Raw genomic sequence first — 57,671 nt, forward strand, 5'->3', positions numbered from 1 at the left:
TGAAATTCTTATGCCTAAAGATACAAAATCTTTAGGTAATAACAAAGCCCCAGCTTGTGAAAGTCGGGGCTTTGTGCGTAAAAAACAGAAGGTGTGCATTTTGACACACCTTCCACTTTTTATATAAAATCACTTCTGTGGGAGTATTTCAATCCAGTAATCATCCGGGTCATTAATGAAATAAAGCCCCATGGCAGTGTTCTCAAAACATACACAATTCATTTCTTTGTGATAGGCCCTGATTGCATCGTAATCACCGGCTACACGAAAACATAGGTGACTTTCGTTTTCCCCCAGTTCGTATGGAGCAGTATGATCTTTGAGCCATGTCAATTCCAATAGGAAACCAGTTTCATTATCTGTCAGGTAAACCAGTGTGAATGAACCGTCGGATGCTTCTTTCCGATGATGTTCTTTTAAGCCGAGTGCTTTCTCATAAAAAGCGATACTCCGCTCCAGGTTTGTAACGTTGATATTAAAATGGTCAAATTTACTTTTTATTTCCATTGTTGCAATTTTCCTTATTTTTTCATTAAGAGTTTCACAATTTCTCCAACATAGGTACGGGGTTGTCCGGCTTGCGGAGTTGTCTGTGAAGGCATTTTCTTACATTCGATAACAGCTGAAGGAGTTGTCTGGTTCGGGGCATACAATTTCAGTGTATAGCTGTCTGCCTTTTCTATTGCCTCATAAGGTTGGTCGGGTGAAAGTGTGCAATATGCAACAGCTTTTCCTGATTGATAACCTAATGCACCACCTGCATTTGCAGTCATATTGGTCATGTTGAACTCATCTTTTCCAATACTGATTACTAATTTACCACTTCCCATTAAGGCATATACTTCGCCCGGAATTTGTTTCAAATCAATTTCTGTATAACCCGGCATATCTGTGGAAGCTTTGCCTACTGGAGTAGCAGGAGTGAGAGTCGCAGCAGGAACTGTAGTTTGAACGGGTTCGGCGGTCGTCACTTTAATATCAGTCTTTTTATCTGTGCCACCAATGATAATCGGGCCTGCGGCTGCAACGATTGATGGAGTTTGTTGCTCTTCTTCTTTCTTCTTTTTCTCTGTCTTCGGACGAGTATCAGGTGCTCCGAAAGCTACTGCTACATCCATAAACATATCATCTGCGAAGTCTACAGTTTTTCTACGCCATTTAGCCAGGCCGCGCACTAATTTGGTCTTTGCTTTATTGAGCGCATATTTATCAGTAATCCATTCTTCCGCTTTGTATTTCTCTGTTTCGCGATAAGTGAAACGGATTTTCTCAAGCTCTACTAGGCAGTTGCCGGGTTTACAGGTAACGGTAATCTGATAGTTGACCAGTGTACGGTCTAATGACAGAGCACTGGAACTGAAAACAATCCATTCTTCTCCAACACCGGCAATTGTTCCCTTTGCTTCGTCAGAGAAAACAATGCGGCTATCAATATTTTTATTTTCTTTCAGACGTTCGTCCATCCACTTTGTCATTGTGTCGTAGATTTGTGCCTGACTCATTCCGGGAATCTGGAACTCTTTGGAAAATACTACTTTACCATCTACTTCAGGAACAGCTCCTACAAGGTACCTGGTGTCATCTTTCTTCTCTTTTGCAGAATCTGCCTTCATCGCCATCGGCAATGCAAGGAACAGGGTAAGAAACAGAATCGTAAATTTATTCATAATTATCATGTGTTTATTTGGTAATCTCAAAACTTTCGCCCCGATGGGTGATGCTGATAAAACGGCATCCGGCATTTTCAGCAAAACTACGAAGCGCATTTCCCCCCTCATAATCTTCACTGAAGTGCATGGGCACAAATATAGTAGTTTTTATTTGTTCGATGAACTGTTTTGCCCCTTTCATGTAATCTTTTCCCATTCTCCGATCCACCGGGAATAGTATTAAATCGATGTTTGGCGCTTTTTCTTTTAAATATTTAACTTCTGCAAGGAAATCACCATTGGCTTTTCGGATCTCTTCTTCAGTAGATTCCTCACTCCAATGCCAGTTGTTCAAGTCGCCGGCATGGAAAATACTCCAATCTTGCAGGTGAAGCAAGAACGAACTGCCGACATCCGTTGAGCCGAAAGCATCGATACGAATTGTCTCGTCTTCGTATGTTTCTCCTTTTTTAATATAGAAAGCATCTTCGGCTTTGGCACGATGGGATTTCAAGATATCTTTGGAGAAAATATATTGAATGTCGGGGCGTTGTTTTTTCCAGGTCAATATCTCACGGTTAAAGTGGTCGGGATGGAAATGGGTGGCCAATACATATAGTTTACCCGGCCTTTGCAGGAGATAATCATGTACGATTCCCCGGTTATGTTCCGTTTCGGAAGAATCTTTGTAGTAATCGATGATAACGGTTACACCTTCCATTTCGATGGCGAAACCGCTGTGATAAATATAATCCAGTGTCATAAGCTGACTATTTTATAATTGCAATATTACGTATTCTAGTTGGAGTTGCCAAGAAAAATCGACGAAATCAAGGAGCAAGACGACTGATTTTCCATTCCCCGTCCGGTTGCAGGGTATATAGAAAACGGTCATGCAGACGGTTGGGGCGTCCTTGCCAGAATTCAATCCTTGTAGGGGTAACGGCATATCCGCCCCAATTATCGGGCCTCTCCACTTCTTTTCCGATCCACCGGGCTGCCTCCCTGACAAAAGACCGTATTAATTGCATTCGGCTTGTTATAGGTTGACTTTGGGGAGAAATTCGTGCACCGACCCGACTTTTATAAGGACGTTTCCGGAAATATTCATCCGATTCTTCCGGAGGAACTTTCGTCGCTATTCCCTCTATATGTATTTGTCTTTCGAGGGCGTGCCACACAAAAGAGAGGGAGATATACGGATTTTGTGCCAATTGCCTGCCTTTACGGCTTTCATAATTGGTATAGAAGACAAATTTTCCATCATGGAGCCCTTTTAATAATACGGTACGCGTGGACGGTCTCCCTTCAGGAGATACGGTTCCTACAATGACAGCAGTTGGTTCATCCACCTCTGCGTCAATTGCTTCTTGTAGCCAACGGTTGAAAAGCGAAAGCGGGTCGCCCGGAAGTTCATTTTCCCGCAACCCGCCTTTCGTATATTCCTGTCGGATATCTGCTATGTTTAATTTCGCCATAAGATTATCTGGCAGTTTTAGTTCTTAATTTCTAATGATGGAATCACATAGGTACTTCTATTAATAGAATATGTGAATCTTTCAGTGTCTCCAGTTCGAAACTGTTGGTATCGTAAACACCCATACCGTCCCGGCGTTTCAACACTTCGCCATCTACTACAATTTCTCCTTCAATGAGGAAAATATAGACGCCTGCATGACTTTGATGCATGTGATAACCCAGTTCCTTTCCGGCTTCTACTTTACCGATTGAGAACCAGGTGTCTTGCAAAAGGGAAGCAGGTGTACTGCCGTCAGGAGATACGATGACTGCCAGTTCATTCGGACGTTCCAACTCTGTGATACTGAAATCCTGATAAACGGGACGGGTGTTCCGTTCTCTTGGCATAATCCAGATTTGCAGGAATTCTACCGGTTCTACAGGGCTTGCATTCACTTCACTGTGGAAGATTCCCGTTCCGGCACTCATTGTCTGAATTTCTCCAACAGTAATGATGCGGCTGTTCTTCTTGCTGTCTCCATGTTGCAGATGTCCTTTCAGAGGGATGGAGATAATTTCCATATTCTTATGCGGGTGAGTCTGAAAACCTTCTCCGGGTGCAACTTTGTCATCATTCAATACGCGAAGGGCACCGAAGTTGATACGATTGGAGTCGAAGTATTCGTCAAAACTAAAAGTATGGTAACTATCCAACCAATCGTACTGGGAATGTCCTCTTGTATCTGCTTTGTGTATTACTTTTTTCATAAAATCTGTCCTTTCTCTTATTTGTTTATATGTTTTGTAAACAAAGAAAGGAGCTTAAAAGTTTTATTTCTTCACTTCATTTAGCAAAGGCTTATGATTGATAAAATCTTTTATGTTTTGCAGGGTGGTCGCCGCAATATTCTCCATCGCTTCATGTGTGAAAAAAGCTTGATGAGAAGTGACTATCACATTGTTGAATGAAAGTAAGCGGGCGAGTACATCATCGTCGATGATGCGGTCGGATTGATCTTCATAAAAGTATTCGCTTTCTTCCTCATATACGTCCAGTCCTGCGGAACCTATTTTCTTGTTCTTCAACCCTTCAATCAGTGCATTGGTGTGAATCAGCTGTCCACGGCCGGTATTGATAATCATAACTCCGTCTTTCATTTTGCTGATAGAGTAGTCGTTAATCAGATACTTGGTCGCTTCGGTGAGCGGGCAATGCAAAGAGATGATATCCGAATTGTGATATAGTTCGTCCAGTGAAGTATAAACTATTTGTTCTTCACGGGCGAAGTTATGGTCCGGATAGAGGTCATAAGCCAATATGTTCATTCCAAACCCTTTTAAGATGTGAATCAGTATTTTCGCGATTTTTCCTGTACCGATGATGCCTGCTGTTTTTCCGTGCATATCGAATCCCATCAGACCGTGCAGGGAGAAATTACCATCTTTGGTACGCCAGGAAGCACGGGGAATTTTCCGGTTTAGCGATAGCATAAGAGCTACGGTGTACTCTGCAACGGCATAAGGAGAGTAGGCAGGAACCCGTACTACGGTAATTCCGGCAGCGGCGGCAGCATCTAAATCTACATTATTAAATCCGGCACAGCGTAGTGCCAATAGTTTTACTCCGTTGGCTGCCATCACACGGATTACTTCTGCGTCGGCAACGTCGTTCACAAAGATGCAGACAGCATCCACTCCTTGTGTCAGTAGTACGTTGTTCTTATTCAGATGCCCTTTGTAGTAGCGTATCTCAAACCCGAACTCTTTGTTTTTGTCATTGAAAGAGGACTCATCATAAGGCTTTGTGCCGAAAAATGCAATTGTATAGGCCATAATATTATTCTATAAATTATATAATATTAAACGTTGGAACAGGTGAATTTGTTTAATCAATCCATCATTCGAAAAATAGATTGTTTCATTAGAAACAGTTTGATTTTTCAATTAAAATGGCGGATAAATGAAAATAAGTGCACAAATATGTGCTCCCTGTGCAATATTGTTATATCTTTGCGCCGAAATAATTTTAAAAAAGATTTAGATGAGAAAAATTTCGTTGATTGGTCTTGCAATGTTGATCGTTTCAATTCCAACTTTTGCCGGAGATTATCTAACCAATACGAATCAGAATGCTGCTTTCTTACGCATGATAGCCCGCGGCGCTTCCATCGATGTTGATGGAGTTTATAGTAATCCTGCCGGACTGGCATTTCTTCCCAAAGATGGTCTTCAAGTAGCACTTACTATTCAAAGTGCATATCAGACCCGTGATATTGCTGCAACAAGTCCTTTATGGACCATGGACGGACAGAATACTGTACGTAAGTATGAAGGAAAAGCTTCTGCTCCCGTTATTCCTTCTATACATGCTGTCTATAAAAAAGGCGATTGGGCGTTTTCCGGTAGCTTTGCCATTGTAGGTGGTGGCGGAAAAGCTTCATTTGACAAAGGTTTACCTATGTTTGATGCGGCTGCTATTAGTCTGGTAAATACAATCGGTCAAGGGATGCTGTCTCCTAATCAATATACTATTAATTCGGCTATGGAAGGTCGTCAGTATATTTATGGTTTTCAATTAGGAGCAAGCTATAAAATTAATGAGCACTTCGCAGTTTTTGCTGGTGCACGTATGAATTATTTTACGGGTGGCTATAAAGGTTTCCTTGATATCAATTTGAAAGAGGGTGTAGCAGAACAGTTGGGTGCTGAGATTGTAAAAAAACTAATGGCCGCCGGTATGACTTTAGAGCAGGCACAACAGGCAGCATTACAAAAGTCGCAGCAGCTGAATGATGCGAAACTTAAATTAGACTGCGATCAGACAGGTTGGGGATTGACACCGATTATTGGTATTGATGCTAAGTTCGGAAAATTGAATCTGGCTGCAAAGTATGAGTTCAAAGCCAATATGAATATTGAGAATGATACACATGACATAACTGCTCCGGATGCTGCCGCAGATTTTATGGCACCTTATCAGAATGGTGTGAACACTCCGAGTGATCTTCCTGCTATGCTTTCTTTAGCTGCAAGTTATGAGATCTTGCCATCATTGAGAGCATCGGTAGAATATCATTTCTTTGATGATAAGAATGCCGGTATGGCGGATGGCAAGCAGAAAACACTGAAACATGGTACACACGAGTATTTGGCGGGTGTTGAATGGGATATCAATAAACTGTTCACAGTCAGTGGAGGTTATCAGAAAACAGACTACGGATTGAGCGATGCTTTCCAATCGGATACAAGTTTCTCTTGTGATTCTTATTCAGTTGGTTTCGGAGGCCGTATTAATTTCACGGAGGCATTGAGCCTTGATGTTGCTTATTTCTGGACTACGTATAGTGATTATACTAAAGAAAATGTACGTGGATTAGGTGCATCTATTGATAAAGACGTTTATAGCCGTACCAATAAAGTATTTGGCGTGAGCGTGAATTACAAGTTCTAAATTTCTAATCCTTTATATGTATATAAAAGCCGTCTCGGACATGATGTTGAGACGGCTTTTTTGTTTTACTGTTCTATGTTAGTTTAGAAAGAATATTGCACCAGCATATTCAACCGGTTGGCATGACGGGTTGCGGAACTGAAATCAGTACGCCATCCTCTTAAATATTCTACGCCCACTTGCAAATTACTGCTTACATTCCAGAAAGCATTAGCCACTAAATACTGTCCTTTACGATAGGATTCCGGATTTTCACTTGGATATCCGTTTTCAGAATAAAGTCTGGATAAACTATATGTACCGGATATAAAGATGCTCGGACAAAGGTTGTATTGCAGCCCTGCATACCATCCCAGCATTGGGAGAACCTGCATTTTTCCCTCATTATCAGGATCGGGAACGATATCTACGTTCAGATTACTTAAATCGTTCAGGTAAGATCCGATACCTTTTCCATAATTAAACTGTCCGAATGCCTGTAATTTCTTCGTAATATTGAAAGTTGTAGATGCTTGCAGACCGAAGCCGGTGGCGGAATAGGCTTTCTCATGAACGTTACTTGAGTAAGTCATACTACGGACAATAGCACCTAATTTAACGTGACTGCTACTATTCCAGTTATACTGTACGGAAGTGGCAAAGTCCGGCATTCGTTGGGTGTTGATAGACAAGTCATTGTTGGTTGTACCGTCTACTGAAGGCATTTCCATTGAAACACCGAATTTCCAGTTTTTCAACTTATCGCACATATAGCTCAATTGCGTAGTGCGGTAAAAGGCTGATCCGTTAGGACCTGCAAAGTCGATGGTAGGAGGCAGTGCGGAGAGGTCCATGAACGAACCGTAGCTGTATCCGATCGTGAAACCGAGGAATTGCGCATAAGCATTCTGCAATTCAAAGGTTTTTCCGTCACCCCGGAAGTTTCCGGCTGTGTAGACAACGAAGTCTCCCAGATGTTTCGTACGTCCTACCAGTTTGAGGAATAGGGTAGAAGTGGTGATGTCCATCTGGAATTGATTCTTGGCAAAATTGCCGCTTCCGCGTTGTGGAATCAATGCCGGATAGAAATCGACATCATTTACGATACCGTTAAAGTCATACTCTGCTGTTGCACGAACATATCCTCCGATACCCAGGGCAAATTTCCCTTTCTGGTCGGTTAGCAGGAAACGGGGAGCATTCGGGTCGTGGAAACGCATCTGCGAACGGTCGTTCATGATTCGGATGATTTCATCTCCTGCTTTGTTTTTCGAAACAAACATGATAGAATTCGGTTCTTCATCTTCGATGACTACCTTCTGTTGTGCATAGGCACAGAGGGGGAAAATTCCTATCCCCAGTAGCATAGCTACCATTTTAAAGCTTGTTTTCATTATCAGTTAAGTTTTAGGTGAATGCCCAATGAACAACTAAAAAAAGAAATGGTTGAGAGGGGCAAAGGAAAAATTGCCAAACTAATCGGAAGAATTGCTATTTATAATGATTCTAAAAAAACGGACCTTTGTATCGTACTAATTAGATAAAGGAAATACGACGATGGAAAAAGTTGATTTTACTCAAGGAATATTAGCGATACAACCGGATTTGCATCGCTTCGCATATAAATTGACGGCAGACCGCGAATCTGCTAATGATTTGGTTCAGGATTGTTTGTTGCAGGCATTAGATAATCAGGAGAAGTTTACGTATAGCAAAAATCTGAAGGGATGGATGTATACGCTTATGCGTAATATTTTCGTGAACAACTATCGTCGCACAGTTCGTGAAATGAACCTGATTGATGATAGTTACTCCATCAATCAACAACATCTGATAGAAGATGAAGATGCTGATAGATTCGAGTTTACGTATGATATGAAACAGTTGTACCGGGTGATACATTCCATACCGGAAGAGATGAAAGTGCCTTTTCAGATGTTTGTAGCCGGATTTAAGTATAGAGAAATTGCCGAAAAATTAGGATTGCCGATGGGAACGGTAAAGAGCCGTTTGTTTTTCATCCGTAAGCGGTTGAAAGAGGAATTGAAAGACTTCTCCTCTTGATGCGGATGCCTGATTGAGTGATGTGTTTTTAAGGTCAAAGTGATGAGCCTTCCTGTCAGAATACGACGACTGACAGGGAGGCTTATTTTTTCTTCAATTATCGGGAAGACAGATTCTGGTAAGATGAATGTGATAATTCCAGTTTTATTTTTTACCTTTGCACTCCGAAAGAATAAAAAATGTATGATGCCGTGAATAGCGGTCGTGTATTCTAGAACACCACGTAAAAAACAGGAATTATGAAAGAAAAAGTATCTGTACCCTTTATGCTGCTGGGCATTCTGTTTAATGTCTGTCTCATTGCAGCCAATCTTCTTGAAACAAAAGTAATTCAGGTAGGTAGTCTGACCGTGACAGCCGGATTATTGGTTTTTCCTATTTCTTATATTATTAATGATTGTATCGCCGAGGTTTGGGGATTCAAGAAAGCGCGGCTCATCATTTGGAGCGGTTTTGCCATGAACTTCTTCGTGGTTGCTCTTGGGTTGATAGCTGTTGCCATTCCGGCTGCTCCTTTCTGGGAGGGCGAGGAACATTTCAATTTTGTGTTCGGTATGGCTCCCCGTATTGTGGCTGCCAGTCTGATGGCTTTTCTGGTAGGCTCATTTCTCAATGCGTATGTGATGAGTAAGATGAAAGTAGCCAGTCAGGGGCGTAACTTTTCGGCCCGTGCCATCTGGTCGACTGTTGTAGGTGAGACTGCCGATTCATTGATTTTCTTCCCGGTAGCTTTTGGTGGAGTTATTGCCTGGAAAGAACTGCTTATCATGATGGGGATTCAGATTGTGCTGAAATCCATGTATGAAGTTATTATCCTTCCGGTGACAATTCGTGTGGTGAAAGCAATCAAGAAAATAGACGGTAGCGATGTTTACGACACCAATATCTCTTATAATGTATTGAAAGTCAAAGATATTTAATATAGAATATGAATAGAGAAGCAGCATTGGTTGTGTTTAGTGGTGGGCAGGATTCTACCACTTGTTTGTTTTGGGCAAAACGCAACTTTAAGAAAGTATATGCCTTGAGTTTTCTTTATGGTCAGAAGCATCAGAAAGAAGTGGAGCTTGCACGGGAGATAGCCCGGAAAGCGGAAGTGGAATTTGATGTGATGGATGTTTCCTTTATCGGACAGTTAGGTCATAATTCATTGACCGATACTACGATGGTGATGGATCAGGAAAAACCTGCAGATAGCGTTCCTAATACCTTTGTTCCGGGACGTAATCTGTTTTTTCTAAGTATCGCAGCAGTATATGCCCGTGAACGTGGTATTAATCATTTGGTAACGGGAGTTTCTCAAACAGATTTCAGCGGTTATCCCGATTGCCGTGATGCCTTTATCAAATCTCTTAATGTAACTCTCAATCTGGCTATGGATGAACAATTTGTGATTCATACCCCTTTGATGTGGATTGATAAGGCAGAAACATGGGCATTGGCCGACGAACTGGGGGTATTGGAACTGATTCGCACCGAGACTTTGACCTGTTATAATGGCGTTCAGGGAGATGGTTGCGGACATTGCCCGGCTTGTACATTGCGTCGGGAAGGATTGGAAAAGTATTTAAAAAGTAAGAATCAATAATATCTCTACATAGAGATTAAAATGCGTTTTTTGCTGTCATCTGTCACATTGTTGTAGATAAATGTTTGATTATAAGATTTTTAGTTTGTGACAGCAAGTAGTGACAGCAGCTAAATTTGACATTTTGCCGTCACATCTATTGTCACCGGTAAGTTCTAATTAATAAATGATAGTAGTACAGTACAGAATGTATTGGCTTAGATTAGTTTCAACGGTAGGAAACTAAAGTTTCTAACGCTTGAAACTATAAGTTCCAAGACTTGAAACAGTTTGTTCCAAGTAATGAAACACTTTGTTTCAAGGCGGGAAACACATTGTTTCAGGCAATGAAACACACCGTAACAAGTAAGATGAGGAGAAAGCAAACGTAGGATAAGAGTTGATGGTGATAGGTGATAGATGCGGTGATAGGTTGTGAAATGAATCCTTCACCACTAAAACCTCGATGAATAAGGCGTTTGAGGCAGGACGGTGATAGGTGAAAGAAGAAATGCGTTTTTTTGTTTAGAGTAGAGGTTGTAGTTAATGAGTGCAATGACAGAATTAAAAGACCAACTTTCCTTATTAGGAAGAAAAACCGAGTATAAACAAGATTATGCTCCTGAAGTACTGGAAGCCTTTGATAATAAGCATCCTGAAAATGATTACTGGGTACGTTTCAACTGCCCGGAGTTCACAAGTCTGTGTCCTATTACCGGACAGCCGGACTTTGCCGAAATACGTATCAGCTACATTCCTGATATAAAAATGGTAGAAAGTAAGAGTTTGAAACTCTATCTTTTCAGTTTCCGCAGTCATGGAGCCTTTCATGAAGATTGTGTGAATATCATAATGAAAGATCTTATCCGATTGATGAGTCCCAAATACATAGAAGTAACGGGAATATTTACTCCTCGTGGTGGTATTTCCATTTATCCGTATGCCAATTATGGTCGTCCGGGAACAAAGTTCGAACAGATGGCAGAACATCGTTTGATGAATCGGGAATAATATAAATAAAAGAATTCACTAGCTAAAAAGATCGAATATGACTCATCATGTGCCTGCTGAATTGCAAAACTATGTTCGGCAAAGTATTATTCCTCAATACGCTAACTTTGATAAAGCGCATCAAATTGACCATGTAGAAAAGGTTATTGAGGAAAGTCTGAAATTAGCGACGCATTATGAAGTCGATTATTCGATGGTTTATGTCATCGCTGCTTATCATGACCTGGGGTTGTATGAAGGACGTGAATTTCATCATATAACCTCCGGCAAAGTGTTGTTAGCCGACGAAACTTTGCGGCGTTGGTTTACGGATGAGCAGCTGTTGCAGATGAAAGAGGCGATAGAAGATCATCGGGCTTCCAATAAACAGGCTCCCAGAACAATCTATGGAATGATTGTTGCCGAGGCTGACCGAATTATTGATCCCGAAGTCACTTTACGCCGTACCGTACAATATGGGCTGTCTCATTATCCGGAGATGGATAAAGAAGAGCAATATGCCCGTTTTCGGAAACATCTAACTGAAAAATATGCAGAAGGAGGGTATCTGACGTTATGGATACCCCAATCGGATAATGCCGGACGGTTGGCAGAACTTCGTCAACTAATTGCGGATGAAAAAAAACTTTGTAGAGTTTTTAATAAAATCTATGAAGAAGAGAATAATACAGTTTTGTGAAATATAGCTGTTAGCTTGCGTTCGATTCATTTTTTATTTTTATCTTTGTCATATTTAAGGATTGCAATACGATAGATAATGGAAGAATATATTACTCGATTTTCAACATATCTTTTTTGGGATGTCAATAAAGATGATTTGGATATGGAGAAGCATTCACAATATATAATAAAGAGAGTGCTTGAATATGGTATGTTGCAAGATTGGAATATTGTAAAACAATATTATGGACTTGGGAGAATCGTCGAAATAGCTAAGGGGTTTCGTGAATTGGAGCCTCGGGCTTTAGCTTATCTTTCTGCCATTTCACAAACTCCTAAAGAACAATTTAGATGTTACACTTATCAACGGTCGAATCCACAACACTGGAACTTTTAAAAAAGTTGCAACAGTTACCTGTACTTTGTAATACTCGTCTAGTCGGTGGTACTGCATTAGCTTTGCAATTAGGACATCGAAAGTCGGTCGATTTGGATTTTTTTGGTCAGATTAATGTAGATTCTCAAGATTTGAAGGAAGCTTTGCGAACACTTGGGACACTGACTATCTTAAATGATTCTAAGAATATACACATTTACGTATTGAATGAGGTTAAAATAGATATCGTGAACTATACTTATCCTTGGCTTGATGATGTCGTATATAAAGATGGGATACGTTTGGCAAGTCCTAGAGATATTGCGGCAATGAAAATTACTGCTATTGAAGGGAGAGGTACTAAAAAAGATTTTGTAGATATTTACTTTTTGTTGAAAAAGTATTCATTGAAAAATCTATTGGATTTCTATTCTCAAAAATATCCTGACTCATCTTCTTTTATGGCTATGAAAAGTTTAGCTTATTTTGAAGATGCGGAGGAGGAGCCAATGCCTTATATGTTTGTGGATGTATCTTGGGACGAAATTAAAAAGTCTATTTTGTCTCGTTTATAATAGTATATGAGATAAGTTACTATTCATGATGATACGGCCCTCCATTCAATATAGTCATCGCCCGATAAATCTGCTCAACGAATATCAGCCGGATCATCTGATGTGAGAAAGTCATCTTGGACATTGAAATCTTTTCGTGTGCCACTTGATAAACTTTTTTAGAAAAGCCATAAGGCCCTCCGATAATGAATACCAGTCGTTTGTTGACCGTGTTCATTTTTCGCTTCATATATTCGGCAAACTCCAGAGAACGCATTTCTTTTCCGTGCTCATCGAGCAATACCACCACGTCGCCCGGTTGGAGAGCTTTCAATATCAGTTCCCCTTCCTTTTCTTTCTGCACTTCCATTGAAAGACTCTTCGTGTTTTTCAATTCAGGAATCACTTCCATGTCAAAAGTGATAGACCGTTTAGTGCGCTGGATATAGTCGTTGATAGCAGTTATATAGTGTTGTTCTACGGTTCGTCCTACGACGAGCAAGGTTGTTTTCATACGTCTACAATTCTGATTATTGCACAAAAATAGGCATTTTTTATGTTATTCTGCAATTAATGCTTACCTTTGCCTATCATTAGTTGAAAGTTTAAGCCTTTAAACTTCAACTTAAAAGCTTGTAATTATGAAAAAACGAGTGCTCGTAGGAATGACCGCATTGCTTCTTTCCCTCTCGTTGCTAATGGCGCAAGAGATACCGGCAGGAGTGATTACGGCATTTAAAAGAGGAAGCTCGCAAGAGCTAAGTAAGTATATGGGGGACAAGGTAAACCTGGTGCTCCAAGGTCGCTCGACAAACGTTGACAAACAGAAAGCAACAGCTGCGATGCAGGAATTCTTTACGAAGAATAAAGTCAGCGGATTTAATGTGAACCATCAGGGAAAACGGGACGAATCGAGTTTCGTTATCGGTACGTTGGCTACTACTAATGGGAACTTTCGTGTGAACTGCTTCCTGAAGAAAGTGCAGAATCAATATTTAATACATCAAATAAGAATTGACAAGATCAATGAATAAGGAAAAAGAACTGATCGACAAGTTGATCGATCTTGCTTTTGCAGAAGATATAGGTGATGGCGATCATACCACCCTTTCATGTATTCCCGCTACGGCAATGGGAAAATCAAAATTGCTTATCAAAGAAGCCGGTGTGTTGGCTGGCATCGAAGTAGCTAAAGAAATCTTCAACCGTTTTGATCCTACCATGAAAGTGGAAGTGTTTATCAATGACGGAACAGAAGTGAAACCGGGTGATGTAGCAATGGTAGTGGAAGGAAAAGTGCAATCTTTACTTCAGACCGAACGCCTGATGTTGAACGTGATGCAGCGTATGAGCGGCATTGCAACAATGACCCGTAAATATGCAAAGGTATTGGAAGGTACAAATACCCGTGTGCTTGATACCCGCAAAACAACTCCCGGTATGCGTATCCTCGAAAAAATGGCAGTGAAAATCGGTGGCGGAGTAAACCATCGTATTGGTCTGTTCGACATGATTCTTCTGAAAGACAATCATGTGGACTTTGCCGGAGGTATCGACAAAGCCATCACTCGTGCCAAAGAATATTGCAAGGAAAAAGGTAAAGACCTGAAAATAGAAATAGAAGTCCGCAGCTTCGACGAACTGCAGCAAGTTCTTGATCTCGGCGGAGTAGACCGTATCATGTTTGATAACTTCACTCCCGAAATGACAAAGAAAGCAGTAGAGATGGTAGCAGGCAAATACGAAACCGAATCTTCGGGTGGTATCACCTTTGATACTCTTCGTGAGTATGCCGAATGTGGCGTAGACTTCATCTCTGTAGGAGCTTTGACTCATTCAGTGAAAGGACTGGACATGAGTTTCAAAGCATGCTGATAGTATAATAAGCGGTGAACTGTAAGCGGTGAACGATAAACAGTAAACGGTGGATATTTTGTAGCATGATTATGCGCAGCTTTGTTCATCATTTACCGTTTATCGTTCACCGTTTTTTCTTTCCCGTTTATTAATTATCTATCCTTTAACTTCTTTTAGCAATATCCATTGCAGCATTCCTCAAACTCTCGCGTCTAATGAGCAAACGACGCAGACATACGTTCGATTTTAAAAAAAAGTAATTGACTTTGGAAAACGAGATAGAACTGATAAAGGGCTGTCGGGCAGGAAAGGATTCAGCCCGAAAGGAACTTTACACTCTCTATTCCAAGCAGATGCTGGCGGTATGTTTCCGCTATACGGGCGATATGGATGCGGCGCACGATGTACTGCATGACGGTTTCATCAAGATTTTTACCAACTTTTCGTTCCGGGGTGAGTCTTCACTTTGTACATGGATTACCCGGGTGATGGTTACTCAATCACTCGATTTCCTGCGACGGGAGAAGCGAGTCAGCCAGTTGGTAGTGCATGAAGAGCAGTTTCCCGATATACCGGATATATCGGATTCGGGAGGAGGGGCTGGAATCTCCGAAGAGCAGTTGATGGCTTTTATTGCCGAATTGCCGGATGGTTGCCGAACCGTTTTCAACCTTTATGTGTTTGAAGAGAAATCGCACAAGGAGATAGCCAAGATGCTTCATATTAAAGAGCATTCATCTACTTCGCAGCTGCACCGGGCCAAATATTTGTTAGCAAAAAGAATTAAAGAGTATAGAAATCATGAAGAAAGAAAATGATGAAATAACCGATCTGTTTCGCACGCGTCTCGCTGATGCCGGGATGAGTGTACGGGATGGCTTTTGGGAAGAGCTCTCGCAGGAAATTTCTGTGGCTTGCCAGCATCGTCGTCGGATTCTGCTCTTCCGTGTAGCGGCTGCGGCATCTGTATTGCTTGTTTTGGCAGCCTCGTCGGCTACTTTCTTGTATTTCTCTCCAAAGGAGGAAATGGAAGAAGCATTTACAAAGATAGCCGTGACGAATGGAGGACAGATGGATGGAGATGGAATACGCGTCAATCAGTTGCCGTTGCCGGTAGAACCGGTGTTGCCGAAACCGGCTCCGAAATCTTACGGTATGCTGTCGCAATATACGGAGGAAGAAGATTCTCTTTCAATCACTTTCTCTATGTCGTTTTCTTTTTCTTCCACTACTTCTACGGGAAATGGCAACCGATATGGTAATCAGGGGCATAATGGTTATTGGCAGGCAACAAACGGTAATACAGGATCATCTGTCGCTTCGGAAGAACAGTCGAATGTCGATATGTCTCAACCCAAAGCAGTGAAAAAGCATCGCTGGGCGATGAAAGTTCAAGTGGGTACAGCACTTCCGGCAGATAACGGTACTTATAAAATGCCGGTTTCCGCAGGGGTGACGGTAGAGCGTAAGTTGAACGATTTTCTTGGCATAGAAACCGGATTACTCTATTCGAACCTCCGTTCTGCAGGGCAGCATTTGCACTATCTGGGAATCCCTGTTAAAGTGAACGTGACGTTGGTAGATACGAAAAAAATCGACCTTTACGCTACTGTAGGAGGAATAGCCGATAAATGTATTGCCGGTGCACCGGACAACAGTTTTAAAGAAGAACCTATCCAGCTGGCAGTGACTGCCGGTATTGGAATCAACTATAAGATTAATGACCGACTTGCTGTTTTTGCCGAACCCGGAGTTTCGCATCATTTCAAGACAGATTCGAAACTGGCTACGGTACGAACGAAACGGCCGACTAATTTTAATTTACTTTGCGGACTTCGCATGACGTATTAATCCTTATGAAAATGAAAAAAACACTACTAATGCTGTGGATGGCTGTTTGCCTGATCGTATCCTTTACAGGATGCACCAGCGAAGAAATGGATTATAACAATCCGGATGTTGCTCTTTTTGTGAAGCAATTGAAGTCGGGTACGTACAAGATGAAGAATGAAAAAGGGGTGGTGGAGGTTCCTCATTTCACGGAAGAGGATATCCCCGAACTTTTAAAATATGCAGAAGATCTGACTATTATCCCTTCTTTTCCGTCGGTTTATAATATGAACAACGGTAAGATTCGGTTGGGTGAGTGTATGCTTTGGGTGATTGAATCTATCCGTCAGGGCACACCTCCGTCATTAGGTTGCAAAATGGTATTGGCGAATGCTGAAAATTATGAAGCAATCTATTTCCTGACCGATGAGGAAGTACTCGATGCAGCCGCTTGTTATCGTAGTTGGTGGGAAGAACGCCAATATCCGAAAACGAGATGGACAATTGATCCGTGCTACGATGAGCCGCTTTGCGGATCGGGTTATCGTTGGTGGTAATAAAGGGGAAGAGCCTTCGGAAAGTAAAAAATAGGAAACATTCATGTGGGAACATTTGTTTGTATCAGCAGTCTTTTGCTGCTGACAGGGGATTATTACGCTCAAACGATAGGCTCTCATACGTGCAAATGTATATGAAGTGCTCCGAAATATAGGTAATGAAAGAGTAAAAAGGATGGATGGATTAAAACGGTTTATAACAACGATGGCACTGTGCTTGACTGCTGTATTTGCATATTCGCAAGTATGGACGGCGCAAGATTCTTTGCATTTGAAGAAATTGCTGGAGAGTGACCAGGAGTTGCATTTAAATATGGATGCTGTGAAATCGATTGATTTCGGAAGCGCAGTGGGTACTCCCCGGATGTCGGAGGAGAAAAGCTGGATGATGCCTGACGAATCGCTTCCTGAAGCGTTGCCTAAACCGAAAGTGATGTTGACTCTGATGCCATATAAAGCGAATACCCGCTATAACTGGGATCCCATCTATCAGAAGAAGATAAAGATCGATAAAAATACCTGGCGGGGTGATCCTTTCTACGAGATACGCCATCAAAGATCTTATTCAAACTGGGCACGCAATCCGATGGCAAAGGGAATGCGTAAGTCGTTGGATGAGATACAGGCGAGTGGGGTGCGTTTCCGTCAGTTGGGTGAACGTGCTAACGGAATGATGGTGAACACGGTAGTGATGGATGCACCTATTCCCTTGTTTGGTGGGAGTGGAGTGTATATCAATGGTGGAACTATCGGCGGACTTGACCTGATGGCTGTCTTTACAAAAGATTTCTGGAATAAGACGGGACGGGATAACCGTGCCCGCACATTGGAAGTGTTGAGAACTTATGGAGATTCTACCACTGTGTTGATAAATAAACCAATTGAACAGATTGCCCGTTGAAGGCGTTATAATGATGTGTTGATGTAGCAATGCGCTAATGTGCTGACTAGAGAATGTTTGTAATTGAATAATTAGTATATTTGTGTGTTGTTATGTTGGCGCATTGTTATATAGCTTTGTCGCTATTATTGGTATCTTAGTATATTAACACATAGATAAATTATTGGTTATGAATAGAATTACTTCTCTTCTGGGTATTCGGTATCCTATTATTCAAGGTGGTATGGTGTGGTGCAGCGGTTGGCGTCTTGCTTCTGCTGTGAGCAATGCCGGTGGACTGGGATTGATCGGTGCCGGTTCCATGCATCCGGACACTTTACGCGAGCATATCCGTAAATGTAATGCGGCCACGAAATTGCCTTTTGGTGTAAACATTCCTTTGATGTATCCCCAGATAGAAGAGATTATGAATATTGTGGTGGAAGAGGGAGTGAAGATTGTTTTTACCTCTGCCGGAAATCCGAAAACGTGGACTGGGTGGTTGAAAGAGCGTGGAATAACGGTTGTTCATGTTGTTTCTTCTTCCCGTTTTGCTGTAAAATGTGAGGAGGCTGGAGTAGATGCGGTAGTGGCAGAAGGGTTTGAAGCCGGAGGGCATAATGGACGCGAAGAAACAACGACTTTCTGTTTGATTCCGGCTGTACGTGAGGCTACAACATTACCTTTGATAGCTGCAGGAGGTGTCGGCACAGGGGAAGGAGTATTGGCTGCTATGGTGTTGGGAGCCGAAGGGGTGCAGATAGGAACCCGTTTTGCTCTTACTGAAGAGAGTTCAGCGAGTTCGGTATTTAAAGATTATTGCTTGAGTCTCAGAGAAGGGGATACTAAGTTGTTGTTGAAAAAGCTGGCTCCAACACGTTTGGTAAAGAATGCTTTCCGCGAAGCGGTGGAGAAGGCTGAAGATAGTGGAGCTAGTGCTGAAGATTTGAGAACTTTATTAGGACGGGGGCGTGCTAAAAAAGGAATCTTTGAAGGTGATCTGGAAGAAGGGGAATTGGAGATCGGACAAGTTTCGGCAATCATATCCCGTCGGCAGTCTGTGGCAGAAGTAATGAACGAATTGGTAGCGGCTTATCAACGGGCGGCAAAGAAAGATTATTTATTTTAAAGATATAGCTCACCACAGAGTAATACAAAGTCTTGCAGAGTTTTTTAAAGGTTATCAATCGAAGACGTAAGACATTGAGATAGCCTTACTTTGAAAAAAAGAAAGAACTCTGTAAGACTTTATATTACTGTATGGTGAAAATGCATAGTTACAGGTTGATAGGATCGTACTTCAAACCAAATACGTCGGCAACGGCCTTATAAACGATTTTTCCTTCTACGATATTTAATCCGAGTGCTAATGCTGGATTCTCTTTGCAGGCTTTTTTCCATCCCTTATTTGCTAAAGCTATCACATAGGGGAGGGTAGCATTGGTTAGTGCAAGGGTGGAAGTGTAAGGTACAGCTCCCGGAATATTAGCTACTGCATAATGAACGATTCCGTCTACAATATAGGTCGGTGCACTGTGGGTGGTCGGGTGAGAGGTCTCGAAACATCCTCCCTGATCGATTGCTACATCTACTAATACTGTGCCGGGCTGCATTATTGAAAGCATCTCTTTGGTAATCAAATGTGGTGCTTTATCACCGGGAATCAGTACAGAGCCGACAACTAAATCAACATCCGGCAATTCTTTTCTGATTCTTAGTTCGGATGCGTACAATGTCTTTACATTCTTCGGCAGTGTCTCGCTCAAATAGCGTAGACGTGCCAGATTTATATCTGTAATAGTGACATCTGCCCCCATTCCAGCAGCCATTTGTGCAGCATTGCTACCTACAACTCCACCTCCTAAAATTAATACTTTAGCTGGTTTAACACCTGGTACACCTCCCAAAAGGATACCTTTTCCGCCTTGCGGTTTTTCCAGAAAACGGGCGCCTTCTTGGATAGACATACGTCCGGCAACTTCACTCATGGGAATTAATAAAGGTAATGAGTGGTCTGCTTCTTCTACAGTTTCATAAGCCAGGCATATTGATTTGTTAGAGAGCATAGCAAGGGTTAATTCCTTGTCGGAAGCAAAATGGAAATAAGTGAATAGTAACTGTCCTTTTCTTATTAAGTTATATTCAGTGACTATCGGTTCTTTCACTTTTACTATCATCTCAGCAGTGGCGTAAATATCTTCTATTGTTGGCAGGACATGTGCGCCGACAGCTTGATATGCTTCATCCGGAAAACCGCTATTTACTCCCGCTGTATGTTGGATAAACACCCGGTGCCCTTGTTTTACCACTTCGGCCACTCCTGAAGGTGTCATGCCTACACGGTTCTCATTGTTTTTGATTTCCTTTGGTACTCCGATAATCATAATGTTACGTATTAAAGATTTAACATGTTCGAAAGTACGAAAAATCCCCTTACGTTGTTATTCGTAAGGGGATGTTTTAGAACAGAATGCCTTGCGTGTTGAGATGAATAAATGCGTAGAGTGGTTGTTTTATAGACATTCACTGCCCTGTTTGTTGATTTTCATGCTTTTTCCATAGAGACCCACTCGAGCTATGTTGTTATAAAAGGGTTCTGCAATATCGTACTTAAAAGGAAGTACTTCTTCATTGTCTTTGTTTATATACCCCCACTTGGACGACTGACTTTCAATACAAACAGCAGCCAATCCTTCAGAGAAAGAGCGTCCATTATCATATTCCAGGGGAATGACAACTTCTCCTTTCTTGTTAATGAATCCTATCTTATTGTGTAGCGAGACGAGAGCTAATCCTTCCGCGAATTGTTCTATTTGACTGTAAGTCGGTGGAAGAATGTAGTTTCCTTGTCTGTCAATCAATCCCCATAATCCATCGTGGCATACCCGTGCACATTCTTGTTCAAACGAGTGAGCGGCTGTGTATTTAAACGGAATCTGTATTTGTCCGGTATGGTCGATGAATCCGTATTGAGAATTGAGTACTACCATCCCTAATCCTTCTTTAAAAGAGAAAGCCCGTTCGTACATTAGAGGAATGACAACGTCATATCCTTTATTGATGTATCCCCATTGGATTTTTCCTTTTACCGGAGCCAATCCTTCGGAGAAACGGCCAATTGCCGAGAAGCGCTTTTTCTTATTAGCTACCCCATAAGCTAAAAAAGAAGCGAAGAACTTTGTAATAGTGCTGCTCATTACCTTTATTGTTTGTGTGGTAAGCGTCCGGATACCATATATATACAAGAGAAGCGTGGACGTCGTTAGTTCATTCTATTCAAGGCTCTGGTAAACCTATTGGGAAATGAACAACAGAGTCCACGCCCTTGCATATAACAAAGACGTGAACGCTTAGTTGCCATTATCTCCCCAATTAAAGAATTTACCAGATTCTGAATAGAGATAATATTCTAAACGCTTCTACGTTATTAATCGTAATAAGTCGCTACAAAGATACGGATTTCTTGTTAAAGAACAATGCTTTTAGGGGATAAAGATTTAATGGTGAATGAGGTAGGTGTACAAAATGAGAAATGGCTAATAGATAGATTAAAAAAAGCTCCTTTTACGCTTTAGGTAAAGGGAGCTTTTTAGTCTATGATGTCAGGCGGTTTGTTTCTATGAAAAATGCTTGGTTATTAGTTTAAAAGTCCGGGATTAGCATCAATTGCATCTTGTGGAATACGCAATGTGTAACGGGAATCATCTTGTACAAGTGTGTAGGTTACATCTTCAATTTCTTTTTTGATTTCCGGTCGGGTAGTTCGGCGTAAATCAAACCAACGATGGCCTTCAAAAGCAAGCTCGCGAGCACGTTCTTTCAGAATTTCTGTGACTAGCTTTTCTTGGCTCATCGCATTTATTTCATTCTTTTTCTGCTCATAACCTTCTGATGTATAACGATTCTCTATTAGTTTCAAGAGCCGGGTACGTGCTTCAGGTAATTTGTTTAAATGTGCAGCAGCTTCTGCTGAATTTAAATAAAGCTCTCCGGTGCGGAAAGTACATTTGAATTTAGATTCACCACTTTTGATGGAAGTATAATTTCCATTTTTATTTGCTTGATAATACTTGTTTGGACGTAGATCTTTTCCTTCCTCATATTCTTGTAAAAATGAAGGGTAAAGTAAGAGTGATCCGGCATAATCGCTATTTGGAAAAACTTCATAGGCAGTGATCATTTCTACAGATGTAAATTCATTAGGAAGTTTGCCTCCTTCATCATTTAGGTTTACCAATGTCGATTTTCCGGCTAATACACGTTCCGAAGCTTCATAAGATTTGCTCCATTCACCCATGTATAAATATACCCGTGATTCCATAGCATCTACTGATAATGTTGAAAAACGGTATGAATATTGAATTTCCCATTCTTTTTTATTAATCAGTTTCCGTGCTGTTTCTATATCAGATAAAATAGAGGTATATATTTCCTTTACAGTATTTCTTGATGGTATTTCTTCTAAATCAGTATTGAGTTTTAGAGGAACTGCTTTGGTTTCTAATGCTCCGGTAGCTGTATAAGGTTGTCCATAAAGATTGACCAATATGAAATGCATATATGCTCTCATGAGGTAAGCTTCTCCAACTAATTGATTAATATCTTCTTGGCTTCCTTCTGATATTTCATCTTTTTTATCGATGATTGCGTTGGCATAATAGATATTGGTATAATAGGCCGCCCATCCAAATTGTCTCGTACTTGCATTCGGATTAACATCATTCCATTTTTCAACATCTCCTAAAGAATTTTTGGAAGTGGCATCAGACTGTAATATGGTTGCGATATCTGTTCTGATTTCGCATATTCCTCTGTCATTGAGTGCTGTATTGTAAGCTGTTGTGAATAAAGCTCTGTATTCAGCTAGCGTATTGGGAATTACTTGGCCTACTGGTTGTATGTCCAAATAACTATCACAGGAAGATAATAACAGGCTTCCTATTAATGTGAATATATAATATATTTTCTTTGTCATAATATATTTTTTAAAAGTTAAGACTTAGATTGAAGGTAATGGATTTGGGAACTGGGGTAGAGTATAGGTTGCCCATTGATTCCGGATCCATATAATTATCATAATTAGAGCTGATAACGAATAGGTTACGAGCCTCTAATCCTACAGTTGCTCCGCCGATACTTAGTTTATGAAGCCATTCGGATGGAACCCGGTAAGCAAGACGTATATTTTGTAGACGTACAAAGCTTAGCTTTTTTACCCAGATATCCAGTGATCTGTAAATGTCATTTCGAGTACTGAACAAGTAGTAGTCGGCCGGATTGTAATTGTACGTTGCTAATGCAGGGAACTTTCCTGTTGTATTTTCCGGTGTCCATCTATCCAGTATGTCTCTATTCATATTGCGCCCTGGGTCTAAGTCAGATACATTATAACTTGGAGTTGTTTTTACGTGTGCTCCAAAATTATATGAAAAATTCAGATTCAGTTCCCAATTTCGGTAATTGAACGTATTTAGAAAACCGCCTGTGTAGGGAGCATCTGACGTTCCAACATAGCTGTAAAAGTCTCTTTGTTCTTCAGTACTTGGTCCTATTTGGTAAGTGCCAAGACCATCTTCATTCGATGTCATTCTGAATAACTCTTCTACAGTGACAGCTTTCCCCTCTTTATTCTCAAGATAGATTTGTCCTGTATCAGGATTTATACCTTTTGTTTTTAGTGCAAAGATTGCACCTACGGGATATCCTTCCAGACTAGGAGTCACTTGGCTTTTATCTGTAAGTACTTTTAGTACTTTATTTTGATTATATGCGAAGTTGAAAGTAGTGTACCAAGAGAAGTTTTTAGTGGTGATATTACGTGTCTGCAGGTTTATTTCTACACCTTTATTTTCCATACTAGCCCAGTTTATAGACATATTAGTGAATCCATTTTCTAAAGCTAATGCTTTAGAACCAATTAAGTCTGTTCCTTTTCTATAGTAGTAATCTACACTAAGATTGATGGCTTGATTGAGTACAGAAAAATCTATTCCTAGATTGTAAGATGCTGTTTTTTCCCAGCGTAATTTACTGTTGGGAGCACTATTGATAATAATATTTTCTTCACTGTAACCTGGTAAAATATTCACATTATCATATTTTCCGACTAGGAATGGAGAGGTTCCCTTATCAATATTTCCTTGTAAGCCATAAGAAAGGCGAAGAGCTAAATTATCAATCCATTTGTATTGTCTAATGAACGATTCATTAGATAAACGCCACAAACCGCTTACCGAATAGATTGGTAAGAAACGGTATTTCTTATCTACTCCGAATAAATCAGAACCATCCATGCGCACACTTCCTCCCAATGTATAACGATTCATTAAAGTATATGAACCATTGGCAAAGAAAGAAGCAAAAGCGTTTTCCTTGTACGATTTAGTTTTTAGATTCCAATCATTGGCTTGTGCTTCATCTTTAAATATGAGATTCTGGAATGTTAGTTTCTTGGGATCATATCCGTATCCGGTTGAGGCTTGGTTGTCTACCCAGTTTTTGCGAATTTCCGAACCAGCCATTATTTGTATGTCATGTATATCCCCAAATGTGTTTTTGTATTCTCCTTGGATTTTCCATGTGAGTTGTGAGGTTGTACTATTAGTTGTTTTAAGCATGCCTCCTTCTGGTATAAGATAGGTTTGTACACCATTTTTCCAATATTTATTGGTTTCACGTATATTCCTAATATTATATGAATTTATCCCGGCATATTCTTCTTGCGACAATTGATCCCATTGCACACCAATCTGTGAATAAACTTTCCACTGATCGTTAAAACGTAGCTGAACATCAAAGATAGAATTGATGGCTGTGGTGACAGATTCTTTATTGGTGTTTGCTCGTTCTTCGAATATATTAAAGCCTTGCTTTTCATCTGTTTCATTACTTCTGACTACGTCGTAATCGTAAAGGTAGTTTCCTTGTTCGTCAAACGGAGCAAAGTAAGGGTTGGCGATACGTGAATAATATATAGGGTTAATAAGTCCGTAAGTATCAGTCATAAATGTGTTATTCTTGCGTCTGTTGGCAAAAATAGACATTCCAATTTTTAATATTTTGTTGATTTGGTAAGACGTTTTACTGGTCAGATTAAAACGACTCATGCTTACACCTGGTACATTTCCGTTTTCTTTGACATAACCAAGTGAGTTGTAATAAGTAACCTTTTCGTTACCACCAGAAATGCTAAAGTTATATTCTTGCGTAAAAGCATCTCTGAATAATATATCATTCCAGTCTGTATTGATTGTTTTCAGTTTGTTTATAGCATTTTGGGCTTCAGGTGTCAGTCCGTTCCACCCCTGTTCTTTATAGATGTCTATTAAGTTATATTGTTTCATGATAGCAGCAACTTTTCCTTTTTCAGGAAATACCGGTATCGGATCTGTTAATCCCCATAATATGTCAAACCGTGCTTCTTTTAACAATTGAAGTTCCAAATCGACTTTCTCTTCCGAGTTTAGTAAGTTGAGTCGTGAAGTATTGAGATTTGGAGTATAAGTCAATTTGGTATTGAAGTTAATAACAGGTTTTCCGGTTTTTCCTCTTTTGGTTGTTACCACAATTACGCCATTTGCAGCACGTGCACCATAGATAGCAGTAGCAGCTGCATCTTTTAATATCGTAATGCTTTCAATGTCGTTTGGACTTAAACCTGCGATAGAAGATTGTGACATATTTACGATGTCATTATCGTTATCTTTGTTGATTTCTGGAATATCAGTCCCTTCCAATGGTATTCCATCCAATACCCACAACGGGTCTTGTGTTCCATTCAGTGAAGCCGTACCACGAATACGAATACGTGCAGGAGCTCCTGGTGCACCGGAAGTTGTCGTAACGGCTACACCCGCAACTTGTCCGGCTAATGCCTGGTCGATGCTTTTTGCTGCGCCTACCATTCCGTCTGTAACGTCTACTTTGGCAATGGCAGCAGTCAGTTTACGACGTTCCAGTTCTTGATAACCGGTTACTACGACGTCTCCCAATGTGTGTGCAGAAGCTTGAAGTACAATACGATAAGTATCTTTTCCTGCTTGCAAAACGATGTCTTGTTCTTCAAATCCTATATAACTACAATGTAACCTAGTCACCTTTTCCGGAATGGAAATGGAGAATTTACCATCCATATCAGTGATAGTACCTAGAGAAGTCTGTAATGCTCCGGCCTTTTTCAAGTCATCTGCGTTAACATATACGGAAGCGCCGATCAGAGGTTCATTATCTTCACCGGATATAACGACTCCGGTGATTGTACGATTAGCAGCGCTGGCAAAGGCCAGCGCATTTGCAAAGAGGCATATAAGAATGCACAAGTATTTTTTTCTCATTAATGTAGATAGTTAAAGTAATAAGTGGTTTTATTTGATTCCTAAAGCAGTATTAATACGTAGAATCATGTCCTCATAATGATAGCGTGCAGCAGTATCGGAAGTTCCGAGACGGTTCTGCAACAACTTCTTGATACGTAATAATTCACCGCGTTTCACAGAGATAGCATCTGAAATACGGTTGAGCTGGCTGCCATAGAAATTGAGCACACGTGGAGCACCCATCCGGTCTTCCTGACGAAGTGCACGCTGTTCGGCAGCGTAACAGCTACAGAAAGGAGTAGCGTGGTCAAGCAAGAAATGTTCGTTGGCGATCTTCTTGTTGATTTTAACGGCTTCCGGTTCTGCAGCGGCTGTAAGTAATGCATCAAGGAAGTTTTTCTGCAAAGAACGTTCCATAACGTTAGGGATGCCACCGCGTTCGGTAACACCGAAAATGTTCTTATGAAGTCCGTCCATAAGTTCCACTACTGTAAAGGCTTTCTTTCCATTGACAGATTCATTCTCTATCATACGCATCAAACGAGTATTGCCAAGTAAATCCCAAAGGATATAGGCTTGGGCGTTCTTTAAGATTTGTGTAGGAGCATTTTCCTGTTTTCCAATGGGAGTATTGCGAAGTAGATAAGTATATTGCCCCACTTCCGTGTCAAACAGCCATTTAGGGTATGTCAAAACTTCATTCATCAGAAATTTCAGTGAAGCTTGTTGTTTCTCTTTCTCTACGAATGTATAAGTTTTAACGCCGTCTCCTACAATTGTATTTTCAATGTAGATACCGCCAATATTGGCAAGGACATGATATAAATAGTTGTTCCATTGGTTGATTACAGCGTAGTAGAGGCGAGATGCTTCTTCATAAGTTTGTCCCTTCTCACCGGTAGTAGTCCATTGAAGAATTTGTGGAACGATACGTTTCAGATTCTCAATACCAAGTAAAGAAGAGCGAACCGGATCATCACCTAAATCTTCGTTCTGTGCACGTGGATCTACCGCATCGCGGACGTCCTGTGCCTCACTATATTTATAAAGCCGATCAGTATGTTTGCTCAAGAAATCGAATAAAATATCTTTTTCTTCTTCCGGAGTATTCTTTCCGTACCAACGATATCCATATTCGATAGCGAACATATCGTATGGACCGATATGCGGAGAAAGAACTTTCACGCCATCTCCAGGCTGTGCGATATAATTGAATCGTGCATAATCCATGATAGATGAAGCGGTAGAATTCATTCTGGAAGTGAATGCTTCGGAACGTAATGAATCTGTCGGGAAAGCCCATGAACCCATCATATTGTGGCGGAGTCCCAGAGAGTGGCCTACCTCATGACAGGCGACGAATCGAATGGCATCTCCCATCAAAGCATCAGGCAATTGTACATTACGTGCTTCCGGACACACTGTTCCGGTCTGGACAGTAATCCATTCACGTACCATAGAAAGCACATTGTGCCACCACATAATATCAGCTTCCAGAATTTCTCCGGAACGGGGATCTAACAGAGAAGGTCCCATTGCATTTTTCTTTTCCGAAGCAGCATAAGTCAGTACGGAGTAATTGACATCATCCATGTCTACATGCATACTGTCCGTGATTTCTTTGGCGATAATCGCATTCTTGAAACCAGCCTTTTCAAAGGCAATCTGCCAGTCCTCGATACCTTTCTTAATGTACGAACGCCATTGGTAAGGAGTTGAATTATCAATGTAGAAGACAATCGGTTTGGCAGGTTCTACCATCTGACCTTTCAGATAAGCCTCCCGATCTTCCGGTTTGGGTTCCATACGCCAGCGGGTGATATACTGTGTCTTATCCGTACGCTGCTGCGCATCACTGAAACTTAATAACGGATTCGTGAAATAACCGACCTTCTGATTGTCGAATCGCCCCATCATCGGCTTTTCGGGCAATAAGAGAATAGAAGAACTAACTTCCACCGTTACATAAACAGTAGTAGTACCTTCCGTTACCCGGGTAGTCAACTCGGAAGTTGCCACGACATTGTTTGAAAAGGATTTGATGGATAGAATACGTGATAAATTCTTGATAGCCGAAGTACCCAGATTAATATTGGTAAATACGTTATTGATACTGGTTTCCGTACCATCATAAATATCATTCACCTTGATTACTAATGCCGTAGAATCTGCATTGACTGCTTCGATCTTGAATGCGGCAATCAGCGGAGAGATAAAATTATCCTTTACCGAACGGAAGATAGCGTCCGTTTGGGGGGCCAGAGGTAATGGGCGTTGTTGGCGTAACATTAGTTTGCCCGTCGCTTTGTCCCATTCCATGCAAACCATCTGATTCTCATAGTTTACTCCGCGGTTTACGCCCGCATCATTAAGTTCGGCAGGAACTCGTTGCAGCTTATTGACAACTAATAAGTCACGTCCCAAAAGTGAGGTGGGAATTTCAAAATAATAATCATTCTTCTTTTGATGTACAGCAAACATCCCTTTGGTCGTTTTACTGTCTTCCACTAATTTCTCGTAGTCGCTTTTACTCTTCTCTTCTTTCTCTTCTGGTTTTTTCTTTTTCTTTTTAAACCAACTCAGATTTTCTGTAGCGGGGGTAGTTGCAAATGCCGAGAGCGCTTCTCCACTCAGCAATATACATGCAATGACCGCTGCCATTACTTTTACATACATTCTCATTGAGTTTCTAACTTTTAATTATAATTAAAAAACGGCTACAAAAGTACTAATATAAATAACATAATGACTACTAATTTGCAATGAATATAACATTAAAAAGAAATATTAACTAGTATCTACGGTCATCATTCTCCTCGGATATTTCATAGTTTAGTGGGAATAGTGTACATTTGCGGGAGTAAAAAAGTGAACGGAATGATGAGACGATATATCACTGCTTTGATGTTGGCTTGCTGCATCGGAGGGTATGGACAAGAGAAGAAGCAAGTAACCTTTGTACCTCCTTTTGACTTTCCTCTTACATTGAGTGGGAACTTTGGAGAAATTCGCTCCAATCACTTCCACGGCGGACTGGATTTTAAGACAGGCGGAGTTATCGGTAAACCCGTTCGTGCTCTCGCTGATGGCTATATTTCGCGTATTCGCGTCACGAATGGTTCGGGATATGTACTTGATGTCTGTTATCACAATGGCTATTCAACGATCAACCGCCATTTGAGTGGTTTTGTTTCTCCCATTGCCGAAAGGGTGGAGAAACTTCAATATGAAGAAGAAAGCTGGGAAGTAGAGATTGTTCCTGAACCGGAAGAATATCCGGTAAAAGGAGGCCAGCAGATCGCATGGAGCGGAAATACCGGATATTCGTTCGGTCCGCATCTTCATCTGGATGTGTTTGAAACGGAATCGGGAGATTATATTGACCCTATGCCTTTCTTTCAATCGAAAATAAAAGATACGCGTGCTCCGAAAGCGGATGGCATTCTATTTTTTCCACAACTGGGTAAAGGAGTAGTGGATGGAAAGCAAGAGAATAAAACCATTCTTCCCAATAGTGAGCGTCCGGTGGAAGCATGGGGAGTGATAGGTGTGGGGATCAAAGCATACGATTACATGGATGGAGTGAATAACCATTATGGAGTTTATTCGGTTGTACTTACGGTAGATGGAAATGAAATATTTCGTAGCACCGTAGATCGCTTCTCGCAGGAAGAGAACCGGATGATTAATTCCTGGACTTACGGGCAATATATGAAATCTTTCATTGATCCGGGCAACACTTTGCGTCTGCTAAAAGCATCGAATGATAACCGTGGCTTGGTGACGATTGATGAGGAACGGGACTATCAGTTCTTATATACATTAAAAGATGCTTTCGGAAACACTTCCAAATATAGTTTCACCGTACGGGGTCGGAAACAGCCGATTGAACCGTTGAATCATCGGGAGAAATATTATTTTACCTGGAATAAGACTAATTATCTGCAAGAACCGGGATTAAACTTGGTTGTTCCGAAAGGAATGTTGTATGATGATGTTCCCCTCAATTATCAGGTGAAGGCGGATAGTGGTGCCGTTGCTTTTACTTATCAACTGAATGATAAGGCGGTTCCGCTGCATGCAGCTTGTGAACTGTGTATCGGGTTGCGTAGAAAACCAATTGCCGATACGACGAAATATTATGTGGCCCGCATAACTCCCAAAGGAGGAAAGTACAGCGTAGGCGGAAAGTATGAAGACGGATACATGAAAGCATCTATCCGGGAGTTGGGAACTTACACTGTTGCCATCGATACCATCCCGCCGGAGATTATCCCTGTCAACAAGAATCAGTGGGGAAGAAACGGAAAAATTGTCTATCGTTTGAAAGATCAGGGCGCGGGAATTGCTTCCTATCGTGGAACGATTGACGGAAAGTATGCGCTTTTCGGACGTCCCAATATTGTGAAATCATACTGGGAATGTACGTTGGACCCCAAACGCGTAAAGAAAGGAGGCAAGCATACTGTTGAATTTACAGTGACCGACTATTGTGGGAATGAAACAGTGGCCCGTGAAAGCTTTGTTTGGTAAATTATTAAAAGTGAATCATATATTTATTATGAAGAGAAGAATTATTCTTTGTGCCGCCGTATTGATGGCGGCTGTGGCGAACACCTTCGCCTGCACCAACCTGATTGTCGGAAAAAATGCGTCTGCCGATGGCTCGACGATTGTTTCCTATTCTGCCGACTCGTATGGCTTATTCGGAGAACTTTATCATTATCCGGCTGCTACCTATCCAAAAGGTACGATGCTGAAAGTTTATGAATGGGATACTGGCAAGTATCTGGGAGAAATAGAGCAGGCACGCCAAACTTATAATGTAGTTGGTAATATGAATGAATATCAGGTTACCATTGGTGAGACAACTTTCGGCGGACGTCCGGAATTGGCCGATTCTACAGGGATTATCGATTATGGAAGTCTGATTTATATCGGTTTGCAACGTTCGCGCACTGCCCGTGAAGCAATTAAGATCATGACCGACTTAGTGCAGCAATACGGCTATTATAGCGAAGGAGAATCCTTTACTATTGCCGATCCGAACGAAATATGGATTATGGAAATGATTGGTAAAGGTCCCGGCATCCGTGGAGCAGTTTGGGTAGCTGTACGTGTGCCTGATGATTGCATTTCGGCCCATGCCAACCAGTCACGTATCCACCAGTTTGATATGAACGACAAGGAAAATTGCATGTACTCTCCGGATGTCGTTTCTTTTGCCCGTGAGAAGGGATATTTTAATGGAGTAAACAAAGACTTTAGCTTCTCATTAGCCTATGCGCCTCTTGATTTTGGTGCACGTCGTTTCTGTGAGGCTCGCGTGTGGAGCTATTTTAATAAGTTCACAGATAACGGAAAAGATTATCTTCCTTACATTGAGGGAAAGACCAATACGCCGATGCCTCTTTTTGTGAAACCGAAACATAAGTTATCCGTGCAAGATGTGAAAGATATGATGCGCGACCATTATGAAGGAACGCCTCTTGACATCTCCAATGATTTCGGAGCCGGACCTTATAAGACACCTTATCGTCTTTCTCCTCTGAACTTCAAAGTAGACGGCCAGGAATATTTCAACGAACGTCCGATTTCCACTCAACAAAGCGGGTTTGTATTTGTTGCACAAATGCGGGCTCATAAGCCGGACCCGATAGGCGGTGTACTTTGGTTTGGCGTGGATGATGCGAACATGGCTGTATTTACCCCGGTTTATTGTTGTGCTACTAAAGTGCCGGTATGTTATACCCGTGTAGATGGGGCCGATTATATTACTTTCTCCTGGAATTCTGCTTTCTGGATTTTCAACTGGGTATCTAATATGGTCTATCCGCGTTATGATTTGATGATCGGTGATGTACGGGAAGCGCAGAAAGAAATGGAAACTACTTTCAACAATGCACAGGAAGGCATTGAAGAAATGGCTGCCAAACTGCTGGCAAAAGATAAGAACGCAGCGGTTGACTTTCTGACAAACTATACAAATATGACCGCACAGAGCACTTTCGATACTTGGAAACAATTGGGTACATTCTTGATTGTGAAGTACAATGATGGAGTGGTGAAACGTGTTAAAGACGGTAAGTTTGAGCGTAATTCTATCGGACAACCTGCCGGAGTGATGCGTCCCGGATATCCGAAAGAATTCTTGCAGGAATATGTCAAGCAGACTGGTGACAGATATAAAGTGCCACAAGAATAGATATTAAGTATGAGATATTAGGTATTAAGTATATCGCTTTTTAATTCTTAATTCTCAAATTTCAATTAAAAGAATAGGAATTATAAACTTATTATTTTACATTTGTGTGCTCAAGAAATTGATAATAAATAATTCATTAACCAATAAATAACAATCGAAATGGAAAATCAGGAACTTATTAAACAGGTCACTGAAAAAGCCGAAAAATGGCTAACCCCGGCTTATGATGCTGAAACCCAGGCTGAAGTGAAACGTATGTTGGAAAACGATGATAAAACCGAACTAATTGAAGCTTTCTACAAAGATCTTGAATTTGGTACTGGTGGTCTGCGTGGTATTATGGGTGTAGGTAGCAATCGTATGAATATCTATACGGTAGGTGCTGCCACTCAAGGACTTTCCAACTATCTGAAAAAGAACTTCAAAGACCTGCCGCAGATTTCTGTAGTAGTAGGTCACGATTGCCGCAACAACAGCCGTTTGTTTGCGGAGACTTCTGCTAATATTTTCTCTGCCAATGGTATCAAAGTATATCTGTTTGACGACATGCGTCCGACACCGGAAATGTCTTTCGCCATCCGTCACCTCGGTTGCCAAAGCGGTATCATCCTGACTGCTTCTCACAATCCGAAAGAATACAACGGTTACAAGGCATATTGGGACGATGGTGCACAGGTATTGGCTCCACACGATAAAGGTATCATCGACGAAGTGAATGCAATTGCTTCTGCTGCCGATATTAAATTCCAGGGAAATCCGGATTTGATTCAGATTATCGGTGAAGACATCGATAAGATTTATCTGGATATGGTGAAAACTGTTTCTATTGATCCGGCAGCTATCGCCCGTCACAAAGACATGAAGATTGTCTATACTCCGATCCACGGTACAGGTATGATGTTGATTCCTCGTGCATTGAAAATGTGGGGATTCGAAAACGTATTTACTGTGCCCGAACAGATGATTAAGGACGGTAACTTCCCGACTGTCGTATCTCCGAACCCGGAAAACGCGGAAGCTCTTTCTATGGCTGTAAACCTTGCCAAAGAAATTGATGCTGACCTCGTTATGGCTTCCGACCCGGATGCTGACCGTGTGGGTATTGCTTGCAAGGATGATAAAGGCGAATGGGTACTGATTAACGGTAATCAGACTTGTATGATGTACCTTTATTATATTCTGACACAGTACAAACAACTGGGTAAGATTAAAGGTGGCGAGTTCTGCGTGAAGACAATCGTTACAACTGAACTAATCAAGAAAATCGCAGATAAGAACAATATCGAAATGCTTGACTGCTACACCGGATTTAAATGGATTGCCCGTGAAATCCGTCTGCGTGAAGGCAAACAGAAATATATCGGTGGCGGTGAAGAAAGCTACGGATTCCTTGCCGAAGATTTCGTTCGCGATAAAGATGCCGTATCAGCTTGCTGTTTGATTGCTGAAGTTGCTGCATGGGCAAAAGATAATGGAAAATCCTTGTATCAGTTGTTGCTGGATATCTACGTAGAATACGGATTCTCTAAAGAGTTTACTGTAAACGTAGTGAAACCGGGTAAGAGCGGTGCAGAAGAAATCAAAGCGATGATGGAGAACTTCCGTGCTAATCCTCCGAAAGAATTGGGTGGTTCTAAAGTGATCTTAAGCAAAGATTATAAGACACTGAAACAGACGGATGATAAAGGTAACGTAACTGCAATCGATATGCCGGAACCATCTAACGTACTTCAATATTTCACTGAAGACGGTAGCAAAGTTTCCGTTCGTCCTTCAGGTACAGAACCTAAGATTAAGTTCTATATGGAAGTTCAGGGTGAAATGGGTTGCCGCAATTGTTATGCTTCTGCCGAATCTGCTGCAATGGAAAAGATTGAAGCAGTGAAGAAATCATTGGGTATCTGATTTTGTTTCTTCTGAAATTTCAGATATAGATAACGAAAGATAAATAATAAATAGCGCCTCCATGGTCTTTTCGAAGATTATGGAGGCGCTTCTTTTTCTCTATACATAGCCCTGATTCTGCCTATTTTCGGGCTTTTTCCCCAACTTGGCACAGTTCTTTCATTTCCTTTGCATTCTTTAAGTCCACTTGCTAATCCTTCTTGCGAGAATCTTGTTGTATTGACATCATCTCAATTTCAACCCGCAGGCTGCGGATACACATGTTTTGTTGATGCTTTAGAGTGATACGTTCAGTTTCATATTCGTAAGTTGTTCGTTTGTAGTTATGTGTATTTCGTGGCCTGCTTTCTTAGTCTATTTTTCAGTCAGTGCTATTTCTTTTTTTCTGTTATTTCTTCGTGCCTATCCAAGTCCATTTATGCCATATTGTTTCCAATGGTCCTTGTTTATGTTTAGACAGCCACCATTTGCAGAACCGAACTTGCGCCAGGAAAAGAATAATACCGATAATCAGGCTAAGAGTATATCCACAGTAAGGAGCAAGATAGAATCCGAATGGGAAATAGATAATGGCTCCCAAAATAGATTGATAAATATAATTGGTCAAGCTCATTTTTCCGTAGAATCGCAGATTAGATACAGTTTTCTTGAACTGATCTTTCTGATAAAGCAACACGAAGGAAGCAACAAGTACAATCGTAAATGCAAATTTCTGCCACATATCAAAGGCAGTGCCTACCGTTTGCTGAATTAAACTGCTGTCACTTTGCATGATCTGTTCTTTCAGAGAATACAGTGGTGCGAAACTGATAGCTGCAATAATAAGTGCTTTCATCCAGAACTTCAAATGAGATTCGGTAGCAACGAACAATTCTTTGCGTCCGATATATAAGCCAAACAGGAAAAGTCCGGCAGTCTGCAAGAAACGTCCGGCACCGATAGCCCAAAACAAGCTTGCTTTCTGTCCTAAAGTAACATTACCTATCAGAAAATCCCAAAAGTTTCCGGCTTTGGTGTATTCCGCTACTTCAGCATACATGGCTCCGACATTCAAATCGGGTAGGGTATAAGCAGGATTGAAAAGGCTCATTATATAATGAAACCATTCAATCGGTTGCAGTGAAAACAAGATGGCGGTGATTAGAATCGCTTTGTCACTCCATTTACGTACGATAAATAGTACAAGACTGACTACAACAAACAGAAGCAGGACATCTCCTGCCGGGAAGAAAGCGGCATTCAAAGTGGCGAATCCTGCCAGCAATATCATTCTCCATAAAAAGCGGTAACCAAAATCTTTTCCTTTCAACTGCTGGTTGTGCGACTGGATATAGAAAGTGAATCCGAAAAGCAGAGCGAATATGGCATAAGACTTTCCGGCAAGCAGTGAAAATGTCGCATTAAATACTCCGGCATCCAAAATGGTAAGCCATTCAGGAGAACTTTCCGGATATACGGGGAAAATGAAATGCTCCAGGTTATGAACCAGAAGGATGGCCATTACAGCAAATCCTCTAAGAGCATCTACTACTTCAATTCGGGGTGTTTTTGTTGATAATTTCATGGGGTTAATTTATGATTATTTTTAGTAAGTATGCATTTTATCCGTCTTTTAGCAGGCTTCGGGAACATACTGACGGATTCCTTTGATGATGTTTACCGTGTTTGATTATTCATTGGGATGCTCTATCCACCAATCAATCATCTTTCGGGCAAGACTAAGTTTTCTGGGAAGTTCGGGTAAATTGTCTCTTGTATAAAAGTCTCCCGAACTCAATTCTTCATCTTGGAGGTTGATTTCCCCTCCGGCATAATCGGCAATAAAGCCGACCATTAGTCCGCTGGGATAAGGCCAGGGCTGATTACTGAAATAAGTGATATTTTTTACATCCAGTCCGGTTTCTTCTTTCACTTCACGTGCTACACATTCTTCTAGCGTTTCTCCGGTTTCCAGAAATCCGGCAACGAGACTGTTGAATGTTCCTTTAAAATTGCGGGCGTGCACTAAAAGTAGTGAATCTTTTTTTCTCACTAATACAAGAATCGCTGTGGAAATGGAAGGATATACCTCCCGGCCACATTTCGGACAACGCTTCATGATAGATTCTTTCTGTTCCATAGGCGTGCCGCAGGCGGAACAAAAGCGGCTGTTTCTATCCCAATGCAGAATCTCATGTGCTTTTCCTGCTGTCTGATAATGAGACAAAGGAAGATATTCATAGGAGGCACGAAGCCCTATCATGATCCATTGCTCCGATTCTTCAATGGGAGAGGAGAGGGAGAAAGCCTTGCAGTTTTTCCTTTCTAGTGTGGTGATATTGTGTACGGTTGTTTTTTCTTTAATAACAATAGGAGAGCTTTCTCCACACGGGACGGTATATATACCATCCTCTTTTTTCTCAAGAAGCAGTTGGTCTTTGTAAAAGATAAACCACCATGATTGTGCTGTCTGATTCATTTTAATTCTAATTCTTGATCTTCGCGCTGCGAAGTTATAAAAAACTAGATTGATATTTAGACTTATCAGATAAAATACAGTGCAACCGCACCAAAATTTGATTCATAACTGTGCAGAAACGAGTTAAACGTTGCGCTAATGAATGGGTCCAGGGTGAGGGGTGGTGAGGGTAGATTTATAACTTTCGTATTTTTTTTTTGAGGATAAAAAAGGAGATAGTATAGAAAATAAAATAATAAAAGGTTATAAATCTACCCTCACCACCCCTCACCCTGGACCCATATCTTATAATAAAAAGATAACGGGGAATCTTAAAAACTCAATCATCTTTTTCAGATTTACCACAACGTTTCCAGAATACTCCATTATTTTATTCAAAACTGTGCGGATATGAATTAAATTTTGGTGCGGTTGCCCTGGATAAAATATCAATAGACTAACTCAATAAAATGCATTGTTCGACACCAATTTCCTGAATAAAATAATTGTCGTGTGAGATTGCTATCACAGTACCTGCATAATTTTTGATAGTAGCAGTGATAATTTCAATACTTTGTATGTCCAAATTGTTGGTAGGTTCATCCAGGATAAACATATCAGGGGTATTGTTACTAATCATCAGACAGCAGAAAGCGAGACGCATTTTCTCACCACCACTAAGTTTCCGGCAGGATTTGTCCCATTCGGATGCAGGAAACAAGTAACGGTTTAGAATAATCTTTATTTCATGCTCCGGCAGATTCCGGCTGTTGAAAGCGTAAGTCTGTTCAAGAATACTGTTCCGGTCGTCAATGATCGAATACTCTTGATTCAAATAGACATAGCTAAAGTCCGTCCGTGTCAGGGTTCCTTCCTGTGGTTGAAGTTGGCCGGTGATTAATTTCAATAGAGTTGTCTTCCCGCTACCGTTGGCTCCTTCTATACGGAGGCGGTCTCCGCTCTTTAGCTGAAAACTGACAGGAACTTGCCAAAGCTGTTGTTTTGAGATACTATTTTCCTGAATATCATTGCTATTCGGATTGGGAAGATAACCTGTGTCAGACGAATTTATTTCATTATTCGTCAGAATATCATTGTTAACCGAATTGGAATGATAACTGAAGTTAATCTCTTTTGCTGTCACTAATATCTTCCCGGTATGAAGCGAGGAACTGTTGAAGTCGGTTTTTAATGCCGCAGTCGGAGAGAGCGAACCTCGAAGCTGGTTGCGTTCATTTGTTAACTTCTCGGCTTTTTCCTGATGAACGCCAGTCAGTTTACTAGTGCTCTTCTCGGATTTCCCTTGGAGTGCGTTCAATACAATGCGTGGAACTCCTTTTCTTATATTACTCTTTTCGCCGCGTACATTCTGTTTGTCCCTGCGTTCGGCCGTTTCGCGAGCCACTTTACGGGCAATACGTAGTGCCTTTTCTTTTTCTTCAATACGTTGTTGCAATGCTTCCTGCATCAGCGTTTTTTGTTCTTTGTAGAATTCGTAATTTCCGCCATAATAATTGATTTGATGCTTCTCCAGTTCGCAAATCTCGGGGAGAAGATTGAGCAGGGTACGGTCATGACTTACCACCAACAGGGTGGAACGATATTTCTCTACCCAGTCATATAAACGTTGTCTGCCGGAAGAATCGAGATGATTGGTCGGTTCATCCATAAGTACGACAGATGGGTGATGAATGTCCATCCCTGCCAGAAATACACGGGTCTTTTCACCGCCGCTAAGCAAATTCATCGGGTAGGATAGAGTAAACTGTCCTAGCCCCCATAAATCGAGAGCGGCAATGGAACGTTCTTCAATATTCCAGTCATCATCCAGGATGACGAAATTTTCGTTTGAGGCATCTCCTGACAGGATAGCATGTAAGGCTTGTTGCTTACGTTCTATCTGGAGTGCTTGAGCGATAGTCAATGAATCATATTGCCCGAAATGTTGCGGGATATAATATAGGTCGTCCAGACGGACAATGACACCGGAAGAGGGTGAAAGTTGTCCGGCAATAATTTGCAGCAAAGTAGATTTACCGCACCCATTGTTACCGACTAATCCCAGTTTCTGCCCCTTACTGATGGCGAAATTGAGATCACTGAATAATACTTCTTTATCCGGATGGATATAGCTGATTTGCTGAATACTTATAGACATAATGATCTATTGGGTTTGAGGTTGAAAATAGAGTGAGGGAAAATCACAGGATAGGGGGGAACGACAAACACAATACTGGCTAAACAACACGGATTTCGTGATGCTTAACGAAATAGAAAAAGCATATAAGAAAAGTGATGTTTACTTAGAAGTGTTGTCTTACTTACTAATTCTCATTGCGGTAGGTATATAGTTTAACTTGGTTGCAAAGATAACACTTTCTATTAGGTTTCACTCTATTAAGACTGAAAAAGAATGAGTTTCATTTATTTAGAGGCTCCGTTTACCTCATTCAGAGCCTCCGATTACTCCAAATAGAGCCTCTGTTTACCCTATTCAGAGGCTCTGTTTTAGAAGTGAGTTATATTCTTTCTTATTCTTATACATCAAACAGTTGATTTAATCCCTCACTCATACTGGGATGCGTGAAGATAAAATCGCGCAAGAATGTAGAGGTTTGCCCTGTTTTTATCGCCATAGCTACGATATTGATGATTTCTGAAGCATCGGCACAGAATAGAGTACAGCCCATAATCTTCCCGTTATGATTATTGATGATAGCTTTTAGCATACCATCAGTCTGCCTTAATGTGCGGGTACGAACGATAGAGGAAGCCGGCAACCGGGAAACCTTAAATGAATATCCTCTTTTCAGAGCTTCTTCTTCACTGATTCCGATATGTGCCAATGGCGGATCAATAAACACTGCATATTGCACAGGATCACGGTCTCCGATATCACGTTTCTTGTCACCGAAGAGCTGGTCACGGATAATCCGGAAATCATCTAGCGAGACATAAGTAAATTGCGATCCGCCTTTCACATCTCCCATTGCCCATATATGAGGAACAGTAGTGCGTAACTGATCGTTTACGATGATAGCTCCGTGAGCATCAACTCCTACACCCGCTGCTTGCAGATTCAATCCTTCAATCATCGGTTTACGTCCCGTTGCGATAAGAATGGCATCTCCATCTACATAATAAGGAGTACCGTCGGATATGTCCGAGTAAGTCAGTGTCACTCCGTCATTCGTGTCATGGATAGACTGTGCACGAGCGTTCAGATGGATTTCAATACCTTTCTTCTCCATCACTTCTTTGACGCTGTTTGCAATATCCCGATCTTCGCGAGGCATAAATTTGTTTCCTCCTTCGAGTATCGTCACTTTACTGCCGAAACCGGCATACATAGAAGCGAACTCCAGTCCGATATATCCTCCACCTATGATAATCAGGTGATGAGGAAGTACACTTAAGTCCAAAAGCGCACTACTGGTATATACGTGCTGACTTTGCTGAATACCATCTATTGCAGGGATAATGGGAGTAGACCCCGTGTTGATAAATATCTCTTTTCCTTTCAGTTCGATTTCTCCTTCGGGAAGTTCCACTTTTATGGTATCGGCGGATATGAAAGACCCCGTTCCAGTATAGATAGTCACATTAGGACGTTTGCTTAGTCTTTCGTAATTATCATTCCTAAGAAAGGAAGTGAGGCGGTTCTTTCGGCCGATGGCCTGTTTGTACATATTCGCCTGCTTCGGAAAATCATCGTGGTAAAGCAAAGCGGAAACCTCGGCTTCATGCACCAGCGTCTTTGTTGGGATACAGGCTACATTCGGACAGCTTCCTCCATACATCATGTTGGAACGTTCTACGATGGCCACTTGCCATCCGCGGTTGGAAAGTTCGGCAGCCAGGGTTTTCCCTGCCTTGCCGAATCCTATAATAATTGCATCATATTGTTTCATAACTTCTTGTATTAATGATTTGTATGAGACTATATAACAGTCTGAAAATACGATTTGTTCCGCAATGGCAAGAAGTCAGAATCCTCTTTAGTGGTTGTCTTAGTCTTTTTTAAGTGTTTTGAGTACGCGTTGTGACGAGTCGGATAATAACACTACGGCACTGGCCAGGATCACAATGTCTTTAATCACCAACCGCCCTGCACCGGATAGTAATGGGAAACCGAATTCTCCGCTTCCCAAGTCGGGAACCCAGACTTCCGGGGTGGTGACAAGAAAAGAAAGTGTGCCGAGCGTCATGATAATGGCGAGGGTGTCGCCTGCCAATCCCACTTTTGGGAAAAAAATTCCCAAGAATACCAGTATGCCGATCCCCATAATAAGAGCTCCCAGTCCGTAAGAGAAAGTATAAGTGCGGTTTGCTTCGTGCCATGCACGATTTTCCGGGACAAAAGCACCTTCCGCATTTTTATGTTCTTTGTATTCGGGTGCACCTTTAGCATAGAAGAAACTCATAAAAGGACTGTTGGCTACAAACGGAACAATCCCGTCGGCTTCATAATGGAAATACTTCAATCCGCCTATCCATACAAATACTACCAGAATGGCAACGCGGATAAATTTCATACCAAAACTTTTCAGACTTGAAGTGAAGGTCAGTAAAGCGATCAATTTCTCTTTCATTTTGTTGGGGTTTTAATGGGTTTATCTTATGTTGCAAAGGTCGTCCATTTCCACTACCCCCAAAATAGCAATACTTCCGTATGCCTTGTCAATTTTTCCCTTCCTGTGTGTTTCTGAATTGCACGGCGCTCTGTCCAGTCATATTTTTGAAGAAACGGCTGAAAGAAGCCTGGTCTTCAAATCCCAGAATATCGGCAATCTCTTTGGCGCTTTTGTTGCTGTAAAGCAGGAGACGTTTAGCTTCCGCTTCCACCCGTTCGTGGATAACCCGAAGCGGCGAAGGCAGTTTGCAGGTAGAAAAGATGTTCGATAGTGTTTTGGGAGATTTATGCAACATATCGGCATAGTCCTGCACCTGTTTCTTCGTCCGGTAATGCTCGTCGACCAAGTTATAGTATTGGCGGACAATCTCAAAACCGGATTCTTTTTCACGGGTGATATTCATGCGGTGACGTGCAATTCGGGTACATTGGATAATGAAACGTTTTAGCAGGATGCGTAGCATCTCCTCCTGCAGGCTGTCGGAAACGGTAAACTCGTTTTCCAGTGCTTCGGTAATGGTGTCGAGTTCTTTACGTTCTTTTTCATTCAGGGTAAAACGGATCAGGTGAGAAGAACCGTTGAACAGGAAACCGCTGCATGACACTTCATGGTCGTTGCCATAGATACAATAGAAATTGCTGTTGAACAACAAAGTCAGGTATTCACCATCAATCGATTTAAATTCGAGGTGTTGCAGATGAGTGAGTGAAATCACTTCATCTTGGGTAAGTATCATTTCCTGATGGTCGATTTCTACTGTGATGCTTCCGTTGCGTACCCATATAAATTTATAAAGCCCTTTTTCTTTTTGCAGTGCTTTTTCTGTCAGATAAGAGTCTGTAAGTGCGAGTGTTCCTTTTAGTTTCGTGTGATATTGTTGTAACATAATTAATCCTCCATTGCTGATGCGTCAAATGATAACGGCAGTAGATCGCCTATACTTTTTACTTCGTAGATACATTCTTTGCCATATAATAGGATGCGGATGGGTTGTTTGTAACGCTTTTCCGTTTCCAGAATCACTTGCCGGCAAGCACCGCAGGGAGGAATCGGATGGTCGATGAAGTCCTTTTCCGTTCGTGCCGCAATGGCAAGAGTGACAACCGGTTGGTCGGGATATTGGGAGTTGGCATAGAATAGGGTAGTACGTTCTGCACAAAGCCCCGACGGATAGGCCGCATTTTCCTGATTGGTTCCTGTCACTACTGTCCCGTTGCCCAATAGCGCAGCGGCACCTACGGAGAAATGGGAGTACGGAGAATAACTACGAGCTGTTGCCTCCATGGCAGTCTTTATAAGTGACCGATCGCCCTCATTCAACTCATCATATTGATATACTTTAATAATAGCGGTAATTGTGAGGTCTTTCATATACGTCAGGGTATTGGTTTCTACAATTAATGTTACAAAGTTAGGAAAGAGATTGATAATCCCAATTATTTTTCAGATTTTTGTGCCATCTAATTCACATCTGAATAAAAATGGAGAATAAACTGCATAGACTTATCTTTTTAACCGTTGTTTTTTTCTTTGCCGTAGGAGTGCAGGCACAGAAACGGAATGCCCGTTACGTCGAGTATATAAATAAGTATAGTGATTTGGCTGTTGAACAGATGAAGCTTCATAAGATTCCGGCGAGTATTACATTGGCACAAGGATTGCTGGAAAGCGGTGCCGGATACAGCCAGTTGGCACGAAAGAGTAATAACCACTTTGGTATTAAGTGTGGTGGCAGTTGGCGGGGACGTACGGTTCGTCATGATGATGATGCCCGTAACGAATGTTTCCGTGCTTATAAGCATCCGCGTGACTCTTACGAAGATCATTCCGACTTCCTTAGAAGAGGTGCCCGTTACGCTTTTCTTTTTAAACTGGACATCACCGATTATAAAGGCTGGGCGCGTGGACTGAAAAAAGCAGGCTATGCTACCGATCCTTCTTATGCTAATCGTCTGATTACAATTATCGAAGATTATGACTTGTATAAATACGACCGTAAGGGGGTATATTCGGAACGGAAACTGAAAAAGAATCCTTGGTTGATGAGCCCGCATCAGGTGTATATCGCTAATGATATTGCTTATGTGGTAGCCCGCAACGGTGATACCTTTAAAGATTTAGGCAAGGAATTCGATATTAGTTGGAGGAAACTTGTGAAGTACAACGACTTGCAGCGTGATTATACCTTGATGGAAGGAGATATCATCTACCTGAAGAGCAAGAAGAAAAAGGCTTCCAAACCTTATACTGTATATGTTGTGAAAGATGGAGATTCCATGCATGGCATCTCTCAAAAATATGGTATCCGCCTCAAAAATCTGTATAAGATGAATCGTAAGGATGGTGAGTATGTTCCGGAAATCGGAGATAGATTGCGTCTGCGGTAGAGACTTCTCTCAAAAGTTTCGAATTTCGGAAACTTAATGACTCATTCATGTGTTATTATCTTGATAAAACATGATTAGAATATGAGTCTAAACATTGCAAAAAGTAATAAGAAACGTGTCGTCATAGTAGGCGGTGGTTTCGGTGGCTTGAAACTGGCTAACAAGCTGAAAAAGTCAGGCTTTCAAGTCGTATTGATAGATAAAAACAACTATCATCAGTTTCCTCCTTTGATTTATCAGGTGGCTTCGGCTGGTATGGAGCCAACTTCCATATCCTTCCCCTTCCGTAAAATATTCCAGCATCGGAAAGATTTCTTTTTCCGTATGGCGGAAGTACGTGCCATTTTCCCGGAAAAGAATATGATACAGACTTCCATCGGAAAAGCAGAATATGACTATCTGGTGTTAGCAGCAGGTACTACAACCAACTATTTCGGTAATAAACATATCGAAGAGGAAGCCATGCCGATGAAAAATGTGTCAGAAGCGATGGGATTGCGAAACGCTCTTCTGGCTAATCTGGAACGAGCGCTGACCTGTTCAACGAAGCAGGAACAACAAGAGTTATTGAATATTGTAATTGTGGGAGGTGGAGCTACCGGGATAGAAGTAGCCGGAATACTTTCCGAGATGAAGAAATTTGTCTTGCCGAATGATTATCCTGATATGTCCAGCAGTCTGATGCACATCTATTTGATTGAAGCCGGGCCGCGATTGCTTGCCGGAATGTCGGAAGAATCATCTGCACATGCTGAACAGTTTCTCCGTGAAATGGGAGTAAATATCCTGTTGAATAAACGCGTTGTGGATTATCGTGACCATAAAGTAGTACTCGAAGATGGTACAGAGATTGCCACGCGTACTTTTATCTGGGTGAGTGGTGTCACCGGTGTGACTATCGGAAATCTGGATGCCTCTCTGATTGGGCGTGGAGGACGTATTAAAGTCGATTCATTTAACCGTGTAGAAGGGATGAATAATGTGTTTGCTATTGGCGACCAATGTATTCAGTTAGCTGATGAAAATTACCCGAACGGGCATCCTCAACTGGCACAAGTGGCGATCCAGCAAGGAGAACTATTGGCAAAGAATCTGATTCGTATGGAGAAAGGACAGGAAATGAAACCTTTCCATTACCGCAATTTAGGTTCGATGGCGACTGTCGGGCGCAATCGTGCCGTAGCAGAGTTTAGTAAAGTAAAGATGCAGGGATGGTTTGCCTGGGTGATGTGGCTCGTTGTTCATCTGCGTTCTATCCTTGGAGTACGCAATAAGGTTATTGTACTCTTGAATTGGGTATGGAATTATTTCACTTACGATCAGTCTATGCGTATGATTGTCTATGCCCGTAAAGCAAAAGAGATTCGTGATCGTGAAAAGGTGGAGGAAACTACCCATTGGGGGAAAGAACTGGTACAAGAGGAAAAGAACCCCTCAATTACATCATCATCCAAGTAGACAGGCTTCCTGTCGACAGGATGATAGATGCTATTCTGAACGGTAAATTCGTACAGGGTGTCCGATATCGGACACCCTTTGTTTTTTGTTATCTTCTATTTATCAACCATTTACGATTTTGGCACAGATTTGGTATATAAAGTACCGAATTGATACATCATAAAATAGTAAATGATCGGATATGGACAGAGAAATTCCTAAAGAGGTACGTCAAAAAGAACGTAATAAGAAGATAATTCGTTATTCATCCATTGGAGTGGCAAGTATTATTGTCATCGGTGTACTTATATCTGTATTAAGGGCAGGAGTGGAGGCAAAGGATCTTGTCTTTTCCACAGTCGATAAAGGGGTGATTGAGGTAAGTGTCAGTGCTTCCGGTAAGGTTGTCCCTGCTTTTGAAGAAATTATCAATTCTCCGATCAACAGTCGTATTATTGAAGTCTATAAAAAAGGGGGAGATAGCGTAGACGTAGGTACTCCGATTCTGAAACTGGACCTTCAGAGTACGGAAATTGAATATAAGAAGTTACTGGACGAGGAACAAATGCGCCAGTATAAGCTTGATCAGCTTCGCGTCAATAATCAGACGAAACTTTCCGATATGGCAATGCAGATTAAAGTTTCGGCAATGAAATTGAGTCGTATGAAAGTGGAGTTGAGAAATGAACACTATCTGGACAGTCTCGGTGCAGGAACAACGGATAAGGTACGCCAGGCTGAATTGAGCTATAATGTGGCTCAATTAGAGTACGAACAACTTCAGCAACAATATAAAAATGAGAAGGAAGTAGCTGCTGCCGAATTGAAAGTTCAGGAGCTTGATTTTAATATCTTCCGCAAGAGCCTTTCTGAAAAGAAACGTACGTTGGATGATGCACAAATCCGTTCCCCGCGTAAAGCTATTCTTACCTATATTAATAACCAGATCGGTGCACAGATTTCCGAAGGCGGACAGGTGGCTATCATTTCTGATTTGAGCCATTTTAAAGTGGAAGGTGAGATTGCGGATACGTACGGTGACCGTGTAGCAGCCGGAGGAAAAGCAATTGTTAAGATAGGGAGTGACAAACTGGAAGGTACAGTTAGCAGTGTTACACCACTATCCAAGAATGGTGTGATATCATTTACCGTTCAGTTGAAAGAAGATAATCACCGCCGCTTACGTTCCGGACTAAAGACAGATGTTTATGTGATGAATGCTGTGAAAGAAGATGTAATGCGCGTAGCCAATGGCTCTTTCTATGTGGGACGCGGTGAATATGAACTTTTTGTCTGCAACTCTGATAATGAACTGGTAAAACGTAAAATACAGTTAGGTGATTCTAATTTTGAATATGTAGAAGTGTTGAGCGGATTGCAGCTGGGTGATAAAGTAGTAGTAAGCGATATGAGTGCTTATAAGAACAAGAATAAGTTGAAAATTAAATAAACTAAATACTAGAAGTTATGATAACATTGAACTCTCTTTCTAAGATTTATCGTACGGACGAGATTGAGACGGTAGCATTGGAGAATGTGAATCTGACGGTAGAACGTGGAGAATTTCTAAGTATAATGGGACCTTCCGGATGCGGAAAATCCACCCTGCTGAACATAATGGGATTGCTTGATGCACCTACAATGGGAATGGTGGAAATCAACGGAATACGTACCGAAGGAATGAAAGACAAGGAACTGGCGGTTTTTCGTAATAAAACGCTCGGTTTTGTATTTCAGTCTTTTCATTTGATTAATTCGTTGAATGTGATGGATAATGTAGAACTCCCCTTGCTTTATCGACGTATGGCTGGTAGTGAACGAAAACGGTTGGCACAAGAGGTATTGGAAAAAGTAGGATTAAGCCATCGTATGAGACATTTTCCTACACAACTTTCCGGTGGGCAGTGCCAACGTGTAGCTATTGCCCGTGCGATTATTGGTAATCCCGAAATAATCCTTGCCGATGAGCCGACCGGTAACCTGGATTCAAAGATGGGAGCTGAAGTAATGGAACTGCTTCATCGGTTGAATAAGGAAGACGGACGTACTATCGTGATGGTTACCCATAATGAAGAACAGGCGAAGCAGACTTCGCGCACTATTCGTTTCTTCGATGGACGCCAGGTACAATAGAAACGGCCTCTTACGATTAGAACTAAATGGAAAAATTGATTAATGTATCTCTAAATTAAAAATCATCATGACAAAGAATATTTTCATCGTTGCGATAGCTGTCCTGTTAAGTGTTGCTTTCTGTTCGCTATCGGCACAAAATGTGAGTAAAGATTATAATGTAGACGAGTTTTCTGCCATAAACCTGCAATCTGTCGGGAATATTATTTTTACTCAATCGGCAGGATGCTCCTGCCGTTTGGAAGGTCCTTCTGAATTTGTAGAAAAAACAAGGGTGACAGTGAAAAACGGAACTTTGGTTATCTCGTATAAAGATAGGAATGCGAGGAATATCAAGAACCTTATTTGCTATATTACTGCTCCCGATTTGAGTAAAGTGAAAATTGATGGAGTAGGGAACTTCGATGCAAAAGAAGAACTAAAACTTAAAAATATAGCTTTCGAACTTGATGGAGTAGGCAACTGTAACGTGAAAAGTCTATATTGCGATGAGTTGAAACTAGATGTTGACGGAGTAGGCAATATGAAGTTGAATGTTGATTGCAGCACTATCAAAGCTAAAGTGGATGGAGTAGGAAATATCACTGTATCCGGTAAAGCGGATGCAGCTTTCTTTAAGCGGGATGGCGTTGGTAAAATCAACTCCAAAAACCTGAAGTGTAAAGACGTAACAAAGAAAGGTTGGAATTTCTAATGTAGAACATTCTTCTGTGAACTCCTGTAGAATCAAATCAAAAAAAGAATAAGAAGATGTGGAAGCAATACATAAAGCAAGCTCTTTACCAGTTGAAAGAGAACCGGCTTATTAGTATTGTCTGTATGGTAGGTACAGCTTTGGCTATTTGCATGATAATGGTGATCGTGCTGACATTGCAGATACGGATAAAAGACTGCGTGCCGGAAGTTAACCGTTCACGATCATTGTATGTCAAGGCAATGACGTCCCGGCATAAAGAGCAACACAATAATGCTGCCAGCAGCCAGATGTCCGTCACGACTGCCCGTGAATGCTTTAAGACGTTGACAATACCTGAAGCGGTTACCATTACTTCCGTTAATAATAAGATGCGTGCTTCTCTTCCCGGAGGAGGCAGGATGAGTGTAGATGAAATGGAAACGGATGAAGCGTTCTGGCAAGTCTTTTGCTTTGAATTCTTGTGTGGCAAACCATATACGAAAGCCGATTTTGAGAGTGGGCTGTCCAAGGCAGTGGTTTCTGCCAGTGTGGCACGCCACCTGTTCGGTACAACTGACGTGGTAGGGCGTACCATCCAATTAAATAAAGCGGATTATACCATTACAGGAGTAGTGAAAGACGTATCAAAGTTGGCGACAGCTTCTTATGCACAGGTCTGGATTCCCTATACATCAACAGATTTGGCTTCTTTCTCGTGGAGAGAAAATCTGATGGGACCTATGCGGGCGGTCATCCTTGCACGTTCGTCCGACGATTTTCCGGCTATTCGTGCTGAAGTCGAAAAATATCGTCAGGTCTACAATAGTAAGCTGAAGGATATGGAATTGATTTATCGTGGTCAGCCGGATACTCAATTTGCCTACCTTTACCGCCATTGGGGGACAGACTTGGATATGAAACACATTGTCAGGCGATTCATTCTTATCATTGTGATTCTCCTCTTGGTTCCAGCTATCAACCTAAGTAGTATGACTTTATCCCGCATGCGGAAGCGTATGACGGAAATCGGTGTCCGGAAAGCATTCGGTGCTACTGCCAACGAATTGTTCCGACAGGTATTCTGGGAGAATCTGATATTGACACTGCTTGCGGGAGTACTGGGACTGATATTGAGCTATTCAGCTACTTTCCTGTTAAACTCATTCCTTTTTGATAACAGTGAGAATGCAGGTCTTGCCGGGGAAACTTCTCTTTCCACTGATATGCTGTTCAGTCCGTTGACGTTTCTCGTTGCATTCTGTTTCTGCCTGTTATTAAATCTATTGAGTGCCGGAATTCCGGCTTGGAGAGTGTCGAGAATGAACATTGTAGATGCAATAAACCAAAGATGAAACGATGAAACAGTTATTGAAACAAATATATAATGAGCGCCGGAGCAATGCTTTTCTATGGATTGAGCTATTGTTGGTGTTTGTCGTATTGTGGTATATCGTTGATTTGGTTTATGTCACTTTGCATATCTATTATCAGCCAATGGGCTTTAATATAGAAAATACGTATGTATTACGTATGAACCGTCTTACCGATAAATCTACCGATTTCAATCCGGAGCTGACTGTTAAGGATGATATGACTGCTTTAAGGGAAATAGCCGGACGTTTGTCCCGTCATCCGGAAGTTGAATCTGTCTGTATCTCTCAAAACAGTATTCCATACAATGAAGGGTGCAGTGGAGCGAGTTTCCGTTTTCCGGATAACGACACGGTTTGGATAAGTACGATGGATCGTTGGACGACTCCTGAATATTATAAGGTGTTTCGTTTCCGGAATATCGATGGTTCCGGTCATGAAAGTCTGGTGAAAGCTCTGGAGAAAAATACAATAATCGTTCCTGTCGATGTTGCAGACTATTATCCGGATGCTACTTTCCACGGAAAAGACCTTTTGGGTAAAGAAGTTCGCATGAGTGATACCAACTTTCGTATTGCAGCTTTAACAGAGCCCGTTCGCTACGATCATTATAACATTGCCGGAAAACCTTTTACCGGAACCTATATCGGCACTTACCTTTCTGACGAACAAATGGAAACAGTCGAAAACGTAGCCTATCTCGAATTAAGTCTGCGTGTCCGCGAAGGTGTAGACGATGGCTTTGTGGAACGTCTTATGAATGATGCCGACCGTATCTATCAGGTAGGGAATGTTTATATACTTGATGTCACTCCATTAAGCAAAGTCCGGACAGCCAGTGAGATAGACAATGATAATGAATTACGTACCCAGTTCTGTATTCTCTTTTTCCTGTTGTTGAATATCTTTCTGGGAGTGATCGGCACTTTCTGGTTCCGTACCCAGCAACGCCGGGGAGAAGTTGCTTTACGCATGGCAATGGGAGCTAACCGGAAAAACATATTCTATCGTTTGATTACGGAAGGTTTGTTACTGTTAAGCATGTCGGCTCTTCCTGCCGTATTGATTGCATTCAATATTGGATATACTGAACTGGTGGATATATCACAAATGGCATTTACAGTACCCCGTTTCCTGATAGCCATTTTACTGACATATCTCTTGATGGCGATAATGATTATTCTTGGCGTGTTGTATCCGGCTCTGCAATCAATGAAAGTGCAACCGGCCGAAGCACTAAGAGACGAGTAAGAAATATACTGAACTTTATACTGGTAACGATCATGATAAAACTCTATTTTAAACAAGCATTCCATCTGTTGGGAGAAAATAAACTGCTTTCTTCTATTTCTATTATTGGTACAGCTTTGGCTATTGCTATGATAATGGTAATTGTGATTACTTTACGTGCGACTATTGCTCCCTTTGCACCGGAAACCCATCGTGACCGGATGCTTATTTTCCGGTTTGCCGGACTTCAAAGTAAGTCCAACGTGAATTGGCAAAGCAATGGCCCTATCGGATACAATACGGCAAAGGCTTGTTTCAAAGCAATGACAATTCCCGAAGCAGTTTCCATAACCAATATCTGGCAGGAAACAATGCTGGCTGCTAAACCGGCAGGTGAGATGGAAAGTTGTAGTGTGTTGCAAACAGACGATGCTTTCTGGAAAATATTTGAATTTGAGTTTCTATCCGGTAAACCGTATGATAATGCCGATTTTGATGCCGGAGCAGCAAAAGCTGTGATTTCCGAAGATATGGCTCGCCGTTTGTTCGGAACGTCAGAAGTGGTTGGAAAGACATTCCTTCTGAATCATTCGGCTTATATTGTTTGCGGAGTGGTACGTCCGGTCTCTAAACTGGCGAAATACGCCTATGCGCAAGTTTGGATTCCTTTGAGTTCAACAAGTGCCTTCACAGCCACTTGGGGCGATGACAATATCATGGGTATGACTGCCGTCTATATACTGGCTAAATCGAAAGACGATTTTCCGGCTATTCGTCAGGAGGCAGACCGCTTGCGGGCTATCTTTATGGCAGGGCATCCCAATTTCGATTTACTCTATCGCGGACAGCCTGATACTTATTTCGTAGCCGCGCAACGCTATTCCGCCAACAATCCTCCTGCTGTGAAAGAAGCAGTACGGCAATACATACTGACATTACTTGTCTTGTTGATTGTTCCTGCCGTCAACTTGTCCGGACTTACTTTGTCACGCATGCGTAAGCGTATCTCCGAAATAGGAGTGCGAAAAGCCTTTGGTGCCCCCAGACGGGAGCTTATGATGCAGGTACTATCTGAAAATATGCTTTATTCCCTGTTCGGAGGAATTCTCGGACTGGTATTAAGTTATGTCGCCGCTTTCCTTTTGGGAGGAATGCTTTTCTCCGTAGACTTTGTATCCAATGGGGGGGAAGATTTGCGGACCATGTGTGTAGACTTACTGTTCGATCCTACCGTATTCCTGCTGGCATTTCTGGCTTGCTTCCTACTCAATTTATTAAGTGCCGCCATTCCGGCATGGAGAGTAACTCGCACCAATATTGTGGATGCCATCAACGAAAGATAATTCTTCAACTCATCTAAATTCTAAAGAAAATGCAACTATTAAAACAAATATGGAACGAGCGCCGGTCAAACGGGTGGTTGTGGTCAGAACTATTAATTGTTTTTGTGGTCCTGTGGTATGTGGTCGACTGGACGTATGTGACAGCGCGTACTTATTACGAACCGGTAGGATTTGATATTACCGATACGTATTATTTGGAACTAAGCCTGAAAAACGACAAGAGTAATTCCTATCTTTCGAAAGAGCAAAAGAGTACATCTTTAGGACAAGATATTATCGAGTTGACTAATCGTCTCCGGAGATTGCCGGAAGTGGAGGCCGTTTCAATATCCAATAATGCGCGTCCCTATATCGGGAGTAACTCCGGTAGTATGTTACGTATCGATACATTAGTTAGTAATCCGCTACGGCGTTCGGTAACCCCTGACTTTTTTCAGGTCTTTCGTTATCAAAGTGCTGATGGGAGTGGTTATCAGCCGTTGGTGCAAGCTTTAAGGAATGGCAATGTCGTTGTTGGTGAAAATTTCTTGCCCAAAGATTATAAAGGCGATCGTACGCTGTTGGGTAAAGAAATGGTCGATGTGGATGATTCTACGAAAGTGTACAAGATAGGGGGAGTTTCGAAGAAGGTGCGTTACAATGACTTTTGGCCTAACTACAGTGATCGGTATGTAGCCATTGAACTTCCTGAAAAGATAATGGTCGAACTTGACGATGAACTTTATCCTTCAAGTGTAGAAGTTTGTCTGCGTGTGAAGCCGGGGACTTCTAAAGACTTTGCGGAACATTTGATGAAATTGTCTGTCAACCAGTTGAGTGTCGGCAACTTATTCATCTTGAAAGTGCATGATTATGAAGATATACGGAATGATTTCCAGCAAGAGAGCTATAATCAGGTACAGGTACGTTTCTGGATGATGGGATTCTTATTGCTTAATATCCTATTGGGCATTGTCGGCACCTTCTGGTTCCGTACGCAGCACCGTCGTGCCGAGTCTGCGCTTCGTATAGCAGTCGGGGCCAGCCGGATGCAGCTTTGGCAACGTTTAAATAAAGAAGGATTGCTATTGTTGACTCTGGCTGCTTTGCCTGCCGCCGTCATCTGTTATAATATCGGCCATCTGGAGTTGACTGAAGGGTATATGGAGTGGGGAGTAGTGCGTTTTCTTATTACATTTGTCATAACCTATTTCCTGATGTCTTTAATGATTCTCGTTGGCATTTGGTTTCCTGCTCGTCAGGTAATTCGCATACACCCTGCCGAGGCGTTGCGCGAAGAATAAAAAACTTGGGCTATCTGTTTGTTTTCAATATAATTAACGTATCTTTGTCGGCATAATATTGAAAACACCGCAGGCTTTAATTATATGAATCGACGCTACTATTGTTTGCTTATCGTTCTGTTTTTTGCTGTTCTTATTCAGGCGGCAGCAGCGGAACGTACATACAATATCCTGTTTATACAGTCATACACCTCACAGACTCCTTGGCATAGCGACCTTAATCAGGGGTTGGTCAAAGGATTTAAAGAAAGTGGCCTGAAGGTGAATATAACAACGGAGTATCTTGATGCCGATTTTTGGGCATTCAACTCCGAGAAAGTAATTATGCGTCGTTTTTGTCAGCGTGCTCGTGACAGGCAGACCGATTTGATTATAACAGCAAGTGATGAAGCTTTCTATACTCTTTTTGCCTGTGGAGATTCGTTGCCTTTGCAGATACCGGTCGTGTTTTTCGGCATTAAGTATCCTGATATGGAGCTGATTGCTACTCATCCCAATGTTTGCGGGTTCACTGCCAATCCGGATTTTGATGTCATATTGCGTCAGGCGCAAAAGATATTTCCCCAGCGGAAAGAAGTGGTATGTGTGATAGATAACAGCTTTTTGAGTAACAAAGGCCTTGAAGATTTTGAAGAAGAGTGGAAAATCTTTCAAAAAGACAATCCGGATTATAGAATGAAAGTCTATAATACCCAAAATCATACAACGAGTCACATCATTGCTGCTATTTGTTACCCTCGTAACAGCTACGAACGTCTGGTGGTTGCTCCTAAATGGTCGCCTTTCCTTTCATTCGTTGGCAAAAACTCAAAAGCTCCCGTATTTTCGAGTCAGAATGTGGGGTTAACTAATGGCGTATTCTGTGCATACGATTCCGATAGTTATGCTTCAGCATTATCGGCAGCTCAAAGGGCTGCTTTAGTCTTAAAAGGTACATCTCCCCAAGAAATAGGAGTGACAGAAATCACGCAGGGATTCATCTATGACTATAAACAGTTGGATTATTTTCATATTGACCCTGATAAAGTATCCTCTAGCGGAACCATCGTCAACGAACCGTATTGGGAAAAATATAAATACCTTTTTATACTGCTCTATCCGTCTATCCTGGCGTTGCTGATAGCTTCTATCGTGTGGTTGATGCGTGCCAACCGGCGTGAGTCCAAACGACGGATTCAGGCACAGACCCGTCTGCTCGTGCAGAATAAACTTGTGGAACAGCGTAATGAGTTTGATAATGTATTTCATTCCATCCGTGATGGTGTGATAACGTATGATACCGATTTGCACATTCATTTCACAAACCGCTCCTTATTACAAATGCTGCATTTGCCGTATGAGTCAGGGGGCCGTTTTTATGAAGGAATGATGGCAGGCAGCATCTTCAAGATATATTATAACGGTCAGGATATTCTTCATTCTATGCTGAAGCAGGTAGCTGCTAAAGGAGAAAGTGTGAAGATACCCCAGGGAGCTTTCATGAAAGAAGTGCATAGTGATAAATACTTCCCGGTGTCGGGGGAAATAGTCCCGATCCGTTCAAAGGATACGATTACCGGTATGGCACTTTCCGCACGGAATATTTCGAATGAAGAAATGCAGAAGCGTTTCTTTGATATGGCAGTAGACGAAAGCTCCATCTATCCGTGGCAGTTTGATATGGAAACCAACTGTTTCATTTTCCCGCAAGGTTTCTTGAAACGTCTTGGATACGATGAATCGGTTACTACCATCTCCCGTGATGAAATGGATCGCACTATCTATCCTGATGATTTGAAGGAAATAAGTCCGTTATTTAATAGAGCATTGACAGGAGAAGATTCTAATACCCGTCTGAATTTCCGTCAGCGGAATGTCAACGGAGAGTATGAATGGTGGGAATATCGTTCTTCCGTAATCACGGGATTGACACAAGATTCATTGTACAATATATTAGGTGTTTGCCAGAGTATCCAGCGATATAAGACTGCCGAGCAGGAGATGAGAGAGGCTCGTGATAAAGCCCTCCAGGCTGACAAACTGAAATCGGCGTTCCTTGCCAACATGAGTCACGAGATTCGGACTCCGTTGAATGCGATTGTAGGTTTCTCCGATTTGCTAAGCGATACGAGTGGTTTTACAAGCGAAGAGATTGCCTAGTTTATCGGAACCATTAATAAGAATTGCGGCCTGTTACTGGCTTTGATTAATGATATTCTTGATTTGTCACGTATCGAATCGGGAACCATGGAATTTATGTTCGCCGAGCATAACCTGCCGCTGTTATTAAAGACCGTCCATGATTCTCAACGCTTGAATATGCCACCGGGAGTAGAACTGGTGTTGCGTATGCCCGAAAGTGATAAGAAATATCTCACGACAGATAATGTACGCTTGCAGCAAGTCGTGAATAATCTGATAAATAACGCTGCTAAATTTACGAGCAGCGGTTTCATTACTTTCGGCTATGAAGATGATGAGGTTCCCGGCTACACCCGCATCTTTGTGGAGGATACCGGAGTCGGTATTTCTGAAGAAGGTATCCGTCATATATTCGAACGATTCTATAAAGTCGATAATTTCACCCAAGGAGCAGGTTTGGGATTAAGTATTTGTCAGACCATCATCGAACGTCTGAATGGTACCATCTCCGTCACCTCCGAAGTAGGTAAAGGCACTCGTTTCACTGTGCGCCTTCCTAACTACTGCGAATAATCGAACGTTCACTTTTGGGCATAGTGTCCGAAAATGGACACTTTTCTTATTTTCTAATCTGTTGATAATAAAAACTTTACTTTTTTGGCACATCGTTTGATTCTCTCATAGTGGAAAATACTGTGTATAATGAAAAAGAAAAGTATATTGTTTGCTCTTGCTGCCGTTTGCCTGCCGTTGGCATTGTCGGCACAGAAGGAAAGGGAAATAACCTTGAATGAAGCTATTGCTATGGCGCGTATTCAATCTGTTGACGCTGCTGTTGCCTTGAATGAATTGAAAACGGCCTATTGGGAATTTCGTACCTTTCGTGCTGATCTTCTGCCGGAAGTCAACTTGACCGGAACCCTGCCCAATTATAACAAATCATATAGTTCCTATCAAAATTCGGACGGTTCTTACGGTTTCGTCCGTAATAACACATTGGGGCTTACCGGTGATCTTTCTATCGATCAAAACATCTGGCTTACTGGTGGTAAACTCTCGCTGACTTCCTCTCTCGACTATATCAAGCAATTGGGAGCCGGAGGAGACCGGCATTTTATGTCGGTTCCTGTCACATTACAACTTACACAACCCATCTTTGGAGTCAATAATATAAAGTGGAACAGACGCATCGAACCGGTTCGTTATGCCGAAGCGAAAGCAGCCTTTATCACTGCTACCGAAGAAGTGACGATGCGTGCCATCACTTATTACTTTAATCTTTTGTTGGCAAAAGAAAATCTTGGCACGGCGAAACAGAACCAGACAAACGCCGACCACCTTTATGAAGTAGCCCTTGCCAAACGCAAAATGGGGCAAATTTCCGAGAATGAACTCTTGCAGTTGAAACTCTCCGCTTTAAATGCGAAAGCTGCATTGACGGAGGCAGAGAGTGATCTCAATGCCAAGATGTTCCAGCTCCGTGCCTTTTTGGGAGTAGGAGAGGATGAAGTACTAAACCCGGTTCTTCCCGAAGCTGTGGATGGCCCGAGGATGGAGTACAATCAGGTGTTAAATAAAGCATTGGAACGTAATTCTTTTGCACAGAATATCCGTCGCCGCCAGTTGGAAGCCGACTATGAGGTAGCTACCGCACGCGGAAATTTGCGTAGTGTCGATTTGTTTGCAAGCGTAGGATATACGGGTGAGAACCGGAATTTTCCGGCCGTTTACAGGAACCTGCAGGATAATCAGATTGTTCAGGTAGGCGTTAAGATTCCGATTCTCGATTGGGGAAAACGCCGTGGGAAAGTCCGGGTAGCCAAGAGCAACCGGGATGTAGTGCTTTCAAAAATTCGTCAGGAACAGATCAACTTCAATCAGGACATTTTTCTGTTGGTGGAGCATTTCAATAATCAGGCGCAGCAGTTGGACATAGCGAAGGAAGCCGATGCAATTGCACAGCAACGTTATAAGACCAGTATTGAAACTTTCCTGATAGGCAAAATTAATACCTTAGACCTGAATGATGCGCAGAACTCTAAAGATGAGGCAAGACAGAAACATATTTCCGAACTCTATTATTATTGGTATTACTATTATCAGATTCGCAGTCTGACGTTATGGGATTTTCGTACCAATACCGAACTTGAAGCTGATTTTGATGAAATCATCCGGCAATAGAAAGGGTAGGAAAAAGCTTTTGAATCTTATGGAGGAACTTGCAGTAAATAGTATTATTTTCTATTCCGTTCTTGCTTTTTACGAATTAATTTCGTATCTTAAGAGTTTTAATCCTTTCGG

48 protein-coding genes and 1 pseudogene are annotated in these 57,671 nt (G+C 41.6%); 29 read left to right on the plus strand and 20 right to left on the minus strand.

The genetic code is table 11. The annotated features are described in order from the left end of the window. Nucleotides 1-129: 129 nt before the first annotated feature. The 6 genes from N5O98_RS21085 to N5O98_RS21110 all read right to left on the minus strand — a co-directional run bounded on the left by N5O98_RS21085 (nt 130) and on the right by N5O98_RS21110 (nt 4,940). Nucleotides 130-507 (minus strand): VOC family protein, encoded by a 378-nt coding sequence (locus tag N5O98_RS21085; protein WP_004304308.1) that lies wholly within the window; start codon nt 505-507, stop codon nt 130-132. 14 nt (nt 508-521) lie between these two features. Beyond that, on the minus strand, nt 522-1,667 hold the full coding sequence (locus N5O98_RS21090; RefSeq protein WP_052588002.1) for a DUF4468 domain-containing protein: 1,146 nt from the start codon (nt 1,665-1,667) through the stop codon (nt 522-524). A 13-nt stretch (nt 1,668-1,680) separates the two neighbouring features. After that, nucleotides 1,681-2,412, minus strand: a complete 732-nt coding sequence (locus N5O98_RS21095) for an MBL fold metallo-hydrolase (protein ID WP_061447745.1) — start codon at nt 2,410-2,412, stop codon at nt 1,681-1,683. Nucleotides 2,413-2,479: 67 nt separating this feature from the next. Continuing rightward, a complete protein-coding gene (pdxH, locus tag N5O98_RS21100; protein ID WP_004300774.1) occupies nt 2,480-3,127 on the minus strand; it encodes a pyridoxamine 5'-phosphate oxidase in 648 nt (215 codons plus the stop codon). 43 nt (nt 3,128-3,170) lie between these two features. Continuing rightward, on the minus strand, nt 3,171-3,875 hold the full coding sequence (locus N5O98_RS21105; RefSeq protein ID WP_061447744.1) for a pirin family protein: 705 nt from the start codon (nt 3,873-3,875) through the stop codon (nt 3,171-3,173). A gap of 63 nt (nt 3,876-3,938) precedes the next feature. Further along, nucleotides 3,939-4,940: a 2-hydroxyacid dehydrogenase gene (locus N5O98_RS21110; RefSeq protein ID WP_004304300.1), complete on the minus strand. Its 1,002-nt coding sequence runs from the start codon at nt 4,938-4,940 to the stop codon at nt 3,939-3,941. A gap of 208 nt (nt 4,941-5,148) precedes the next feature. Between N5O98_RS21110 and N5O98_RS21115 the strand changes: the two genes are divergently transcribed. Then, complete coding sequence (locus N5O98_RS21115) at nt 5,149-6,558, plus strand: OmpP1/FadL family transporter (RefSeq protein ID WP_022200189.1); 1,410 nt, start codon at nt 5,149-5,151, stop codon at nt 6,556-6,558. An 83-nt stretch (nt 6,559-6,641) separates the two neighbouring features. Here N5O98_RS21115 and N5O98_RS21120 read toward each other — a convergent pair whose 3' ends face one another. Then, nucleotides 6,642-7,931, minus strand: coding sequence for a DcaP family trimeric outer membrane transporter (locus N5O98_RS21120; RefSeq protein WP_004321443.1), 1,290 nt, complete (start codon nt 7,929-7,931; stop codon nt 6,642-6,644). Nucleotides 7,932-8,094: 163 nt separating this feature from the next. On the opposite strand from N5O98_RS21120, the gene N5O98_RS21125 reads away from it, so the two are divergent. The 7 genes from N5O98_RS21125 (at nt 8,095) to N5O98_RS21155 (ending at nt 12,790) form a co-directional block, all read left to right on the plus strand. Further along, complete coding sequence (locus tag N5O98_RS21125; protein WP_004300768.1) at nt 8,095-8,601, plus strand: RNA polymerase sigma factor; 507 nt, start codon at nt 8,095-8,097, stop codon at nt 8,599-8,601. Between the two features lie 239 nt (nt 8,602-8,840). Continuing rightward, nucleotides 8,841-9,521, plus strand: coding sequence for a queuosine precursor transporter (locus tag N5O98_RS21130; protein WP_004321442.1), 681 nt, complete (start codon nt 8,841-8,843; stop codon nt 9,519-9,521). Between the two features lie 8 nt (nt 9,522-9,529). Continuing rightward, nucleotides 9,530-10,189, plus strand: a complete 660-nt coding sequence (gene queC, locus N5O98_RS21135) for a 7-cyano-7-deazaguanine synthase QueC (RefSeq protein WP_004300765.1) — start codon at nt 9,530-9,532, stop codon at nt 10,187-10,189. Nucleotides 10,190-10,723: 534 nt separating this feature from the next. Beyond that, nucleotides 10,724-11,179, plus strand: coding sequence for a preQ(1) synthase (queF, locus tag N5O98_RS21140; RefSeq protein ID WP_004321441.1), 456 nt, complete (start codon nt 10,724-10,726; stop codon nt 11,177-11,179). A gap of 37 nt (nt 11,180-11,216) precedes the next feature. Beyond that, nucleotides 11,217-11,858: an HD domain-containing protein gene (locus N5O98_RS21145; RefSeq protein ID WP_022200188.1), complete on the plus strand. Its 642-nt coding sequence runs from the start codon at nt 11,217-11,219 to the stop codon at nt 11,856-11,858. Nucleotides 11,859-11,936: 78 nt separating this feature from the next. Further along, nucleotides 11,937-12,236, plus strand: coding sequence for a DUF6922 domain-containing protein (locus N5O98_RS21150; RefSeq protein WP_004311349.1), 300 nt, complete (start codon nt 11,937-11,939; stop codon nt 12,234-12,236). Beyond that, entirely contained in the window at nt 12,191-12,790 is a 600-nt protein-coding gene (locus tag N5O98_RS21155; RefSeq protein WP_022200187.1) for a nucleotidyl transferase AbiEii/AbiGii toxin family protein, read from the plus strand. Before N5O98_RS21150 ends, N5O98_RS21155 begins: the two co-directional genes overlap by 46 nt. A gap of 19 nt (nt 12,791-12,809) precedes the next feature. Here N5O98_RS21155 and rlmH read toward each other — a convergent pair whose 3' ends face one another. Beyond that, on the minus strand, nt 12,810-13,283 hold the full coding sequence (gene rlmH, locus N5O98_RS21160) for a 23S rRNA (pseudouridine(1915)-N(3))-methyltransferase RlmH (protein ID WP_061447741.1): 474 nt from the start codon (nt 13,281-13,283) through the stop codon (nt 12,810-12,812). A gap of 127 nt (nt 13,284-13,410) precedes the next feature. On the opposite strand from rlmH, the gene N5O98_RS21165 reads away from it, so the two are divergent. The 7 genes from N5O98_RS21165 (at nt 13,411) to N5O98_RS21195 (ending at nt 19,022) form a co-directional block, all read left to right on the plus strand. After that, complete coding sequence (locus N5O98_RS21165; protein ID WP_004326554.1) at nt 13,411-13,803, plus strand: DUF4783 domain-containing protein; 393 nt, start codon at nt 13,411-13,413, stop codon at nt 13,801-13,803. After that, nucleotides 13,796-14,644 carry a carboxylating nicotinate-nucleotide diphosphorylase gene (gene nadC / locus N5O98_RS21170; protein WP_004300759.1) on the plus strand — a complete coding sequence of 283 codons (849 nt, stop codon included), beginning with the start codon at nt 13,796-13,798 and terminating at the stop codon, nt 14,642-14,644. Before N5O98_RS21165 ends, nadC begins: the two co-directional genes overlap by 8 nt. Nucleotides 14,645-14,892: 248 nt before the next feature. After that, nucleotides 14,893-15,444, plus strand: coding sequence for an RNA polymerase sigma factor (locus N5O98_RS21175; RefSeq protein ID WP_032856149.1), 552 nt, complete (start codon nt 14,893-14,895; stop codon nt 15,442-15,444). Continuing rightward, complete coding sequence (locus N5O98_RS21180; RefSeq protein ID WP_004311344.1) at nt 15,428-16,477, plus strand: outer membrane beta-barrel protein; 1,050 nt, start codon at nt 15,428-15,430, stop codon at nt 16,475-16,477. Before N5O98_RS21175 ends, N5O98_RS21180 begins: the two co-directional genes overlap by 17 nt. An 11-nt stretch (nt 16,478-16,488) precedes the next feature. Beyond that, nucleotides 16,489-17,013: a DUF4943 family protein gene (locus N5O98_RS21185; protein WP_004304253.1), complete on the plus strand. Its 525-nt coding sequence runs from the start codon at nt 16,489-16,491 to the stop codon at nt 17,011-17,013. Nucleotides 17,014-17,188: 175 nt separating this feature from the next. Continuing rightward, entirely contained in the window at nt 17,189-17,914 is a 726-nt protein-coding gene (locus N5O98_RS21190; protein WP_008774701.1) for a DUF4858 domain-containing protein, read from the plus strand. Between the two features lie 169 nt (nt 17,915-18,083). After that, a complete protein-coding gene (locus N5O98_RS21195) occupies nt 18,084-19,022 on the plus strand; it encodes an NAD(P)H-dependent flavin oxidoreductase (protein WP_004321438.1) in 939 nt (312 codons plus the stop codon). 148 nt (nt 19,023-19,170) lie between these two features. Here N5O98_RS21195 and ald read toward each other — a convergent pair whose 3' ends face one another. The 5 genes from ald to N5O98_RS21220 all read right to left on the minus strand — a co-directional run bounded on the left by ald (nt 19,171) and on the right by N5O98_RS21220 (nt 28,890). Next, entirely contained in the window at nt 19,171-20,277 is a 1,107-nt protein-coding gene (ald, locus tag N5O98_RS21200; RefSeq protein ID WP_004311340.1) for an alanine dehydrogenase, read from the minus strand. Between the two features lie 129 nt (nt 20,278-20,406). Continuing rightward, nucleotides 20,407-21,090 (minus strand): WG repeat-containing protein, encoded by a 684-nt coding sequence (locus N5O98_RS21205; RefSeq protein ID WP_004311339.1) that lies wholly within the window; start codon nt 21,088-21,090, stop codon nt 20,407-20,409. Nucleotides 21,091-21,530: 440 nt separating this feature from the next. Next, nucleotides 21,531-22,868 (minus strand): RagB/SusD family nutrient uptake outer membrane protein, encoded by a 1,338-nt coding sequence (locus tag N5O98_RS21210; protein ID WP_004304248.1) that lies wholly within the window; start codon nt 22,866-22,868, stop codon nt 21,531-21,533. Nucleotides 22,869-22,878: 10 nt separating this feature from the next. After that, the gene (locus tag N5O98_RS21215; RefSeq protein WP_022200184.1) at nt 22,879-26,226 is read right to left on the minus strand and encodes a SusC/RagA family TonB-linked outer membrane protein; all 3,348 of its coding nucleotides are present in this window, start codon (nt 26,224-26,226) and stop codon (nt 22,879-22,881) included. A gap of 30 nt (nt 26,227-26,256) precedes the next feature. Beyond that, nucleotides 26,257-28,890 (minus strand): zinc-dependent metalloprotease, encoded by a 2,634-nt coding sequence (locus tag N5O98_RS21220; protein ID WP_022200183.1) that lies wholly within the window; start codon nt 28,888-28,890, stop codon nt 26,257-26,259. Between the two features lie 198 nt (nt 28,891-29,088). On the opposite strand from N5O98_RS21220, the gene N5O98_RS21225 reads away from it, so the two are divergent. The 3 genes from N5O98_RS21225 to N5O98_RS21235 all read left to right on the plus strand — a co-directional run bounded on the left by N5O98_RS21225 (nt 29,089) and on the right by N5O98_RS21235 (nt 34,318). Further along, nucleotides 29,089-30,741 (plus strand): M23 family metallopeptidase, encoded by a 1,653-nt coding sequence (locus tag N5O98_RS21225; RefSeq protein ID WP_044918878.1) that lies wholly within the window; start codon nt 29,089-29,091, stop codon nt 30,739-30,741. Between the two features lie 28 nt (nt 30,742-30,769). Then, nucleotides 30,770-32,413 (plus strand): C69 family dipeptidase, encoded by a 1,644-nt coding sequence (locus N5O98_RS21230; RefSeq protein ID WP_032812112.1) that lies wholly within the window; start codon nt 30,770-30,772, stop codon nt 32,411-32,413. Between the two features lie 159 nt (nt 32,414-32,572). Beyond that, complete coding sequence (locus N5O98_RS21235) at nt 32,573-34,318, plus strand: phospho-sugar mutase (RefSeq protein WP_004300737.1); 1,746 nt, start codon at nt 32,573-32,575, stop codon at nt 34,316-34,318. 388 nt (nt 34,319-34,706) lie between these two features. Here N5O98_RS21235 and N5O98_RS21240 read toward each other — a convergent pair whose 3' ends face one another. The 7 genes from N5O98_RS21240 to cdd form a co-directional block, all read right to left on the minus strand. Continuing rightward, nucleotides 34,707-35,882, minus strand: coding sequence for a DUF418 domain-containing protein (locus tag N5O98_RS21240; RefSeq protein WP_004311334.1), 1,176 nt, complete (start codon nt 35,880-35,882; stop codon nt 34,707-34,709). Between the two features lie 105 nt (nt 35,883-35,987). Then, on the minus strand, nt 35,988-36,782 hold the full coding sequence (gene nudC / locus N5O98_RS21245) for an NAD(+) diphosphatase (protein WP_256331556.1): 795 nt from the start codon (nt 36,780-36,782) through the stop codon (nt 35,988-35,990). A gap of 430 nt (nt 36,783-37,212) precedes the next feature. After that, nucleotides 37,213-38,913: an ABC-F family ATP-binding cassette domain-containing protein gene (locus N5O98_RS21250; RefSeq protein WP_118161545.1), complete on the minus strand. Its 1,701-nt coding sequence runs from the start codon at nt 38,911-38,913 to the stop codon at nt 37,213-37,215. Nucleotides 38,914-39,292: 379 nt separating this feature from the next. Further along, nucleotides 39,293-40,666: an FAD-dependent oxidoreductase gene (locus tag N5O98_RS21255; protein ID WP_008644648.1), complete on the minus strand. Its 1,374-nt coding sequence runs from the start codon at nt 40,664-40,666 to the stop codon at nt 39,293-39,295. A gap of 99 nt (nt 40,667-40,765) precedes the next feature. Beyond that, nucleotides 40,766-41,347 (minus strand): DUF417 family protein, encoded by a 582-nt coding sequence (locus tag N5O98_RS21260; RefSeq protein ID WP_004304234.1) that lies wholly within the window; start codon nt 41,345-41,347, stop codon nt 40,766-40,768. A gap of 88 nt (nt 41,348-41,435) precedes the next feature. Beyond that, on the minus strand, nt 41,436-42,275 hold the full coding sequence (locus tag N5O98_RS21265; RefSeq protein ID WP_004304233.1) for an AraC family transcriptional regulator: 840 nt from the start codon (nt 42,273-42,275) through the stop codon (nt 41,436-41,438). A gap of 2 nt (nt 42,276-42,277) precedes the next feature. After that, nucleotides 42,278-42,760 carry a cytidine deaminase gene (gene cdd, locus N5O98_RS21270; protein WP_004304232.1) on the minus strand — a complete coding sequence of 161 codons (483 nt, stop codon included), beginning with the start codon at nt 42,758-42,760 and terminating at the stop codon, nt 42,278-42,280. Between the two features lie 110 nt (nt 42,761-42,870). Here cdd and N5O98_RS21275 point away from each other — a divergent pair, with 110 nt between their 5' ends. The 11 genes and pseudogenes from N5O98_RS21275 to N5O98_RS21325 all read left to right on the plus strand — a co-directional run bounded on the left by N5O98_RS21275 (nt 42,871) and on the right by N5O98_RS21325 (nt 57,551). Further along, complete coding sequence (locus tag N5O98_RS21275) at nt 42,871-43,776, plus strand: glucosaminidase domain-containing protein (protein WP_004311330.1); 906 nt, start codon at nt 42,871-42,873, stop codon at nt 43,774-43,776. 81 nt (nt 43,777-43,857) lie between these two features. Beyond that, nucleotides 43,858-45,234 carry an NAD(P)/FAD-dependent oxidoreductase gene (locus N5O98_RS21280; RefSeq protein WP_022200182.1) on the plus strand — a complete coding sequence of 459 codons (1,377 nt, stop codon included), beginning with the start codon at nt 43,858-43,860 and terminating at the stop codon, nt 45,232-45,234. Between the two features lie 181 nt (nt 45,235-45,415). Further along, nucleotides 45,416-46,663 (plus strand): efflux RND transporter periplasmic adaptor subunit, encoded by a 1,248-nt coding sequence (locus tag N5O98_RS21285; RefSeq protein ID WP_022200181.1) that lies wholly within the window; start codon nt 45,416-45,418, stop codon nt 46,661-46,663. Between the two features lie 17 nt (nt 46,664-46,680). Next, a complete protein-coding gene (locus N5O98_RS21290) occupies nt 46,681-47,346 on the plus strand; it encodes an ABC transporter ATP-binding protein (RefSeq protein ID WP_004300704.1) in 666 nt (221 codons plus the stop codon). A 67-nt stretch (nt 47,347-47,413) separates the two neighbouring features. Then, a complete protein-coding gene (locus N5O98_RS21295; protein ID WP_004326571.1) occupies nt 47,414-48,040 on the plus strand; it encodes a GIN domain-containing protein in 627 nt (208 codons plus the stop codon). A 56-nt stretch (nt 48,041-48,096) separates the two neighbouring features. Continuing rightward, nucleotides 48,097-49,374: an ABC transporter permease gene (locus N5O98_RS21300; RefSeq protein ID WP_022200180.1), complete on the plus strand. Its 1,278-nt coding sequence runs from the start codon at nt 48,097-48,099 to the stop codon at nt 49,372-49,374. Nucleotides 49,375-49,378: 4 nt separating this feature from the next. Further along, on the plus strand, nt 49,379-50,644 hold the full coding sequence (locus N5O98_RS21305) for an ABC transporter permease (RefSeq protein ID WP_118161544.1): 1,266 nt from the start codon (nt 49,379-49,381) through the stop codon (nt 50,642-50,644). A gap of 32 nt (nt 50,645-50,676) precedes the next feature. Next, nucleotides 50,677-51,966, plus strand: coding sequence for an ABC transporter permease (locus N5O98_RS21310; RefSeq protein WP_022200179.1), 1,290 nt, complete (start codon nt 50,677-50,679; stop codon nt 51,964-51,966). Between the two features lie 29 nt (nt 51,967-51,995). After that, entirely contained in the window at nt 51,996-53,249 is a 1,254-nt protein-coding gene (locus N5O98_RS21315) for an ABC transporter permease (RefSeq protein ID WP_008648747.1), read from the plus strand. 84 nt (nt 53,250-53,333) lie between these two features. Beyond that, nucleotides 53,334-55,943 (plus strand): annotated as a pseudogene (locus N5O98_RS21320) (ABC transporter substrate binding protein). Nucleotides 55,944-56,072: 129 nt separating this feature from the next. Next, on the plus strand, nt 56,073-57,551 hold the full coding sequence (locus tag N5O98_RS21325) for a TolC family protein (protein ID WP_004300692.1): 1,479 nt from the start codon (nt 56,073-56,075) through the stop codon (nt 57,549-57,551). The last annotated feature ends 120 nt before the right edge of the window (nt 57,552-57,671 follow it).

Source organism: Bacteroides sp. LFL-34 (assembly GCF_027257075.1).
Classification (GTDB): Bacteria; Bacteroidota; Bacteroidia; order Bacteroidales; family Bacteroidaceae; genus Bacteroides; species Bacteroides ovatus.

Coding starts and splice junctions, on each gene's coding strand:
- N5O98_RS21215 (WP_022200184.1), bottom strand. CDS start 26,226: ATGAGAAAAAAATACTTGTGCATTCTTATATGCCTCTTTGCAAATGCG.
- queF (WP_004321441.1), top strand. CDS start 10,724: ATGACAGAATTAAAAGACCAACTTTCCTTATTAGGAAGAAAAACCGAG.
- N5O98_RS21155 (WP_022200187.1), top strand. CDS start 12,191: ATGTTACACTTATCAACGGTCGAATCCACAACACTGGAACTTTTAAAA.
- N5O98_RS21290 (WP_004300704.1), top strand. CDS start 46,681: ATGATAACATTGAACTCTCTTTCTAAGATTTATCGTACGGACGAGATT.
- pdxH (WP_004300774.1), bottom strand. CDS start 3,127: ATGGCGAAATTAAACATAGCAGATATCCGACAGGAATATACGAAAGGC.
- N5O98_RS21115 (WP_022200189.1), top strand. CDS start 5,149: ATGAGAAAAATTTCGTTGATTGGTCTTGCAATGTTGATCGTTTCAATT.
- N5O98_RS21120 (WP_004321443.1), bottom strand. CDS start 7,931: ATGAAAACAAGCTTTAAAATGGTAGCTATGCTACTGGGGATAGGAATT.
- N5O98_RS21275 (WP_004311330.1), top strand. CDS start 42,871: ATGGAGAATAAACTGCATAGACTTATCTTTTTAACCGTTGTTTTTTTC.
- cdd (WP_004304232.1), bottom strand. CDS start 42,760: ATGAAAGACCTCACAATTACCGCTATTATTAAAGTATATCAATATGAT.
- N5O98_RS21280 (WP_022200182.1), top strand. CDS start 43,858: ATGAGTCTAAACATTGCAAAAAGTAATAAGAAACGTGTCGTCATAGTA.
- N5O98_RS21310 (WP_022200179.1), top strand. CDS start 50,677: ATGATAAAACTCTATTTTAAACAAGCATTCCATCTGTTGGGAGAAAAT.
- N5O98_RS21195 (WP_004321438.1), top strand. CDS start 18,084: ATGAATAGAATTACTTCTCTTCTGGGTATTCGGTATCCTATTATTCAA.
- N5O98_RS21180 (WP_004311344.1), top strand. CDS start 15,428: ATGAAGAAAGAAAATGATGAAATAACCGATCTGTTTCGCACGCGTCTC.
- rlmH (WP_061447741.1), bottom strand. CDS start 13,283: ATGAAAACAACCTTGCTCGTCGTAGGACGAACCGTAGAACAACACTAT.
- N5O98_RS21105 (WP_061447744.1), bottom strand. CDS start 3,875: ATGAAAAAAGTAATACACAAAGCAGATACAAGAGGACATTCCCAGTAC.
- N5O98_RS21225 (WP_044918878.1), top strand. CDS start 29,089: ATGAGACGATATATCACTGCTTTGATGTTGGCTTGCTGCATCGGAGGG.
- N5O98_RS21220 (WP_022200183.1), bottom strand. CDS start 28,890: ATGAGAATGTATGTAAAAGTAATGGCAGCGGTCATTGCATGTATATTG.
- N5O98_RS21305 (WP_118161544.1), top strand. CDS start 49,379: ATGAAACAGTTATTGAAACAAATATATAATGAGCGCCGGAGCAATGCT.
- nadC (WP_004300759.1), top strand. CDS start 13,796: ATGAATAAGGAAAAAGAACTGATCGACAAGTTGATCGATCTTGCTTTT.
- N5O98_RS21260 (WP_004304234.1), bottom strand. CDS start 41,347: ATGAAAGAGAAATTGATCGCTTTACTGACCTTCACTTCAAGTCTGAAA.
- N5O98_RS21265 (WP_004304233.1), bottom strand. CDS start 42,275: ATGTTACAACAATATCACACGAAACTAAAAGGAACACTCGCACTTACA.
- N5O98_RS21090 (WP_052588002.1), bottom strand. CDS start 1,667: ATGAATAAATTTACGATTCTGTTTCTTACCCTGTTCCTTGCATTGCCG.
- N5O98_RS21185 (WP_004304253.1), top strand. CDS start 16,489: ATGAAAAAAACACTACTAATGCTGTGGATGGCTGTTTGCCTGATCGTA.
- N5O98_RS21210 (WP_004304248.1), bottom strand. CDS start 22,868: ATGACAAAGAAAATATATTATATATTCACATTAATAGGAAGCCTGTTA.
- N5O98_RS21230 (WP_032812112.1), top strand. CDS start 30,770: ATGAAGAGAAGAATTATTCTTTGTGCCGCCGTATTGATGGCGGCTGTG.
- N5O98_RS21145 (WP_022200188.1), top strand. CDS start 11,217: ATGACTCATCATGTGCCTGCTGAATTGCAAAACTATGTTCGGCAAAGT.
- queC (WP_004300765.1), top strand. CDS start 9,530: ATGAATAGAGAAGCAGCATTGGTTGTGTTTAGTGGTGGGCAGGATTCT.
- ald (WP_004311340.1), bottom strand. CDS start 20,277: ATGATTATCGGAGTACCAAAGGAAATCAAAAACAATGAGAACCGTGTA.
- N5O98_RS21130 (WP_004321442.1), top strand. CDS start 8,841: ATGAAAGAAAAAGTATCTGTACCCTTTATGCTGCTGGGCATTCTGTTT.
- N5O98_RS21285 (WP_022200181.1), top strand. CDS start 45,416: ATGGACAGAGAAATTCCTAAAGAGGTACGTCAAAAAGAACGTAATAAG.
- N5O98_RS21190 (WP_008774701.1), top strand. CDS start 17,189: ATGGATGGATTAAAACGGTTTATAACAACGATGGCACTGTGCTTGACT.
- N5O98_RS21325 (WP_004300692.1), top strand. CDS start 56,073: ATGAAAAAGAAAAGTATATTGTTTGCTCTTGCTGCCGTTTGCCTGCCG.
- N5O98_RS21240 (WP_004311334.1), bottom strand. CDS start 35,882: ATGAAATTATCAACAAAAACACCCCGAATTGAAGTAGTAGATGCTCTT.
- N5O98_RS21165 (WP_004326554.1), top strand. CDS start 13,411: ATGAAAAAACGAGTGCTCGTAGGAATGACCGCATTGCTTCTTTCCCTC.
- N5O98_RS21110 (WP_004304300.1), bottom strand. CDS start 4,940: ATGGCCTATACAATTGCATTTTTCGGCACAAAGCCTTATGATGAGTCC.
- N5O98_RS21095 (WP_061447745.1), bottom strand. CDS start 2,412: ATGACACTGGATTATATTTATCACAGCGGTTTCGCCATCGAAATGGAA.
- N5O98_RS21300 (WP_022200180.1), top strand. CDS start 48,097: ATGTGGAAGCAATACATAAAGCAAGCTCTTTACCAGTTGAAAGAGAAC.
- N5O98_RS21255 (WP_008644648.1), bottom strand. CDS start 40,666: ATGAAACAATATGATGCAATTATTATAGGATTCGGCAAGGCAGGGAAA.
- N5O98_RS21150 (WP_004311349.1), top strand. CDS start 11,937: ATGGAAGAATATATTACTCGATTTTCAACATATCTTTTTTGGGATGTC.
- N5O98_RS21315 (WP_008648747.1), top strand. CDS start 51,996: ATGCAACTATTAAAACAAATATGGAACGAGCGCCGGTCAAACGGGTGG.
- N5O98_RS21205 (WP_004311339.1), bottom strand. CDS start 21,090: ATGAGCAGCACTATTACAAAGTTCTTCGCTTCTTTTTTAGCTTATGGG.
- N5O98_RS21085 (WP_004304308.1), bottom strand. CDS start 507: ATGGAAATAAAAAGTAAATTTGACCATTTTAATATCAACGTTACAAAC.
- N5O98_RS21125 (WP_004300768.1), top strand. CDS start 8,095: ATGGAAAAAGTTGATTTTACTCAAGGAATATTAGCGATACAACCGGAT.
- N5O98_RS21235 (WP_004300737.1), top strand. CDS start 32,573: ATGGAAAATCAGGAACTTATTAAACAGGTCACTGAAAAAGCCGAAAAA.
- N5O98_RS21250 (WP_118161545.1), bottom strand. CDS start 38,913: ATGTCTATAAGTATTCAGCAAATCAGCTATATCCATCCGGATAAAGAA.
- N5O98_RS21295 (WP_004326571.1), top strand. CDS start 47,414: ATGACAAAGAATATTTTCATCGTTGCGATAGCTGTCCTGTTAAGTGTT.